The sequence below is a fragment of the Streptomyces sp. NPDC052236 genome (genome assembly GCF_044548015.1).
Lineage (GTDB): Bacteria > Actinomycetota > Actinomycetes > Streptomycetales > Streptomycetaceae > Streptomyces.
Window position 1 is genome coordinate 112548 of record NZ_JBIUBL010000013.1, and the last position, 55032, is coordinate 167579.

Genomic DNA, 55032 nt, shown 5'->3' on the forward strand with positions numbered 1-55032 from the left:
AAGCCCAGCCCCATCGTCGCCACCAGACCCACCCGCCACCATGTGTACGGGCGGGCGATGATCGCCAGGACCCACATCGTCACCAGGAACAGCGCCAGCGTCGCCGCGCTCGTCTCCGCCTGGAGGGCGCCCTCGCCGCTGTAGTGGGAGCGGGCCAGCAGGTACGTCGAGAAAGTCACCGCCGCCGCGATCACGCCCCCCGGGATCGAGTACCGCATCACCCTGCGTACGAAGTGCGGCCTCGCGCGTTCCTTGTTCGGCGCCAGCGCCAGGAAGAACGCCGGGACACCGATCGTCAGCGTCGACAGCAGCGTCACATGGCGCGGCAGGAACGGGTACTCCACCTGGCTGCACACCACCAGGATCGCCAGCAGCACCGAGTACACCGTCTTCGTCAGGAACAGCGTCGCCACCCGCGTGATGTTGCCGATGACCCGGCGCCCCTCCGCCACCACCGACGGCAGCGTCGCGAAGCTGTTGTTGAGCAGCACGATCTGCGCCACCGCCCGCGTCGCCTCCGAGCCTGAGCCCATCGAGACGCCGATGTCCGCGTCCTTCAGGGCGAGGACGTCGTTCACGCCGTCGCCCGTCATCGCCACCGTGTGCCCCCGCGACTGCAACGCGCCCACCATGTCGCGCTTCTGCTGCGGGCTGACCCGGCCGAAGACCGAGTGCGTGTCCATCGAGACGCCCATCTGCGCCTGCTCCGCCGGCAGCTCGCGCGCGTCTATCGTCTTGTCCGCGCCCGGCAGGCCGAGCTTCGCCGCCACCGCGCCCACGGACACCGCGTTGTCGCCGGAGATCACCTTCGCCGCGACGTCCTGTTCGGCGAAGTACGTGAGCGTGGCGGACGCCTCGGGGCGCAGCCGCTGCTCCAGTACGACCAGTGCCGCCGGCTCCGCCCCCGCGGCCACATCGGGCGCGTCCAGTGCGTCCACCGCGCCCGCCACCCGCGCGAGGAGCAGCACCCGCAGCCCCTGCTCGTTGAGCTGATCGATCTCGTGCAGCGCCGGGTCCCGTGTCGGGAGCAGTACGTCGGGCGCGCCGAGCAGCCACGCCGACGTCTCGCCGTCGCCGTGGCTGAAAGCCGCGCCGCTGTACTTGCGCGCCGAGGAGAACGGCAGCGACTGCGTACAGCGCCACTCCTCGCCGTCCGGGTTCGGGTAGGCGTCGATGATCGCCTGGAGCGAGGCGTTCGGCCGAGGGTCGGACTTGCCGAGCGCGCCGAGCACCTTCTCCGTATACGCCGTGCCCGTGTCGCCCAGCGGGCGGAGCTCCGTGACGTCCATCCCGCCCTCGGTCAGCGTGCCCGTCTTGTCCAGGCAGACCACGTCCACGCGCGCGAGACCCTCGATCGCGGGCAGCTCCTGCACCAGGCACTCCTTGCGGCCGAGCCGGATGACGCCGATCGCGAAGGCGACCGAGGTCAGCAGCACCAGCCCCTCCGGCACCATCGGGACGATGCCGCCGACGGTTCTGGCCACCGAGTCCTTGAAGTCGTTGTCCTTGGTGAACAGCTGGCTGAGGATGAGCCCGATCGCGGTCGGCACCATCATCCACGTCACGTACTTGAGGATCGTGCTGATGCCGGTCCGCAGCTCGGAGTGGACGAGCGTGAACCGCGACGCCTCCTCCGCGAGCTGCGCCGCGTACGCCTCGCGCCCCACCTTCGTCGCCGTGAACGCCCCGCCGCCCGCGACCACGAACGACCCCGACATCACCGTGTCCCCGCGCTGCTTGACGACCGGGTCAGCCTCACCCGTCAGCAGCGACTCGTCGATCTCCAGGCTCTCGGCCTCCGCCACCTCGCCGTCCACGACGACCTTGTCGCCGGGTCCGAGTTCGACCAGGTCACCGAGCACGATCTCGGAGGTGGAGACCTCCGATGCGGTGCCGTCCCGCCGTACCGTCGGCTTCGCCTCGCCGATGACCGCGAGGCTGTCGAGGGTCTTCTTGGCGCGCAGTTCCTGGATGATGCCGATGCCGGTGTTGGCGATGATCACAAAGCCGAAGAGGCTGTCCTGGATCGGCGCGACGAAGAGCATGATCAGCCACAGCACGCCGATGATCGCGTTGAAGCGGGTGAGGACGTTCGCGCGGATGATCTCGTTGAGGGTGCGGGAGGACCGTACGGGTATGTCGTTGACCTCGCCGCGGGCGACGCGTTCGGCGACCTCGGCCGTGGTCAGCCCGGTCGCCCGGACGGCGACGGCGGGCGGCGGCAGATTCCTGGGGTGTACGGGGTCGAGCTCGGCGCCCGCGTCGATGAGGGGACCGTCCTTGTTGATCCTCGCCCGCTGAGTCATGGTTTCGACGGTACGGCGGGGAGGGCCGTTTCACCCGCGGAGTGCGCGATGCCCGTGGGAAGTTCAGACCCTGGTAGGAGAGGCCTGGTACCTGGGCACTACGGGTGCGGTACTGGCGCGGTACGGGTCCCTTGTGCGGTACGGGTCACTTGCCTTCGTCGCTCGCGGGCGCGTCGGCATCCGTCTTCGAGGCTTCAGCCTCTTTGGCTTCGGCGGCGCGCTTGAGGGCCGCCTCCCGCCCCCGTGTGTACCAAATGCCGATCAGACCGAGACCGGCGCCCGCCAGGCAGGTCCACACCCACCACATCAGGTCGCGCTCGGCGAACCAGCTGTAGAACGGGATCTGTACGAGGAAGAGGACGAACCAGAGGATCGTGCCTCCGGTGACGGTGGCGACGACGGGCCCCTCCAGGGGCTCGGGCGCCTCGTGTTTGGGGGTCCACTTCACCATGCGGACAGTGTAGGCGGCACGTATGCGGGTGTCGGCCAGCCGGTCTACGCGCGAAGATAGCGTTCTTACCCTGATGCATTCATACTGAAACTGATTGCGGCTGGCTGGTTCCCTTCGTTGGAACATCCAAGGCGGGCCGGTTTTTTATGGCCTCACGCCCGTAATCGCCCCCTTTTCCCCTCTGTGTAACTGAGGTTTCGCATGCCCTCCTCGGCCACCGCCAAGGTCGACTCCGCAGGTCAGCCCCTCGGCTCCGCGCAGCCGCCCGGCCGCCTGGACCGCTTCTTCAAGATCTCCGAGCGCGACTCCACGGTCGCCCGCGAGATCCGCGGCGGTTTCGCCACCTTCTTCGCGATGGCCTACATCATCGTGCTGAACCCGATCATCCTGGGCAGCGCGAAGGACATGTACGGACATCAGCTCGACGGCGGCCAGCTGGTCACCGCCACCGTGCTGACCGCCGCCTTCTCCACCCTCCTCATGGGCGTCATCGGCAACGTCCCGATCGCCCTCGCGGCGGGCCTCGGCGTGAACACCGTCGTCGCCCTCCAGCTCGCACCCCGGATGTCCTGGCCCGACGCCATGGGCATGGTCGTCCTCGCCGGTTTCGTCGTGATGCTGCTGGTCGCCACCGGGCTGCGGGAGCGCGTGATGAACGCCGTGCCGCGCAGCCTGCGCAAGGGCATCGCGATCGGCATCGGCCTGTTCATCATGCTCATCGGCCTGGTCGACTCCGGCTTCGTCTCTCGTATCCCGGACGTCGCCAAGACCACCGTCCCGCTCACGCTCGGCTCCGGCGGCCACCTGGACGGCTGGCCGGTCCTCGTCTTCGTCCTCGGCGCGCTGCTCACGCTCGCGCTGATCATCCGCAAGGTGCCGGGCGCGATCCTGATCTCCATCGTCGTGATGACGGTTGTCGCGATGATCGTCAACGCGGTGGCGGACGTCCCGTCCTGGGGTCTGACCACTCCCGAGTGGCCTGGAAACCCGGTCTCCTCCCCGGACTTCGGCCTGGTGGGCGAGGTGAGCCTGTTCGGCGGCTTCGGGAAGGTGGGCTACCTCACCGGCTGTCTGTTCGTCTTCACCGTGCTGCTGTCCTGCTTCTTCGACGCGATGGGCACGATCCTCGGCGTTGGCGACGAGGCCAAGCTGATGGACAAGGACGGCAACCTGCCGGGCATGAACAAGGTGCTGCTGGTGGACGGGCTCGCGGTCGCCACGGGCGGCGCGACCTCGTCATCGGCGGGAACCTGCTTCGTGGAGTCCACGGCGGGGGTCGGCGAAGGGGCGCGTACGGGTCTGGCGTCGGTCGTGACAGGCGCGCTGTTCTCGGTGGCGCTGTTCCTCACCCCGATCGCCACGATGGTCCCGTCTCAGGCGGCGACGCCCGCCCTGCTGGCGGTCGGGTTCCTGATCCTGGCCGGTTCGGTGCGGGACATCGACTGGAACGACTTCACGGTCGCCGTGCCCGCCTTCCTGGCGATGGTGATGATGCCGTTCACGTACTCGATCACCAACGGCATCGGCATCGGGTTCATCGCGTTCAGCGTGCTGCGCCTGGCGGCCGGGCGGGGCCGTGAGGTGCCGGTCGCCATGTACGCGGTGTCGGCGGTGTTCGTGTTCTACTACGCGATGCCCGCGCTGGGACTCACGTAGAAGTCGTCGAAGTCATCACGAATGAGCGCCCGGACCACATGGTCCGGGCGCTCATTCGCGTTCTGCCCAGCATCCTCGGGCTGGTCTTTAGGCAGGGTAATGAGTTATCCTAAGGAACATGCCTGACTTGTCCCATGGTGCTGACGAAGACGTCGCCGCCGTGAACTCTCTGCGCTCGGCCGTGATGCGGCTGGGCCGACGCCTGAAGCATCAGCGCGTCGACGAATCACTGAGCCCGACCGAGATGTCGGTGCTCGGCACCCTCGCCCGCTGCGGCTCCGCCACCCCTGGTGAGCTGGCCCGCAAGGAGCACGTCCAGCCGCCGTCCATGACCCGGATAGTGGCGCTGCTGGAGGCGAAGGGGCTGGTCCGGCTTGAGCCGCACCCCGACGACCGCCGCCAGAAGGTGGTCAGCCAGACCGAAGAGGCGGAAGCCATGCTGGAGGAGAGCCGGCGCAAGCGGAACGCCTGGCTGGCCTCGCTGGCCGATTCGCTGGACGAGGACGAGTGGGCGAAGCTGCGCGCCGCCGCCCCGATCCTGGAGAAGCTCGCGCATCTGTAAGTCATCCACGGTGTTATTCACCGTGTCATCCACCACGTCATCCGCCAAAGGAGGCGACGCGTTTTGAGTACGGGAACCGGAGAAAACTCCGCCCCCGCACCAACCCACTCCACCAATAGCTCGATGTTCAGCTCGCTCAAGATCCGTAACTACCGGCTCTTCGCCAGCGGCCAAGCGGTCTCCAACACCGGCACCTGGATGCAGCGCATCGCCCAGGACTGGCTGGTTCTGACGCTGACCGGTTCCGCGTCCGCCGTCGGTATCACCATCGCGCTGCAGTTCCTGCCGATGCTGCTCTTCGGCCTGTACGGCGGGGTGCTCGCCGACCGGCTGCCCAAGCGGCGGCTGCTCCTGTTCACCCAGGGCGCGATGGGCCTCACCGGCCTGGCGCTGGCAGCCCTGACCCTGACCGGCAACGTCCAGGTCTGGCATGTGTACGCCACCGCGTTCGCACTCGGCATGGTCACCGTGCTCGACAACCCGGCCCGCCAGTCGTTCCTGGTGGAAATGGTCGGCCCGGGCGACCTCCAGAACGCCGTCAGCCTCAACTCCGCGAACTTCCAGTCCGCGCGCCTCGTCGGCCCCGCCGTCGCCGGTGTGCTGATCACCGCTGTCGGCAGCGGCTACGCCTTCCTGCTCAACGGACTGTCCTTCGCCGCGCCCATCGTGGGCCTGCTGATGATGCGTAACAGCGAACTGCGGAAGGTCGAACGCGCACCGCGCGCCAAGGGCCAGCTGCGCGAGGGGCTCCAGTACGTCGCGTCCCGGCCCGAGCTGATCTGGCCGATCGTGCTCGTCGGATTCATAGGCAGCTTCGGCTTCAACTTCCCGATCTGGCTCTCGGCCTTCGTGGACGACGTCTACCACTCGGGCGCCAGTACGTACGGCCTGCTCAACACCCTGATGGCAGTCGGCTCCCTGGCGGGTGCCCTGCTCGCCGCCCGGCGCGGCACCGCGCGGCTGCGGGTACTGGTGGTCGCCGGCGTACTCTTCGGCATCCTGGAGATCGTGACCGCGTTCGCGCCGCAGTTCTGGATCTTCGCGGCACTGCTGGTGCTGATCGGAATGGCCGGTATGACGGTCAACGTCACGGCCAATTCCAGTGTCCAGATGGCGACGGACCCGCTGATGCGGGGCCGTGTGATGAGCCTGTTCATGATGGTCTTCACCGGCGGTACGCCGCTGGGCGCACCGATCGTCGGCTGGATCACCGACTCGTACGGTCCGCGCATCGGCTTCGCCGCGGGCGGCGTGGTCTCGCTGGTCGCGGCGCTCGCGGTCGGCGCGGTGCTGGTCCGGCTGGGTGGGCTGCGGGTGAAGGTCGACCTGCGGCGGGGCCACCGGCATGTGGACTTCGTGCCCAAGAAGGAGCTGGTGACGGCGGCCTGACCGCCCTCACCCCGGACTCTGGCGGGCGGCCCCACGGCCGCCCGCCTGCGAAACTCGGAACATGAGACTCTTCGCCGCCGTCATTCCGCCCCCGCTGGCCGTCGACGAGCTCGATCTCGCCGTCGCCCGGTTGAAGGCCCTCCCCGGCGCGGAGCACTTGCGCTGGACCGGCCGTCCCAGCTGGCACTTCACGCTGGCCTTCATGGGCCAGGTCGATGACGAACTGCTCCCCGAGCTGAACGAACGGCTCGCGCGGGCCGCCCGCAAGACCAACCCCTTCGCCCTGCGCCTGCGCCGTGGCGGGCACTTCGGGCGGCGGGCGCTGTGGGTCGGCGTCGAGGGCGGCGTGGCGGAAATGCGCCTCCTCGCCGACCGCGCGGACGCGGCGGCGCGCCGCACCGGTATCAGCATGGAGGAGCACCGCAGCTACCACGCCCACCTGACGATCGCCCGTAGCCGCGACCCCCGGGGCGCCGATCTGCGGCCGTACGTCCAGGAGCTGGAGCCCTTCGAGGGCCCGGAATGGGACGTGGCCAAGCTCGCGCTCGTACGCAGCAATCTGCCGGTCAGCGGGGTGGTGGGCGAGCAGCCACGGTACGAAACGGTGGGCAGCTGGCTCCTCGGGGGCGGTACGGAGTCCGGGCCGGGGTCCGGGTCGCTCGAACGGGCGAGTTAACCTCGTTCCGTGAACCCGAAGACGAGAAACCAGATCATGGCCGGTGTGCTGGTGCTGATGTTCGCGATCATCGCCGTGGCGGCCGTGGTCGGCCAGTAGCGCCAGTAGCCTTCCGACTACGGCCGGACCACGCCCGCCGCGCCGTGTGTCACCAGGCGAAAGCCTCGGGGGAGGGCCCCGTCCCGGGGAAGATCTCGTCCAGCGAGGTCAGCACCTCATCGCTCAGCTCAAGCTCGACCGCCCGCAGCGCGGACTCCAGCTGGTCCGCCGTGCGCGGGCCGACGATGGGCCCCGTAACGCCCGGCCGGCCGAGCAGCCAGGCGAGCGCGACTTCGCCGGGCTCCAGGCCGTGCTTGCCGAGCAGGTCCTCGTACGCCTGGATCTGCTCGCGCACTTTGGTGTCGGCGAGCGCCGTCGAGGAACGGCCGGAGGTGCTCCGGGCCCCGCCGCCCTCGCGCTCCTTGCGAATCGCACCGCCGAGCAGCCCACCGTGGAGCGGCGACCAGGGGATGACCCCGAGGCCGTACTCCTGGGCCGCCGGGATGACCTCCATCTCGGCGCGGCGCTCGGCGAGGTTGTACAGACACTGCTCGCTGACCAGGCCGTACGAGCCGCGCTTCTGGGCGACCTCGTTGGTCTGGGCGATCTTCCAGCCAGGGAAGTTGGACGAGCCCGTGTAGAGGATCTTGCCCTGCTGGATCAGGGTGTCGACCGCCTGCCAGATCTCCTCGACGGGCGTACGCCGGTCGATGTGGTGGAACTGGTAGAGATCAATGTGATCGGTCTGAAGGCGCTTGAGGCTGGCCTCGACGGCACGGCGGATATTGAGCGCGGAGAGCAGGTCGTAATTGGGCCAGGGCGGCTCGCCTTCGGGCCCCATGTTCCCGTAGACCTTGGTGCCGAGGACGACCTTCTCGCGGCGGTCACCGCCCTTGGCGAACCAGGTACCGATGATCTCCTCGGTACGGCCCTTGTTCTCGCCCCAGCCATACACATTGGCGGTATCGAAGAAATTGATGCCCGCGTCGAGCGCGGCATCCATGATGGCGTGACTGTCGGCCTCGCTGGTCTGAGGCCCGAAGTTCATCGTCCCGAGGACGAGTCGGCTGACTTTGAGTCCGGTGCGTCCGAGCTGCGTGTACTTCATGAGGACCAAGCCAACGCCTTGAAGCGCGCTCGAAGCAAGCGTGTATCGACGGTCAGTCGCGGGGGAACTTGTCGGTGGCGAGGGTCAGGCCGACGGGGGTGTTGGTGAGGTCGAGCGGCTGGCCGAAGTCGACCTTCGTCTCGGTCGTGTAGTCGCCGTCCTTCGGCTGGGTGTGGACGACACACTTGCCGGTGTAGGGGTCAGCGATCAGGAAGACGGGTACTTCGGCGATGGCGTAGGCGAGTTTCTTCGGGCCGTAGTCGTTGGCTGCGGTGCTCTTGGAGATCACCTCGGCGATGAACTCGACGTCCTGGTAACGCCACTGACCCCTAGAATTCTTCTCGGCATCGTCGCGAAGCTTCGCCACGTCCGGAGCAAACCCGTTCAGATGGCCGGGAAAATCGATCCGCACGTCCGACTTCACCTTCACGGCCATGCCGAACCGGTCCTCCAGCGCGCGGACGATCCTGCGAGTGATCTCCCAGTGAGTGTCCCGTTGCGGCGACATGTGGATGGCCCCTTCGACGATCTCGGCTTTGAAGCCCTCGGGGACTGACATCCGCTCGAACATCTCGTCCAGGATGATCTGCTCGCTGATGTTGTCGGCCATCTCGATCCTGTCTTCAAGAACAGTCACTGTGGCGCTCCTCCCCGCTGCCGCTCGATTGCATGCAGCCGCCGGTACAACGATACGCAGGGTGACGATGTCACGCCTGTGTCTAGAACTCGCCATGGTTAGGCCATGTCCGGCCGATCATGCGGGACTGGCGGCACCCGGCACCCGGCACACGCACCCGGATGGCGGCCTTCGGCCGGCCCACAGGCGGGCACACATGGGGAGATTCCACCGAGGAAGGAGTGGCCCCATGCCGGAGAGCGCCCACGTGCGTCACAGCGGTGAGGGCAAGGCATTCTGGATGCTGAACGGCCTCTACGAGGTCAAGGCGTCGAGCGACGAGACCAATGGCGCGATGACCGTCATGGAGATGACCATTCCGGAGGGGATGGGCCCACCGCCCCACACCCACCCCGGAACCGAGAGCGTCTACGTCATCGAGGGGACGGTCCGCTATCACATCGCCGGTGAGACGGTCGAAGGCGGTCCGGGGTCGTTTTTCCACATCCCTGAGGGCACTCTGGAACGGTTCGAGCCCACCAGCACGGTCCGGATGCTGATCACCTACGCGCCGGGCGGTATCGAGAAATTCTTCGCCGAGGCGGGTGAACCCGCTCAGCGACGGGAGTTGCCGCCCCAGTCGGACACGCCGCCGGACGTTGACCGCCTCATTGAGATCGCTAAGCGGCACGGAATTGAGATGCAGCCGATGCCTGCCTGACGCGTAGCTATAGCCAGTGCTGTGACCCGGAACGTTCACCTGGTCGTGCCGGTGCCATACGCCGGAGCACTAACGATCTGTTGCCCGGAAGATCAGAAGCACGCTCTCCTGCCTGGCATACCCACTCTCGCCGTTACTGAAGGCAGTCACCTTGTCGAGAGCCCAGCCCTGCCCTTCGACCCCGTGGATCACTTCTGACACTTGCTCCTGTTCCTCGAAATCCAGGGCGTGGCCCACGCGGACCGCCACGGAGTACACGACGCAGTTCCTCGCGCGCTGCCGACGGGCGCCTTTCTCTGCGGCAGCGACCGTCTCCCTCAAGTACTCGCGTACCTGGTAGTACTCGTTGGCCATCCGGGCCCCCTCCTGGCTTCGTCCTACCAGGACCCTGCCAGAGGAATGCTGACCACGGTGAACGATTCCGGTTACAGCACTGGCGCGGGGGAACGTGTCGGTGGCGAGGGTGAGGCCGACGGGGTCACCGAACTCCAGGGTGAGCCTCCCGCGATGGTGAGCCTCCCGCGATACAGAACTCGTCACGAACCTCCCAGCCAGCCCGCCGCGTCCAGGCGGAAGCGTTCGGGCGGGGTGACCGTCCGCAGGTCCGCCTCCAGTTCGCGCAGGCGCTGTGCGCCAAGCGCCTCGGCCCACTCCGCCCGCAGCCGGTCGAAGATCGCGGCCGAGCGGCTGAGGGAGTCCAGCCCATGCCGCGTCAGCCGGATCAGCTTGCGGCGGGCGTCGGTCGGGTCGTCGGTGCGTTCGGCGTAGCCCAGGGTTACGAGCCGGTCGACCGTCTTGCCGGCCGCCTGCTTGGAGACGCCGAGCCGCCGACCGACCTCGCTCGCCGTGGCCCCGCCGACCCCGATCGCCTGCATGGCGAAGCCGTACGCGGGCCGGACATCCGGGTGGCCCTGTTCGGCCAGCTCGGCGTGGAGCCGGTCAATGAGCGAGCGGAACCCGGCGAAGAGGAGCAGGGGCAGCTCGTAGCCCGGCGCGTCGGGCGCGTCGGAAAGGACCTTGCGCACTTCGACAACCTGGTTTACTTTCTTGTCGTCAACCACGTTGTCCATTGTATGGAGCTGTGCCATGTTCGTTGAACACACCCTGGAATCGGCTCCGGCAGCCTCGCGCCGCCTCATGGAGTCGACCGTCAAGCACCTGGGCTACCTGTCGCCCGCCGTCGCCAAACTCGCCACCTCCCCACATCTGCTGGACGGCTTTCTGACTCTCAGCGCGAAGTTCGAGCAGACGACCCTGGAGCCGGTTGCCCGCGAGGTGGTCATCATGACCGTCGCGATGCGCAACGGCTGCGAGGTGTGCGTGGCCATGCACACCGGCAAACTCCGGGCGCTCGGCGCGGAGGAGGAGCTGATCGCCGCGCTGTGTGAGCAGAAGCCGCTGGCGGACGAGCGCCTGGAAGCCGTACGGCGCTTCGCGCTGGAGGTGCTGCGTACGGCGGGTGGCGTGCCCGACGAGGAACTGCGGGCGTTCCTGGACCAGGGCTATACGGAGCAGAACGCGCTGGAGGTCGTCATGGGCATCGGCACGTACACGATGTCGACGCTGGCGAACCGCCTTGTAGGCGCGGTTCTTTAGGCCCCCTGATTGACTGAGGCGCATGTGGATCAAGGCATTCATCGCCCGAACGCGACGGTTGGCGGCACACGAGGGGCGGTGGATGGCGAGCCTCGGGCTGTGGGTGACTCGGCGCACGAACGGGGTGGGGGACGCGGACATCGCTGTCGGGTATGCGCGTGCTCAGGCGCCGATGGCGTACGGGCTGGCCTTCGTGTTCGTGGTCGAGACGGTCGGGGTGTCCTTCATGCTCGCCCCGTTTCCGGTCGTCCATCTGGTCATGCTGCTTCTCGACCTCTACACGGTGTTCCTTGTACTGGGGCTGCACGCCGCCGCCGTCACACGCCCGCACGTCGTGGGGCCGGGCGGGCTGCGGGTGAGGCGCGGTGCGCGGCTTGATGTGCAGATACCGCTGGAACGGATCGCCTCAGCCCGTTACGACCTCCGGTTCCCGGACGCGAACAAGTCTGAGGACGGTGTGCTGGAGGTCGCCATCGCGTCGCAGACCTCGATCACTATCGAGCTGACCCAACCCGTCATCAGCGTAAGCCTCCTGGGGCGGCGTACGGAGGCTCATACGGTCCGCTGCCACGCCGATGACGCGCGCGCCGCCGTCGAGGCGATCAAGAAGCTGCTGCCGATCGACGGCTGACGACGGTGACGAACGATGACCAGGCCCCGGGGGCGACGGTGAGCTGAGGGCCCTGGGGGTTCTTGGAGTCCCGGACGTGGATGGTGGTGGGGCAGGCGGCCACCTCGACGCACTCGCCTTCATCGCCGCTGTAGCTGGACTTGGTCCACGAGGCGGCCACCTCGACGCACTCGCCCTCGTTGCTGCTGTAGCTGCTCTTGAGCCAGTGGAGGTCCGTGCTCATAGTTCCTGTACCACCTTTTCGATCAGCTTCGTGGATTCCTCGGGCGTGAGAGCCTGCGCCCGCAGAATGCCATATGTGCCGAACATGTTGCCCAGGTGCGGCTGTTCGCACACGAAGTAGCCGCCGCTAGGGCCCTCGACGTAGGCGAGCTGACGGCGCTCATCCGTCTCCAGCAGGATCATGGGTCCCGCGAGCCCGGCGTGCGTCTCCCGGTTGTGCGGCATGACCTGGATCTCGACGTGTCGGAGTCGGCCGATGTCGAGAACGTGGTGCAACTGCTCTTTGAGGACCGGAGGACCGCCAAGGGGACGAGTGAGGATGCTCTCCTCCAGCACGTAGCTGATGATGGGCGTGGGCTTGCGGTAGAAGAGCTGCTGCCGCTCCAGCCTCGCGGCCACCCGCTTGTCGATTTCCTCATCGTCCAGCGGTGGGCAGTAGTTGCAGGTGTAGACCGCCTTCGCGTACGCCTTGGTCTGGAGCGAACCAGGAATCACCTGGCTCTGGTACGAGTGCACGGACGACGCACTCTGCTCCTCCACCAAGTAGTCCTCCGTCCACGGCGGGATTCCGCTGGTCTGGAACTCCTTCTCCGCCACCAGCAGCAGTGCACCTTGTGCACCCACCGCGTCGTCCGCCCTCGGCGTGAACGTCCCCTTCGGCGCGCGTTCGCCCCGCTCCACCATCGCCACCTGCGACTTGGAGAACTCGATCTTCAGCGCCAACGCCTCCTGCGACAGTCCCGCCCGCTCGCGGTAGAAACGCAGCAACGCGCCAAACGACCTTGAACCTCGCCCACTTGAGTGCACGGCGTCCTCCCCGGATGCACAGACCCTCACGCTTGTCGTGTGGTACTGGTCACAGTCAACCCGGACGCGGAATCGTAAGTTGCATGAAACTAGGAAATGCGCCCTCTTGGGTGCCCGCGTCCGGGCATGCCCTGCGGCACGCGGGCATTCACTTCGACGCCGTACGCATCGCCGGAGCCCTCGGCGAGGAAGTCGCCTTCGAAATCATGCAGCTCACCGATTTCCACGCCGGGCCGATCGTCCGCGAGTCCACGGGGGAGCAGTACATGTACTTCCTGCTGCCCCCGCAATCCACCGCCGCGTTCTCCTGGCCGGCCTGTGCGCGGGCGCTCAGTCGCAATACGCGGGACGGGCGGAGTGCGGCGTTCGTCGGGGTGCCCGCGCTGGAGGGGCTGACCTGGCCGCTGGACTGGCGGTCGCGGCCGTCAATCGAAGTCCCGTTCGTAGAACTGCGGTTGTTGCACGAAACGGTCATGTGTGCTGTACGGTGATCGCGTCATCACGCTCCGTTAAACGGAGCGGTCCCCGGCGGTGCGCCAACACCATCCGAGGACCTTCACCGCAAGTGGAATCGGAGTCCACCGGGATGTTCCGGCATGCTATCGCGCCCCTTCGGCGCTACACGAAGGTCTCGCACGACGTCGTACGTCACCCGCAGCTGAACAGCGACGCGAAAGTCCTGCTCCTGTACATCCAGGGGCTCCCCGAGGCCGACGCGGCCAAGCCGCTCAGCGAACACGCGGCCAAGCTCGGCCTCAAGGGCCGGGCGTATCAGCGCGCCAAGCAACACCTCGTAGCCTGCGGGTACTTGCACGAGTGGCGCTGGCAGGGCAGCGGCGGGCGCTGGGCCACGGACCAGCTTCTGGCGAATGTCACCCTCACGCGTGAGGAGGCGAACCAGCTCCGGGAGTCGGGCGTTTCGCCCGAGCCGCCGAGTGAGCAGCCCCCGACGGTCGGTGAACCGGACGAGCGGATCGTCGGCAGTCCTCCCAAAGAGAAAGAACAGGAGAAGACTCTTCCCCACCCCCCACCCGAAGAGCACCAGCCTGACGGTGACGGCGACGGCCCGCCCGAAGTCGCCGAGGCGGAACGTGTGTTGCTGTCGCTGCGGCACACCCACCGGGAACTGCTGTTGGGCGTACGCGAGGCCCGCGGCCTGGCGGAGGCGGCGGCGGAGTGGCTGCGGCGCGGCATCCCGGCGGGCGAGCTGCGCCGGGCGCTGACGGCCGGGCTTCCCGCGGGCGGGGTCCGCTCGGCGGTGGGTTTCCTGCGGCATCGCTTGGTGCACAAGCTTCCCGCCGCCGCACCAGAAGCGCCACCTGCCGCCGCCGCCACGGTCGCGCGTGGGCTGGTCATCTGCGAGGGGCCGGGCGACGACCACGTCTTCCGGCCGGTGGGAGACGAGACGCACTGCGGGCCCTGCCGCCTCGGGGCCGCCGCCGTGCCGCGTCCTCGTAGGACGAGAGCCGTGTCCTGGCGGACCCTCGTTGAGGAAGCCGCAGGCGGCGCGTAGCCGTTCCAGGTGTTTCGTCCCGGGCCGCAAGCTACTGCAGGGCTAGGGACCCCACCGCGGCTTGCGCCCGCGCGGCTACCGCCCCTCTCCGCTGCGCGCCTACGCGGAAAGACGTCTCATGCCCGTCCACCAAGTGGGAGATGTAGAAAGGGGCGAGCGTGCGGATGCGGGTCTCGGGAATGTCGCCGGCGAGGGCCTGAACGGCAAGGTCCGTGCCAGGCGTCGCAGCCGCGCCGAAGAGCTGATGCAGCAGCTCCAACCCCGTCGTAGCAATGGTCCCGACGCGTTCATTGCCTCGGAGCGTGGCGAAGGAGGCGGCGACCTGAGCGACGGGGACCGTGGCCATGATCCGGAAGACGTCTGCAGCATCCTTGGCGACCAGGCGCTCTGGCTTGCCTCGCTCGGCGTCAGCGATGCGTTCGTACAGCTTGTACGCCTTGGCGACGAGCAACGCGGCGGGTCCGGCGACGTAGGCCTCGATGGCGCTGGGGTCTTGTGGGGTGAGGCTGCGAATGGTCATCAGGGAGCGATCGACGGCTGCGACCTCAAGACCGGCGACCTTCTTGGCCGACCAGCCGTCATGGGGCGGCATCTCCGTACGGCGCTTCTTCTTCGAACCGGGCGCCAGCATCTCGGGAACAAGAAGGTCTACCTCGACCCCGACTTCGAGCTGGCCCACCTGCTCGGTGCGCTGCCACAGGCCGACCTGTGGCCGGCCGTCCCTATCGGGCTTCAGGGAGAAGCCCGCCGCGTACATGGCCTCTTGCAGGAGCGGCTGCTCACCCAAGGCTTCCGGGTCAATGCTGATGTCACCGTCGGAGGTGTGTGCGGCGCTGCTGATCGCTGCTTGCGTGGTGCGAAGGTAGACAGCTTGGGCACCGACGACAGTCAGAGCGTCTCGGTGGCCTTGAAGAGCGGTGAGCGCATCAAGAAGCACCCGGCGGGCGGCTTGGTTCAGCTCGTCTTCGTCAACGCCTGCTTGGGTTTGCGACATGCTTTCCCCTCCGGATGTGGCGCGATCTTAAGACAGCGTCGGCTCACCTGAGAGGGAAAGGTCTGTTTTGCGCCATACGTGCTCATGTTCGACCATGAACTCCAGCACCTTTACGCCCTCGGCCGGCATCCGCCCCGGTCCCGAGAGGCAGTCCACCGCAAGCTGGCTCAGTCCGACCTGCCATACCCCGGCGCTCTCCATCGGACGCTGCCACACGCTGCGATCCCGGGCCTTCAACAAGAGGACGTCAGCACCTTCGGGCACGGGCATGAGGCCCAGCTCGCCAGCCACCCGCTCCACGTTTTCCGGATGTTCCTGGACGTACAGCATGAGTTGACCGCCCACAGAAACCGGCGCGAAGGACCTGGCCGCGTAAGAGCCGGTGACAAACACTTCGTGCCGGTAGTCGGGGGGCATGTTTGCCAGCTGAGTGAGGACGGCTTTCACCCCGTTTGGCGCGATCATGCCGGTCGGGTCTGTCGTGCGCAGCAGATCTGTTTGCCTGGCGCGGGCGCGAAGCAGCCCCTGCCAGTTCACTGACACGATGAGCCTGCCTTCGCGCTGGATCAGCAGTTGGTCTTCCAGTGTGTCCAGCAGTCGGGAAACATACGGCAGGCTCAGCTCTGCGCGGTGGGCCAGTTCGGTGGCGCGGTAGGGGGGCGCGACGTCGGCTAGCAGGCGTACCAGCCGGCCGGCCCTGAGCCCGGTGAGCAATGGCTTGCTCGTGGGGGACCTGTGCCCGGCAGGGGCCCGGTCCGCGCCCTGGGTGTGGATCACGATGGCCGGCCGGCTCACGCGTAGAGAGACGTTGCCCGTCAGGTCCAGGTAGTCGATCTCGCTGCTTCGCAAGGCATCCTGCGTCATCGGGCTGATCCACGGCGCGATCACCATGAGCCGGGTGTACTGGTTCACCCGCCGCACGAGTTGCGCCGTTGAGTTGAGGATGCCTGCCGCTTCCTTTGGGGTGACTTTTTGTTTGACCTCCACGAGCATCTGCACGTAGACGCCATCACGGGACTTGATCTGCAGCATCGCGTCCCAGCGGTGGTCGCCACCGAGCGACTGCTCGGGCTGAAGGGTGACCTCCCACTCAGGTCCGAGCAGGTGCTGCAGAGACGCCTGGCCCTGCTCAAGGAGGGCTTGCTCCCCTGCGTGTGCGCTCGTATCCATGCCTGGATCATGGCACAGCAAGTTACGCAGATACCGAAAACTTGCCGATTTCTCTAGCTTTCCTCTACTTGGAAAGTTCCAGTAATCGGCAAGTTTGCTGCGGCCCCGGACTTGCTGCGGCGAGGAAAGTCGGCCAGATCGGCAACTTTCTAACCGCTTTTTTGGTGGCTGGTGCGGCGGCTGGATCTGTTCCGTACATGTCATCCATCGGTTCATCTGTCTTGCTTTCTCTACGCACCCGTGCCCCAATGCGAAGTGTCACTGACTGTCCGTCAGGGCCCAACCCCACGGATTCCGCGGGCCCACGTACGGCGTTCGGCGGCGGCACGAACCCGCACATCCGTATGCGCAACCCCCCACACGAAGGCAGGACCATGCGACACGGAAAACTCGGAATCGGCGCACTGCTGGGCATCGGCGCGTTGGCTGCCGGTGCGCTCGTCACGGCCCCCACCGCGACCGCGGTGACGCCGACGACCGCCACCCTCTCGTTCGACTGCGGGTCGTTCGGTTCGGGTACGGCGACGCTCAAGGCCACCCAGAACGGGACGGCCGCGACCATCGACCTGTCGACGACCGCGATCACATCGCCGTTCAACCTCTCGGCGAACTCGGTCACGTCGACACTCACCCTGACGAAGAACGGCACAGGGACGGCGACGTTCACCGGTAAGGCCAACCCGGCGATCGCGGCCGGTGGCCCGGTGTCGACCGGGCCGCTCAAGGGGACGGTCGCGGCCGGCGACAGCATGGTGGCGAAGTCGCTGAAGGTCGTGGTCTTCGGCATCACCGCGACCTGCAACGCGACGTCCGCGCAGGCTCCCGGCCCCTTCGTCTTCTGACGTAGTCACGCGAGCCACGGGATCGATGAGAGGCCGACGTCACCCATGTGGCGTCGGCCGCCTTTACGGCTTGTACCGCCCGCCCAGCCCCCACCCCTGGTGCATCGCCCCCGCGAACGCCTCCGCCAGCTTGTGCTCACCGGACGGGCCCGGATGCGTCCCGTCGTACGTGTCGTGCTGGAGGTCGTACGACGGCGGGGACGACGCCAGCAGGACCGGTGAGCCTGCGGTGTCCAGGTCGGCGACCGCTTTCGCCAGGAGCTCGTTGAAGCGGTCGCACTCCGCCGCGAAGGGGGCGTCGGACTGGGCCCGGATGTTCGGGATGACGGGCAGCAGGACCATCCGTATGCGCGAGTTGGCGGCGCGGGCTTCGGTGATGAACCGGCGGGCGTTCCGCGCGGTCTGGACGCTGTCCGTGTAGAAGCCCAGGTCAATGAGGCCGAGTGAGACGAGCAGGACGTCGGCGTGGTGCGCGGTGAGCGTGTCGCGGATGCGGGGGGCCATATGGAGCCAGCCCTCGCCCCAGCCGGCGAGGTGGCGGCGCGCGTCGGCGGGGAAGCCGGGGTCTGCGTACGCGGACGAGGCCGGTACGTTCGCCTCCGTGTCGTACAGCGCGGTGCGCGGGCCGACGATCTCGTACGGGCCGACGAAGGATGTGGCGAGGTGCTGCCACATCCGGAAGCGCCAGGTGTAGTCGCCGGAGCGCCCGATGGTCATGGAGTCGCCGACGAACATGAAACGCATGGGCGCAATCATGGCTGATCAAGCCCTGTACCTGCGACGTGAGGCCGGACACGGGCCAGCTTTGGTGAGCAGAGGTGGCAGGCTGGGGCCATGCGTTCGCTTCCGTACGTCACCGGTGCCCGGACCAGGGTCACGATCGCCGCCGCTGCGGCCTTCGCGCTGCTCGCCACTGGCCCCGCCGCCCTCGCCGCAAGCTCAGCTGACTCCGACGACTCCGGTTTTACGATCAAGGACCCGAGGATCACGGAGTCCAGCGGGCTCGCCGCCAGCCGTGCGCACCCCGGGGTCTACTGGACGCACAACGACCAGGACGAGCCGCGCGTCTTCGCCGTTGATTCCAAGACCGGGGAGACCGTCGCCACGATCACTCTCCAGGGTGTCGGGAAGCCCCGCGACATGGAGGCGATCTCCATCGGGTCCGACGGCAACGTCTACGTCGGCGACATCGGCGACAACCTCGACGGCAGTTGGAACCACGTCTGGATCTACCGCTTCCCCGAGCCCAAGGTTCTCAAGGACGCCACGGTCAAGGCGACGCAGTTCACCGTGAAGTACGCGGACGGGCCGCGCAACGCCGAGGCGTTGATGGTCCACCCCACCACCGGCCGGGTCTACATCGCCTCCAAGAAGGACGGCGGCGGCGGGCTGTACGAAGGGCCCGCCACGCTCAGTGCCGCCGGGACCAATGTCTTCCGGCGGATCGGGGAGGTGCCGATGGTGACCGACGGGGCGTTCTCGCCGGACGGCAAGGAGCTCGTGCTGCGCTCGTACTTCAGTGCTCGCGGGTACGCGTGGACCAACGGCAAGCTCGGGGCCGACCACCGGGTGAGCGTGCCGCTTCAGGGGCAGTCCGAGTCGGTGACGTACACCGTGGACGGGAAAGCGCTGATGTTCGGCTCGGAGGGGGAGCAGAGCGAGGTCGAGCGGGTCGCGCTCGGCAAGGAATCCGTCTCGGGTGGAGGCAGCAAGTCGCCGTCCGGCGAAGAGAGTTCGGACATCGGTGAGGACATCGGCAAGAGCAACGTTACGTACGGGGCGATCATCCTCATCGGGGGTGCCGCGCTCATCCTGGGCGTGAAGCGGCTGGCGCGGCGGCGGCGCGACTGAGTTAATCCTCGGCGTCACTCACGGTGCGCTGCCGTACGAGCACCTCGAAGCCGTCGATCAGGCGCCGCAGTCCGAACCCGAAGTGGTCGAACTCGCCGAAGGCCTCCTCCGACAGGGCCGCCATCCGAGGGAACTCACCGCTCAGCATCGCCTTCTCCAGGAACGGCTGCTGGCTGCCCCAGAACGCGTCGTCGCTCAGGCCGGTCGCCCTGGCGGCCTCGGCCGTCTCGATCTCCATCCGCGCGATGCCCGACACGAAGCTCTGCACGGTGATGATCACCGAGATCAGTTCGGGGTCACTGAGCCCCATGCCCTGGAGGCCGGCGACGGCTTCCTCCAGACGCCGTACGGTCCCGGGGCCGAGGACCGTACGCGCCTGATTGACCTTGAGCAGCCAGGGGTGCGCCCGGTGCAGGTCGAGGTGGGTACGGGCGAGGTGTTCCACGCCCGCGCGCCAGTCGCCCTCGGGTGCGGGGTGGTCGGTTTCCGATGGTGTGCCCTGGATGCGGTCCAGCATCAGGTCCAGTAGCTCGGCCTTGCTGGGGACGTACCGGTAGAGGGACATGGTCCCGGTGCCGAGCTCGGTGGAGAGGCGGCGCATCGAGACCGCGGCCATGCCCTCGGCGTCCGCGATCTCGATCGCGGCGGTCACGATCCGGTCGAGCGTGAGCCCGGGTTTCGGTCCACGGGTGGGGCGGTCGCCCCCGCCCCAGAGGAGTTCCAGGCTGCGGGAGATGTCGCCGCTGCCGCTCGTTTCGGTCGTCGTCATGGCTTCAGCGTAAACCTCTGGACAAGATTTGGGTACGTCGTACTCTATTGTGAGTACGCTGTACCCAGTTGACCTTGGAGGGCATGTGAACGAGTTCGATGACAAGTACGAGTACGCCGTACGGGCGGAAGCGATCCACAAGCGGTACGGGGAGAAGAAGGCTCTCGACGGCTTCGACCTCGCCGTACGCAAGGGCACCGTCCACGGCCTCCTCGGCCCGAACGGCGCCGGGAAGACCACCGCCGTGCGCGTCCTCGCGACGCTGCTGCGGTTCGACAGCGGGCGGGCGGAGGTGGCAGGCGTCGACGTGGCCCGCCACCCCCGTGACGTACGGAGCAGGATCGGGCTCACCGGCCAGTACGCGGCGGTGGACGAGCTCTTGACGGGGCGCCAGAACCTGGAGATGTTCGGCCGCCTCTTCCACCTGGGCGGCAGGCGCGCGGCGCTGCGCGCCGGAGAGCTGCTGGAACAGTTCGACCTGGTGGAGGCGGGGAGCAAGGGCGTCGGTGAGTACAGCGGCGGCATGCGCAGGCGGCTGGACCTGGCGGCGTCGATGATCCTCGCGCCGGATGTGCTGTTTCTGGACGAGCCGACGACCGGGCTCGACCCGCGCGGGCGGGGCGAGGTGTGGAAGGCCGTACGGGAGCTGGTGGCGGGCGGCACGACCGTACTGCTCACGACGCAGTATCTCGACGAGGCCGACCGGCTCGCCTCCCACATCACCGTCATCGACCAGGGGCGGGCCATCGCCGACGACACGCCGGACGGGCTGAAGAGCACGGTCGGCAGCGACCGGATCGAGGTCGTGGTCGCCGAGGCGGCGGACCTGGCGGCGGCGGTAAAGGCGGTCGCGCGGGTCGCGGCCGTCGGCGCGGAGCCGGAGACGGACGAGACGGGGCGCCGGGTGCACGCGGCGGTCGCGGACCGGGTGGCGGCGCTGACGGAGGTGGCGCGGACCTTGCAGGACGAGGGGATCGGGGTGGAGGACCTCGGGCTGCGCAGGCCGAGTCTGGACGATGTGTTCCTGAGCCTGACCGGCCACCGCACGGAAAGGGCAGCGGCATGAGTGTTGATCTGAAGGTTGATCTGACGGTGGCGAGCGGGTCGGAGCGCCGGTTGTACTGGGCGATGGCCGACTCCTGGAACGTCGTCCGCCGGGGGCTGACCCACTACCGGCGCAACCCCTCGTACATCGCCTGGCAGCTCGGCTTCCCGATCGTGTCGGTGCTGCTGTACGGGTACGTCTTCGGCGGCGCGATGAAGCCGCCGGGCGGCGGGAACTACCGCGACTTCCTGATGCCGGGCATGTTCGTGATGACGATGGCCTTCGGCTTTATGAACACCGCGATCAGCACGGTCACGGACGCCTCGAAGGGGGTCATCGACCGCTTCCGGTCGATGCCGATGGCCCCGTCGGCGGTGGTCGCAGGGCGCGGCGGCAATGACCTGATCGTGGCGGCGGCGGAGCTGTCCATCCTGGCGGCCACGGCACTGGCGATGGGCTGGCGCTCGGACGGCGGCGTACTCGCCACGCTGGGCGCGTTCGGGCTGCTGCTGCTCCTGCGGTTCTGCCTGATCTGGGCCGGCGTCTGGCTCGGCCTGCTGGTCCCGAGCCCGGAGGCGGCGGGCGGGCTCTACGCGGTGGTGTTCCCGCTCACGATGATTTCCAGCGTTTTTGTGCCGCCGTCCTCGATGCCGGACTGGCTGGGCACGGTCGCCGCGTGGAACCCGATCTCTTCGACGGCGGCGGCGACGCGTGAGCTGTTCGGCAACCCGGTGGCGGGGGACGGGAGCTGGATCCAGGAGCATGCGCTGCTGATGGCGGTGGTGTGGCCGCTGGCGCTGACGGCGGTGTTCTTGCCGCTGGCGGTGGGGCGCTTCCAGCGGCTGAGCCGGTAGGGCGGGCCCTTAGGCCTTCGGTGCTCCTGCTTTTCGCGCTCCCGCCTTCAGGAGCGCTGCCACGTCGAGCTTGACCTCGGCTCCGATCGATTCGGGGAGCGTGATCTCCTCGCCCGCCGCGTGGATGCGGTTATTGTCGTAGCCATTTGCCACGGGCTCGGTCAGCACGTGGACCCGGCTGTGCTTGCGATCGAGGATCGACGAGACCGACCGGGTCGTCGGGCTGGAGATCGGCACCGACGACTATGTCTCCAAGCCGTTCGGCGTACGGGAGGTCATCGCCCGCATCAGGGCCGTCATGCGCCGCGTACAGCCCCAGCCGCAGACAGCGGGGGCCGGTGCCGAACCCGACCGGTACGGGCCCCGGCTCACCGTCGACCGTAAGGCCGCCCGGGTGCACCTGGACGGCGCCGAGGTGGCGCTCACGCCCAAGGAGTACGACCTGCTCGCCTTCCAAGAGCCGCTTCAGCGACGGCGATCTGCCCGCCCGCTCACCGGTGACAGGACCGCGCGAGACCCAGACCCTGGCCCGTACGCTCAACCAGGGAGCCGAGCGGCTCGACACCCTTATTGCCGCTCAGCGCATCTTCGTCGCGGACGCCTCGCACCAGCTGCGCACCCCGCTGACGGCGCTGCGGCTGTCCCTGGACAACATCGCGGACGGCGTGGACGACGAGTTCGTACGCGAGGACGTGGAGCAGGCCACCGCCGAGGTGGTGCGGATGAACCGGCTGGTCAACGGCCTGCTGGTGCTGGCGCGCGCCGAGGCCAAGGTGTCCGCGGCCGAACCGCTGCCGCTGCGCGAGCTGAACGAGCTGATCGAGGAGCGGCTGAGCGTATGGCGGCCCGCCGCCGACGAGCGCGGGGTGCGGATCGCGCTCCAAGGAGTCGGCGGGGAGGCCGACAGCCGGCTGCGGGTACTGGCCAGTCCCGGCAGTCTCGACCAGGTACTGGACAACGTGCTCTCCAACGCGCTGGAGGTCTCCCCGGACGGCGGCGCCATCACCGTCCGGGTGGACCCGCACCCCGGCGAGGTGATCCTTGAAGTCCTCGACCAGGGGCCCGGCATGTCCGCCGCCGACCAGTCCCGGGCCTTCGACAGGTTCTGGCGCGGTCAGGGTCTGACCGGCCGGTCGGGCTCGGGCCTGGGGCTCGCCATCGTCAAGCAGCTGGTGACGGACGACGGCGGCAGCGTCACCTTGCGGGACACTCCGGGCGGCGGACTGTGCGTACGGATCAGCCTGCGGATCAGCCTTCGGCAGGCAGCACCGAGGAGTGGTGGTTGATGATCAGCCACTTGCCGCCGCGCTTCTCGTACTCGTACGTGTAGCGGGCCCCGACAGTGGACTTCACGCCGGTCTTCGGGTCGGTGACGTGGAACTCGTACAGACCGGCGTCGATCGCCGAGTCGTGGTCGAGGATGTTGACGACCGACTGGACCTTCTCGCCCACCGGCTTCTTCTGCTGGAAGTGCTCGAAGTAGTCGACGATTCCGGCGTGGTCGGTACGGATCTTGGGCGAGGCCGTGGGCAGGAGCACGGCGTCGGGTGCGTAGCGGGCGGCGACCTTCTCGGCGTCGCCGGTCTGCAGCGCCGCGTTCCAGCCGTCGAAGAGCGCGGCGATCTCGGCCTTGGAGGGCTTGCCGGTCTGCTTGGTCTGCTTGACGCCGGCAGCCTTGTGCTCCGGGGAAGCGAAGCTGACGCCGGCGGTGACGGTGCCCGCCGCGACGAGCGCGGCGACGGTGGCGAGGGCGGCGCGGGTGCGTATATGACGCTTCATCACAACTCCTGTTTCAGGTGCTGTCCCTCCTTGCGGGGGGAGCGTGATCACTCTCGCGGTACGCCGGTAAAGGCCCGTACAACAGACGTCCAGCAAACGGACAGGTTCGTTCCAAGTCTCGGAAAGTGCCGGGATGTGATCGTCTGTGCACAGCGAACCGCCCTGCCGGACGAGATCCGGCAGGGCGGTTTTTGCTTGGAGGCGGGGGGAGTTACAGCTTTTCGATCACGTAGTCGACGCACGCCGTCAGCGCCTCGACGTCCGCCGGGTCGATCGCCGGGAACATCGCCACGCGCAGCTGGTTGCGGCCCAGCTTGCGGTACGGCTCCGTGTCCACGATGCCGTTCGCGCGCAGCGCCTTGGCGATCGCCGTCGCGTCGATGCTGTCCTCGAAGTCGATGGTGCCGATGACCTGCGAGCGCTTCGCCGGGTCCGTCACGAACGGCGTCGCGTACTTGGACGCCTCGGCCCACCCGTACAGCGTCCGCGAGGACGTGGCCGTACGGCGCACCGACCAGTCCAGGCCGCCCTGGCTGTTCAGCCAGGTCAGCTGCTCGTTCAGGAGGAACAGCGTGGTCAGGGCCGGGGTGTTGTACGTCTGGTTCTTCAGCGAGTTGTCGATCGCCGTCGGCAGGCTGAAGAACTCCGGGACGTGCCGGCCCGAGCCGTGCACGCGCGCGGCGCGCTCCAGCGCGGCCGGGGAGAAGACGCCGATCCACAGGCCGCCGTCGGAGGCGAAGGACTTCTGCGGGGCGAAGTAGTAGACGTCGGTCTCGGTGATGTCGACCGGCAGGCCGCCCGCACCGGACGTGGCGTCGACCAGGACCAGCGAGCCCTCGTCCGCGCCCGTGACTCGCTTGATGGGGGCCGCGACGCCCGTCGAGGTCTCGTTGTGGGTCAGGGCGTAGACGTCGACGCCCGCCTCGGCCTTCGGCTCCGGGTGCGTGCCCGGGTCGGAGGTGATCACCGTCGGGTCGGCCAGCCACGGCGCGAGCTTGGCCGCCTTGGCGAACTTGGAGGAGAACTCGCCGAAGGACAGGTGCTGGGACTTGTTCTCGATCAGGCCGTGCGTCGCGATGTCCCAGAAGGCGGTGGAGCCGCCGTTGCCGAGGATCACTTCGTAGCCCTCGGGGAGCTGGAAGAGTTCGCGTACGCCGTCGCGCACCGCGCCGACCAGGTTTTTCACCGGGGCCTGGCGGTGGGACGTACCGAGGAGAGAAGCGCCGGTGGCGGCCAGGGCGTCCAGCGCCTCCGTACGCACTTTGGAGGGGCCCGCGCCGAAACGGCCGTCGGCGGGCTTGATGTCAGCGGGAATCTGGATCTCAGCCACGTTCTGGAGCCTAACCGGTCGCGGAGCGCGGTGGACAAGGGGTCCGGCGGATGAGACGGGCCGCCGGTCCTGACTCCGGTCCTGACCTGGGCGTCAGCCGTGCTCGCTGTGTTCCTGGTCGTCTGCCTTCTCGGCCTCGCGTACGGACAGCGCGTACAGGTGCTCGACCAGTGCTATCAGTACGAACTTGCTGGACGAGTGATCACGCGCGTCGAACTCCACCAACGGCACCTCGGGCCCGATGGAGAGTGCTCCACGGATCTCCTCATCGCTGTGGAACGGGCCGCCGAAGTCGTTGACGGCGACGATGAAGGGCGTGCCGTGGTGCTCCAGGCGGTCGATCGCGTACCAGCTGTCCGAGAGCGAGCGGGTGTCGACCATGACGACCGCGCCGAGGGTGCCCGCGAAGAGGCGTTCCCAGAGGAACCAGAAGCGTTCCTGCCCGGGCGCGCCGAAGAGGTAGAGGACGCTGCTTTCGTCGATCGTGATCCGGCCGAAGTCGAAGGCGACGGTGGTGGCGCTCTTGCCCCGGATGAGGGAGGGGTCGTCAAGGGTGCGGCCCGCGCCGCTGATCACCTCCTCCGTGTGCAGCGGACGGATCTCGCTGACGGAGCGGACCATGGTGGTTTTGCCGACTCCGAAGCCGCCCACGACGACGATCTTCAGAGTGTTGACGGTGGTGCCGGCCAGCGTGGGGCGGGGCTGAGCCGGAGGAACCGCCCGCGTGACATGAGTCATCGTTCTACGTCGGTACCGGTCATCGAGTGTTGCCTTCCGGGGTGCGGTGGCGTAACTGGAGCCGCTTCGTCCTGATCAAGTGGTCGTCACTATAGGAGAGTTGACGATCACATTGGGAGGATCCCGAGGGCTTTACCTCGCTTTTCCCCAGCGTTCAGGGGAACGCATCGTGTTCAATTGGCACGTTTCACCGCCGGTGTGGTGGGAGGGGCAGGGGCATCCTGAGAGACATGGAGCTGGCGAGGGCCCTCACGCGGGCCGTGCGCGGCGAGGTCGACTTCAGCGCCGCCGCGCGCGCCCTGATGACCATGGACGCGTCGAACTACCGGCGCGTGCCGGTCGGCGTCGTCGCGCCGCGCGACGCCGAGGATGTGGCCGCCGCCCTGGAGGTGTGCCGCCTCCACGGGACGCCGGTGGTGCCGCGTGGCGCCGGTACGTCCATCGCCGGGCAGGCCACCGGCATCGGTGTGGTGCTGGACTTCACCCGCCATATGAACGCCCTGGTGGAGGTCGACGCGGACGCGCGCACGGTGGTGGTGCAGCCCGGCGTCGTACTGGACACGCTGCGGGACGCCGTACGGCCGCACGGGCTGACCTTCGGGCCGGACCCGTCCACGCACAGCCGCTGCACGCTCGGCGGCATGATCGGCAACAACGCGTGCGGCGCGCACTCGGTGGCGTGGGGGACGACCGCCGACAACGTGCGGAGCCTTGCGGTGGTGACGTACGGCGGGGACGAACTCCGGCTCCGCCAGGGGTGGGGCGGGGCCCCTGGCGGGCTGCGGGAGCTCGTCGAGGGGAACCTGGCGCTGCTGCGGACCGGCTTTCCCGACGCGCTGCCCCGCCGTATCTCCGGTTACGCGCTGGACGCCCTGCTGCCCGAGAAGGGCGTCGACCTCGCGCGGGCGTTCTGCGGCAGCGAGGGCACGCTCGGGGTGGTGACCGAGGCATCCGTACGGCTGGTGGACGCGCCTCGTGCGCGGGCGCTCGCCGTCCTCGGCTACGCCGACGAGAGCGCCGCCGCCGAAGCCGCCTCCGGGCTGCTCGCGCACGGGCCGCTCACCGTCGAGGGCATGGCAGAGGACCTGGTGCCCCCCGGACACGGGCTGCCGCGCGGCCGGGCCTGGCTCTTCGTGGAGACGGGCGGCGACACGGCCGCCGAGGCACGCGCGCGGGCCGCCGCCGTCGTGCGGGCGGCGGACGCCCTCGACGGGACCGTGGTGGACGACCCCGCCGGGATGCGGGCGCTGTGGCGGATCCGCGAGGACGCAGCCGGGACGGCGACCCGGACGGCCGACGGCGGCGAGGCCTGGCCGGGGTGGGAGGACTGCGCGGTGCCGCCGGCCCGGCTGGGGGCGTATCTGCGGGACTTCCGCGCGCTGCTCGCCGAGCACGGGCTGCACGGCACGCCGTACGGGCACTTCGGCGACGGCTGCATTCACGTCCGTATCGACTTCGATCTGCTCAGTACGGAGGGGGTACGGGCGTTCCGGCGGTTCTCCGAGGAGGTGGCGGAACTGGTCGTCGCGCACGGCGGCTCGCTGTCGGGCGAACACGGCGACGGGCAGGCGCGCGCCGAGCTGCTGCCGAAGATGTACGGCGCTGAGCTGGTCGGGCTGTTCGGCCGGTTCAAGGACGTGTGGGACCCGGCGGGCGGCATGAACCCCGGGATGCTGGTCCGCCCGAATCCACTCGATTCTCATCTCCGCTTCGAGGTGCTCCCGCGCGAGCCGGTGGAGGTCGCCTTCCATTACCCCCACGACGGCGGTGACTTCTCGACGGCGGTACGGAGGTGTGTGGGCGTCGCCAAATGCCGCGTCGCCGGGCCCAGTACGGGTGCGGACGTCATGTGCCCGTCGTTCCGCGCGACCGGCGAGGAACAGCACTCCACGCGCGGGCGGGCGCGGCTGCTGCACGAGATGCTCGCGGGCGAGGTCGTACGCGACGGCTGGCGCTCGCCGGAAGTGCGGGACGCGCTGGACCTGTGCCTGTCCTGCAAGGGGTGCCGGAGCGACTGCCCGGTGGGCGTGGACATGGCCACGTACAAGGCGGAGTTTCTGCACCACCACTACGCCGGGCGGGTGCGGCCCGCCGCGCACTATGCGATGGGGTGGCTGCCGGTGTGGCTGCGGTTGGCGGCGCCGTTCGCGCGGGTGGTCAACGCGGTGTCGGCGGTACGTCCGCTGGCGGCGGTGGCCAAGCGGCTGGCCGGGATCGCACCGGAACGCTCGCTTCCTGTGCTGGCGCCGGTGCCGTTCCGGCGCTGGCTGCGGGCGCACCACCCGGCTGATACGAGCGGTACGGCGGCGGTGCTGTGGCCGGACACGTTCACCGACCACCTCTCGCCGGAGGTCGGCCGGGCGGCGGTGAAGGTCATGGAGGCGGCGGGCATGGGGATCGTGCAGCCGGCGGGCCGGGTCTGCTGCGGGCTGACGTACGTCTCGACGGGCCAGCTCGACCGCGCGCGCACGGTCATGCGCCGCACGCTCGACACGGTGGAACCGCTGCTGGAGCTGGGCGCGCCCGTCGTCGTACTGGAGCCGAGCTGCGCGGCGGCACTCAGGACGGACCTGCCGGAACTGCTGGGAGACGACCCCCGGGCGGCGCGCCTGGCCGCGTCGGTCCGGACATTCGCCCAGGCGCTGGAGGAGTGCGCGCCGGACTGGGAGCCGCCGCGCCTGGACCGTACGGTGGCGGGCCAGACGCACTGCCACCAGCACGCGGTCCTGGGCGACGCGGCGGAGCGCCGGTTGCGGGAGCGGGCGGGGCTGGTGGGCGAGCTGAGCGGGGGCTGCTGCGGGCTCGCGGGGAACTTCGGGTTCGAGCGGGGCCACTACGGGGTGTCGGTGGCGTGCGCGGAGGACCAGCTGCTGCCCGCGGTACGGGCGGCGGGGGAGGGGGCGGAGGTGCTGGCGGACGGGTTCTCGTGCCGTACGCAACTGGCTCAGCTGGCGGGGCGGCGGGCGCGGCATCTGGCGGAGGTGCTGGCGGCGGGCCTGGACGACTGACCGGTCACTCGATGGGCAGCTCGGCGATATGCGGCGGGTCCTGGGTGAAGTCGCTGTACCGCACCCACGTGGGCCGCACCCGGACGTGGGTGATCCCGGGCCAGTCGAGCCGGTCCCGCCCGTCGGGATACGCGAGGAAGTAACACTCACGGATACGCGCGAGCTCGGCGCCGGTGGGGAAGTCCGCGACACCCTCGATCTGCGCGGTTATCGCGTCGTCCCAGCCGACGACGAGCGCTATGCGGGGGTCGGTGCGCAGGTTGAAGCACTTGCGTGTCGTCTCGACGGTGTCGAAGACGAGTTCCAGGTCATCACTGACCGCGAATCCGACGACGGCGGCCTGGGGTGTGCCGTCCGGGGCCTTGGACGCCTGGACGGCGACCTTGTGCTTGCGCAGGAACCACAGCAGCTCGTCGCGGGTCATACGCCCTCTCTACCACGGGCACGGCCGGGGAGCCTGCGGGAGAAGAGGTCGCCCGTGGTCGTCCGACGGGCAGGCGTGTCGGCTCGGCCCGGTAAACGGTGGCGGTCCTGTCGCAGCGGGCGGTGTCGGTGGGGGCGGTTAGCCTGCGCGGATGATTGAGACGACTGGCGACGACCGTCGCTTTCCACCTGCCCTGGCCGATGTGGCCCGGATCGAGTTCGACTACGGCGACGAGGGCGAAGGCGTCGACTTCGAGCCGTACGGTGCCTTCGACTCCGCAGAGAAGACCACCGACTGGCTGCGCCATTGGACCGGGAATCACGAGCTTGATGGCGGTGCCTACCGGATCTTTGGCCAGGATGGCACCGGCGGTCTCGCCGCCATCTGGTGCGCGCGGCCGGGGCGGCCCCTCACCGAGCAGCCCGTGGTGTTCATGGGCTCGGAGGGAGAGTGCGGCGTGGTGGCAGGGGAGCTGTCCGACTTCCTGTGGGTGCTGGCCGACGGCTTCGGACCACTGGAAGCGGCCCTGCACAAGGAACGGGAGGCGCACCCGGACGCGGCTTTGATCGAGCTCGCCGAGCGGTATGCGACCACTGCGCGCCGATCCGCCAGGGAGATCATCTCCGTGGCCCAGGCTGAGTTCGCGAGCTTCGCCGAAGACCTCGACGAGCTCTGCCGCTGAGGGCGGCGGGCGGCCGAACCGGCGAGCCGTCCCCGACCGGTGCGTTGCCTCCTCGCCGCACCGATCTCGCCGCACGGCTCAGCGCGGTGCGGCCACGTCCCGTGCCAGTGCCAGCAGCTGAGGCAGCGCCGGGTGTGCGGTCCCCGTGCGGCGCCGGGCCAGGACGACCGGGACGCGCGGCGCGTCCGTCAAGGGGCGGTACGTCACTCCTGGGTGCGGGTGCATCTCCGCCGTCGAGGCCGCCGAGGCTCCCGCGCCCCGGCCCGCCGCGATCGCCGTCAGCCAGTCGTCCGTGTTGGCGACCGTCAGCGTCGTCGTGGGGCGGGACTCGGGGTGCCACAGGTCCAGCGTCGTCAGACCCGAGACGGTGTTCAGGATGACCGGGCCGGCGGCGGACAGGTCCGCGAGTGTGAGGGTGGCATGGGCCGCCAGAGGGCCGTCCGAGGTGACCGCCGCCACCCTCGGCTCCGTGAACAGCAGCTCCGTGATCAGGCCGGGCGTGTCCACCGGGCCGCGCAGGACCGCCGCGTCGACCTCGCCGCGGGTGAGGCCCGCCGTGCGGTCGTCGATGCGGAGGAGTTCCAGCGGGGTGTCCGGGTGCTCCCGCTCCCAGCGGCGCAGCAGAGGTGTGGTGTACGGGCCGAGCGCGGACCAGGCGTGGCCGAGGCGCAGCGGCCACCGGCGCAGCCGGGTCGCGTCGAGTGCCTCGTCGAAGGCGGTGACGGCGGCTGCCGCCTTGTCGCGGAACGCTTGGCCCTCGGCTGTGAGGGCGAGATGGTGGGTGGAGCGGTCCACGAGCCGGATCCCCAGATGCTGTTCCAGCGCCGCGAGCGCCCGCGAGACCGCTGGCTGGGTGAGATGCAGCCGGGCCGCGGCCCTGGTCACGCTCGACTCCTCCGCGATGGCCAGGAAGCAGCGGAGATGACGTACCTCAATGCTCATGCGTGTGGAGCATAACCGCAGCGCAATAAGCATTTCACGCGGCTCACCCGGGCCCGTAGCGTGGGGAGCCAATGCTGAGCGAGATGGATCAGGGAGGTTTCGTTCGGTGAACGAGCCGCGTACGCCCCTCGCCGCCGAGCCGGAGGCCGCCGCCGCCCTGGACTCAGCAGCGGCAAGCACTCCCGGCCCGGGCCCCGGCCCCGGGAAGCGGCCCGCTCTCGGGCCGGTCTCGCTCGTCGTCTCCGGTGTGCTCTCCGTGCAGTTCGGCGCCGCCATCGCCGTACTGCTCATGCCGCGCGCCGGAGCCATCGGCGTCGTCACCCTCCGGCTCGTCCTTGCGGCGCTCGTCCTGCTCGTTGTCTGCCGCCCCAAGGTGCGCGGGCACTCCCGCGCCGACTGGGGCACCGTCGTCGCCTTCGGCGGCACCCTGGCCGCCATGAACATGCTCTTCTACCAGGCCGCCGACCGTATTCCGCTGGGCGCGGCCGTCACCTTCGAGGTACTCGGGCCGCTCGTGCTCTCCGTGATCGTCTCTCGGCGGCTGATGAACCTCGCCTGGGCCGGGCTCGCGCTCGGCGGTGTGCTCCTGCTCAGCGGCGGCGGCTTCGACCGCCTCGATCCCGTCGGCGCCGGGTTCGCGGTCGCCGCCGGCGGCATGTGGGCGGCGTACATAGTCTTCAGCGCCCGGACCGGGCGGCGGTTCCCGCAGGCCGACGGGCTGGCGCTGGCGATGGGCGTCGGGGCCGTGCTGAGTCTGCCGCTGGGGATCGCGGAGGCCGGGTCCAAGCTGCTGGTGCCGTCCACCATCGGTCTCGGGCTCGCGGTCGCGCTGATGTCGTCCGTCCTGCCGTACACCCTGGAACTCCTCGCGCTGCGGCGGCTGCCCACCTCGACCTTCGCCGTGCTGATGAGCCTGGAGCCCGCGATCGCGGCGGCGGCCGGGTTCTTCCTGCTGGACCAAGCCCTCTCCACGATCGACGCGTTGGCGATCACCCTCGTCATCGCGGCGAGCATGGGGGCCGTGCGGACGCAGACCGCGAGAAAGGCGAAACGTTAAAGCAAGCATGCTTGCTTGTTTCAGCGGGTGCTGCCATGCTCCCGGGCACACAACGTCGTGTCCCAAGGGAGCGCACCGTGTCCGACTCGGCCGCCGTCGTACTCGACGTACTTGACGACTTGCGCAACGAGAGCGATGAACTCGACCGGCTCGTAGCGGAGTTGGACGACGCGGGATGGACGCGCCCGACACCCGCGCCCCGCTGGAGCGTCGCCCACCAGATCGCCCACCTCGCCTGGACCGACACCGCCGCGCTGCACGCCGTCACCGACCCACACGCCTTCGCCACCGAGACCGCGAAGGCCCTCGCCGCCCCCGACACCTTCGTGGACGCGGGCGCTGACGCCGGTGCCGTACTGCCGCCGGCCGTGCTGATGGCCCACTGGCGCGAGCGGCGCGAGTCACTCCAGCAGGCCCTGCGCGCCGCCCCGGCCGGTGCCCGCTTCCCCTGGTACGGGCCGCCCATGAGCGCCACCTCGATGGCCACCGCCCGGCTGATGGAGACCTGGGCCCACGGCCAGGACATCGCCGACGCCCTCGGAGCCGTACGCGAACCAACCGCCCGGCTGCGGCACATCGCGTTCATCGGGGTGCGGGCGCGTGACTACGCCTTCGCCGTACGGGGGCTGACGCCGCCCGCAGCCCTGATCCGGGTCGAGCTCACCGGGCCCGGCGGCGAGCTCTGGGCGTACGGTCCCGAGGACGCCGCGCAACGCGTCACCGGGCCCGCCCTCGACTTCTGCCTGCTGGCGACCCAGCGGGCACACCGCGCCGACCTCGCCGTAGAGGCACACGGCCCCGACGCCGACCGGTGGCTGGACATCGCGCAGGCCTTCGCCGGACCGGCAGGTCAGGGACGTAAGCCGAGGCGGGCATGAACGTGCTCCGGATCGGGAACGCCTCCGGCTTCTACGGCGACCGCTTCGACGCCGTACGCGAGATGCTCACCGGCGGCCCCCTCGACGTACTCACCGGGGACTACCTCGCCGAGCTCACCATGCTCATCCTCGGCCGCGACCGGCTGAAGGACCCGCGCCTCGGCTACGCCAAGACATTTCTGCGGCAGCTGGAGGAGAGCCTCGGACTCGCCCACGAGCGCGGCGTGAAACTCGTCGCCAACGCGGGCGGGCTGAACCCGGCGGGCCTCGCCGACGCCGTACGCGAACTCGCCGACCGGGTCGGCGTCCCGGTGCGCGTGGCCCATGTCGAGGGCGACGACCTCGCCGCCCGTTTCCTGAAACGCTTCCCGGGCGCCCTCACCGCGAACGCCTACCTCGGCGGCGCCGGTATCGCCGCCTGCCTGCGCGCCGGAGCCGATGTGGTGATCACCGGGCGCGTGACGGACGCCGCCCTGGTCACCGGACCGGCCGCCGCCCACTTCGGCTGGGACGCGGACTACGCCGGGAATTACGACGCGCTCGCCGGGGCCGTCGTCGCCGGGCATGTGCTGGAGTGCGGTACGCAGGCGACCGGCGGCAACTACGCGTTCTTCAGCGACCACGACCCGCGGACCCTGCGCCGGCCCGGCTTCCCCATCGCCGAGATCCACGCCGACGGCACGGCCGTCATCACCAAGCACGACTCGACCGGCGGGCTCGTGGACATCGGCACGGTCACCGCGCAGCTGCTGTACGAGACCGGGGGCGCCCGATACGCGGGACCGGACGTCATCGCCCGCCTGGACACCGTACGGCTGGCGCAGGACGGACCCGACCGGGTGCGGATCACCGGCGTACGCGGAGAGCCCCCGCCGCCGACCCTGAAAGTCGGGCTCAACCGGATCGGCGGCTGGCGCAACGAGGTCGTGTTCGTCCTCACCGGACTCGACATCGAGGCCAAGGCGGCGCTCGTGCGCGAGCAGCTGGCAGACGTCCTGGGCGGCGAGTCCGGGCCCGCGCAGGTCCTGTGGGAACTGGCGCGCACCGAACGGCCCGACGGCGACACCGAGGAGCGGGCCAGCGCCTATCTGCGGCTCGTGGTGCGCGACAGCGACCCCGAGAAGGTGGGGCGCGCGGTGAGCGGCGCGGCGGTCGAGCTGGCGCTGGGCAGCTACCCGGGGTTCCATGTGACGGCTCCGCCCGGGAAGGGCGCGCCGTACGGAGTGTTCGAGGCGAGGTACGTCGACGCGGGCGAGGTGACGCACACCGCCGTACTGCCGGACGGGCGCAGAGTCACCGTGGAGACTCCCTTACGTACGCGACGTACGCGACGTACGCGGAAAGTCGAGCCGCCGGATCACGGCGACGAGCTGCCGGAGCCGCTCGCCCCCGGGCCCCGCAGGGCCGCCCCCCTCGGCCTCGTCGCCGGCGCCCGCAGCGGCGACAAGGGCGGGGACGCCAATGTCGGCGTCTGGGCCCGCTCCGACGACGCCTGGCGCTGGCTCGCCCACGAACTCACCGTCGACCGCTTCCGCGCGCTGCTCCCGGAGACCGCGAACCTCACCGTCGTACGCCATGTCCTGCCGAATCTGCGCGCCCTGAACTTCACGGTCGAGAAAATCCTCGGCGAGGGCGTCGCCGCGCAAGCCCGCTTCGACCCGCAGGGCAAGGCGCTCGGCGAATGGCTGCGCTCCCGCCACGTCGACATCCCGGAGGTCCTGCTGTGACCGTCCTCGCCTCCGCCATCGACCCCGCGAGCCCCGAGTACGCCGCCCACCGCGCCACCATGCTCGCCAAACTCGCCGAACTGGACGCCGAGCACGCCAAGGCGCTCGCGGGCGGCGGCGAGAAGTACGTCGCCCGGCACCAGGCGCGCGGCAAGCTCCTCGCGCGCGAGCGCGTCGAGCTGCTCCTCGACCCCGACACGCCCTTCCTGGAACTGTCGCCGCTCGCCGCGTGGGGCAGCGAGTACCCGGTCGGCGGATCGATGGTCACCGGCATCGGGGTGGTGGCGGGCGTCGAGTGCCTGATCACCGCCAACGACCCGACCGTGCGCGGCGGGGCGTCCAACCCCTGGACGCTGCGGAAAGCCCTGCGGGCCAACGAGATCGCGTACGCCAACCGGCTGCCCTGCATCTCCCTGGTCGAGTCGGGCGGCGCGGACCTGCCGTCCCAGAAGGAGATCTTCATCCCCGGCGGGGCGCTCTTCCGGGACCTCACCCGGCTGTCGGCGGCCGGGATCCCGACCATCGCCGTCGTTTTCGGGAACTCGACGGCGGGCGGGGCGTACGTCCCCGGCATGTCCGACCACACCATCATGATCAAGGAGCGGTCGAAGGTCTTCCTCGGCGGACCGCCGCTGGTGAAGATGGCGACGGGTGAGACCAGCGACGACGAGTCGCTCGGCGGCGCGGAGATGCACGCGCGTACGTCGGGCCTCGCCGACTACTTCGCGGTGGACGAGGCGGACGCGCTGCGGCAGGCGCGGCGTGTGGTCGCCCGTCTCAACTGGCGCAAGGCACACCCCGATCCGGCGCCTTCTGAATCTCCGAAGTACGCGGAGGAGGAGCTGCTCGGGATCGTGCCGGGTGACCTGCGCACCCCCTTCGACCCGCGCGAGGTCATCGCCCGGATCGCCGACGGCTCGGACTTCGACGAGTTCAAGCCGCTGTACGGGCCGAGCCTGGTGACCGGCTGGGCGTCGCTGCACGGCTATCCGGTCGGCGTGCTGGCCAATGCGCAGGGCGTGCTGTTCAGCGCCGAGTCGCAGAAGGCCACGCAGTTCATCCAGCTCGCCAACCAGCGCGACACTCCGCTGATCTTCCTGCACAACACCACCGGCTACATGGTCGGCAAGGAGTACGAGCAGGGCGGCATCATCAAGCACGGCGCGATGATGATCAACGCGGTGTCGAACTCGCGCGTCCCGCATCTGTCCGTGCTGATGGGAGCGTCGTACGGGGCAGGGCACTACGGCATGTGCGGGCGGGCGTACGACCCGCGGTTTCTCTTCGCGTGGCCCAGCGCCAAATCGGCGGTGATGGGGCCGCAGCAGTTGGCGGGCGTGCTGTCGATCGTCGCCCGCGCCTCGGCGGTGGCCAAGGGGCTTCCGTACGACGACGAGGCGGACGCGGGCCTGCGGGCGATGGTCGAGCAGCAGATCGAGGCGGAATCGCTGCCGATGTTCCTGTCCGGGCGGCTGTACGACGACGGGGTGATCGACCCGCGCGATACGCGGACGGTGCTCGGGCTCTGCCTGTCCGCGATCCACACGGCACCGGTCGAAGGCGCGCGCGGCGGCTTCGGCGTCTTCCGGATGTGATGTGAGTGAGGGGGAGTGAGGGCTCAAGTGATCGCTACTCTGCTGGTCGCCAACCGGGGCGAGATCGCCTGCCGGGTGTTTCGTACGTGCCGTGAACTGGGGATCGCGACGGTCGCCGTCCACTCGGACGCGGACGCGGGCGCTCTGCACGTACGGGAGGCCGACGCGGCCGTACGCCTGCCGGGCGCGACACCCGCCGAGACGTATCTGCGCGGCGACCTGATCGTGAAGGCGGCACTGGCGGCGGGCGCCGACGCGGTGCACCCGGGGTACGGGTTCCTCGCCGAGAATGCGGAGTTCGCGCGGGCGGTGGCGGATGCGGGGCTGCTCTGGATCGGCCCGCCGCCCGCCGCCATCGAGGCGATGGCGTCCAAGACGCGCGCGAAGCAGCTGATGGGCGGTACGGCGCTGGACCCGGCGCGGGTCACGGAGGCGGACCTCCCGCTGCTGGTGAAGGCGGCGGCGGGAGGCGGCGGCCGTGGCATGCGCATCATCCGCGAACTGTCCTGCCTTGAAGCTGAACTGGCGGCGGCGGGGGCGGAGGCGGCGTCAGCGTTCGGGGACGGTGAGGTGTTCCTTGAGCCGTACATCGAACAGGGACGCCATGTCGAGGTCCAGGTGCTGGCGGACAACTACGGCACGGTGTGGGCGCTCGGCACCCGCGACTGCTCCCTCCAGCGCCGCCACCAGAAGGTCATCGAGGAGTCCCCCGCGCCGGGTCTGGAGCCCGCTCTCGTCGCGACGCTGCACGAGTCGGCGATCGGCGCGGCGCGGGCGGTGGGCTACCGGGGAGCGGGCACGGTCGAGTTCCTGGTCGCGTCGGGGAACGGCCCGGCGCACTTCCTGGAGATGAACACCCGCCTCCAGGTCGAACACCCGGTGACGGAAGCGGTCTTCGGCATCGACCTGGTGGCGCTCCAACTGCGCGTCGCGGAGGGCGCGGCCCTGCCGGAAACCCCACCGGAGGCGAGTGGCCACGCGGTGGAGGCACGGCTGTACGCGGAGGACCCGTCGCGGGGGTGGGCCCCGCAGACAGGTGTCCTGCACGCCCTAGAGGTATCGGGCGCGGCCTCGCCCGGCCTGCGCGTCGACACCGGATACGCCGCCGGGGACTCCATCGGCGTCCACTACGACCCCCTGATCGCCAAGGTCATCGCCCACGCCCCCACCCGCGACGAAGCCGTGCGGCGGCTCGCCCACGCCCTGCGCCGGGCGCGCGTGCACGGGCCCGTCACCAACCGGCAGCTGCTCGTACGCTCCCTGGAGCACCCAGACTTCACCGGCGCGGGCATGGGCACCGGCGCGGGTACGGGTACGGGTACGGGTACGGGCGTGTCCCGCCTCGACACCGGGTTCTACGACCGCAACCTCGACGCGCTCACCGCCCCCGCCCCCGGTGAGAGGACCGCCGCCATCGCCGCCGCCATCGCCGACGCCGCGCGCGGCCCCGGCCCCAGCGTCGTCTCGCGGCTCGGCGGCTGGCGGAACGTACCCTCCGCGCCCCAGCTCAAGGTCTACGGCGACCACGAGGTCCGCTACCGTGCGACGCGCGACGGGTTCGACCTCATCGACGCCCCCGGCATCCGCGTCACCGCCGCCGCCCCCGGCCGCGTATCGCTCGAAGTCGACGGAGTCGTACGGCACTTCCACGTCACCGACCACCACGACGGCCGGATCCACGTCGACAGCCCCACCGGCGCCCACTGTCTCCCCGTACGGCCCCGCTTCCCCGACCAGGAGGAGCGCACCGAACCCGGTTCGCTCGTCGCCCCCATGCCCGGGACCGTCGTACGGGTCGGGGAAGGCCTCGCCGCAGGGGTACGCGTGACCCGGGGGCAGCCCCTCGTCTGGCTGGAGGCCATGAAGATGGAGCACCGCATCGTCTCGCCCGCCTCCGGCACGCTCACCGCGCTGCACGCCGTACCCGGCCGCCAGGTGGAGGTCGGCGCCCTGCTCGCTGTCGTACGAGAGGACACAGGATCGTGAACGACATCATCGAGAGCCAGGAACACACCGACCTGCGCGCCGCCGTCGCCGCCCTCGGACAGCGGCACGGGCGCGGCTACATACGCGAGGAGCTGTGGTCCGAAGCCGCCAAGCTCGGCTACCTCGGTGTGAACCTCCCCGAGGAGTACGGCGGCGGAGGCGGCGGCATGGTCGAGCTCTCCATCGTCCTGGAGGAGCTGGGGACCGCGGGCTGCCCGCTGCTGATGATGATCGTCTCGCCCGCCATCTGCGGCACCGTCATCGCCCGCTTCGGCACCGACGAGCAGAAGCGCCAGTGGCTCCCCGGCCTCGCCGACGGCAGCCTCACCATGGCGTTCGGCATCACCGAACCCGACGCCGGATCGAACTCCCACCGGATCACGACCACCGCTCGTAAGGAAAACAACGGCTGGATCCTGACCGGCCGCAAGGTCTTCATCTCGGGCGTCGACATCGCCGACGCCACCCTCATCGTCGGCCGCACCGAAGACGCCCGCACCGGCACGCTCAAGCCCTGCCTCTTCATCGTCCCCCGCGACGCCGACGGCTTCCATCGCTCCCAGATCGACATGGAACTGGCCGCCCAGGAAAAGCAGTTCGAACTCGTACTGGACGGTGTCCGGCTGCCCGCCGACGCACTCGTCGGCGACGAGGACGCGGGCCTCCTCCAGCTGTTCGCCGGACTCAACCCCGAGCGCATCATGACCGCCGCCTTCGCCATCGGCATGGGGCGGTACGCGCTCACGCAAGCCGTCGCGTACGCCAGAACCCGCCAGGTCTGGCAGACCCCCATCGGCGCGCACCAGGCCATAGCCCACCCCCTCGCCCAGGCCCACATCGAGCTCGAACTCGCCCGCCTGATGATGCGGAAGGCCGCCCTCCTCTACGACCACGGGGACGACACCGGCGCGGGCGAAGCCGCCAACATGGCCAAGTACGCCGCCGGCGAAGCCTGCGTGAAAGCCGTTGACCAGGCCGTACACACCCTCGGCGGCAACGGCCTCACCCGCGAGTACGGTCTCGCCTCGCTCATCACCGCCGCCCGGGTCGCCCGGATCGCACCCGTGAGCCGCGAAATGATCCTCAACTATGTGTCCCACCAGTCCCTGGGTCTCCCCAAGTCGTACTGAGGAGGGACATTCTGTTCACCCACAGAGCTGAGGGGGCCCGCCATGCCTGAAACGGTTTTTCGAAGCGAGTACGCGGAGGTTCCGCCGGTCGTGGAGCCGATCCACGAGGCCGTACTGGGCAGGGCCACCGCCGCCGGATACGGCGACCTGGTGGCCCTGATCGACGGCGTCAACGGCACGACCGTCACCTACAGCCAGCTCGACACCTACCACCGGCGCATCGCCGCCGCGCTCGCCGACGCGGGCCTGCGCAAGGGCGACGTACTCGCCCTGCACAGCCCCAACACCATCGCCTACCCCGCCGCCTTCTACGGGGCCACGCGCGCCGGAGCCACCGTCACCACCATCCATCCGCTCTCCACCGCCGAGGAGTTCGCCCAGCAGCTCCGCGACTCCTCCGCCCGCTGGATCATCACCGTCTCACCGCTCCTCGAAGTCGCCCGCAGAGCCGCCGAGCTCGTCGCGGGCATCAAGGAGATCTTCGTCTGCGACCGCGCGGAAGGGCATGTGAGCGTCCTCGACATGCTCGCCTCGACCGCGCCCGAGCCCGCCATAACCATCGACCCGTCCGACGACATCGCGGTCCTGCCGTACTCCTCCGGCACCACCGGCCTGCCCAAGGGCGTGATGCTCACCCACCGCTCCATCGCCACCAACCTCGAACAGCTCGCCCCGATGCTGACGATGGGCCCCGGCGACCGCATCTTGGCCGTACTGCCCTTCTTCCACATCTACGGCCTCACCGCCCTGATGAACGCCCCACTGCGCAACGGCGCCACCGTCGTCGTACTGCCCCGCTTCGAGCTCGGCGGCTTCCTCTCGGCGATCCAGAACCACCGCATCAACGCCCTGTACGTCGCCCCGCCGGTCGTCCTGGCCCTCGCCAAGCACCCGGCGGTCGACGAGTACGACCTGTCGTCGCTGGAGTACATCGTCAGCGCCGCCGCCCCGCTCGACGCGCGGCTGGCCCAGGCGTGCGCGGCCAGACTGGGCCTGCCGCCGGTCCTTCAGGCGTACGGCATGACCGAGCTGTCGCCCGGCACACACGCCGTACCGCTGTCGGCGGCCGAACCGGCGCCCGGGTCGGTGGGCAAGCTGCTGCCGAACACCGAGATGCGGATCCTCGCCCTGGACGACCCCGGCACGGATCTGGGCGTCGGCGAACAGGGCGAGATCGCGATCCGGGGCCCGCAGGTGATGGCGGGATACCTCGGCCGCCCCGACGCCACCGCCGACATGATCGACGCCGAGGGCTGGCTGCACACCGGCGATGTCGGATACGTCGACGCCGACGGCTGGCTCTTCGTCGTGGACCGGGTCAAGGAACTCATCAAATACAAGGGCTTCCAGGTCGCCCCCGCCGAACTGGAGGCACTGCTGCTCGCCCACGAAGGCATCGCGGACGCGGCGGTGATCGGGGTACTCGACGCGGACGAGAACGAGATCCCGAAGGCGTGCGTCGTACGGCGGCAGGCGGCGGAGGGAGCCTTCGAGGGAATCGCCGGTGAGCTCACCGATGAGCTCACCGAGGACGAGATCCTCGCCTACGTCGCCGAGCGGGTCGCCCCGTACAAGAGGATCCGCCGCGTCGAATTCATCGGGAGCGTGCCACGCGCCGCCTCCGGCAAGATCCTCAGGCGCGAACTCAGAGACCGCGAGAGGAAGAACAGCACGTGACCACTGCGAGCCGCGGGCCCCTGCTGGCCGCCACACACGAGCGAGGCATCACCACCCTGACGCTCGACTCTCCCGCCAACCGCAATGCCCTCTCCGCACGGCTCGTCGGCGAACTGGGGCAGGCGCTGACCGAATGCGCCAACGACGACTCCGTACGGGCCGTCGTCCTCACCCACACCGGGACGACCTTCAGCGCGGGCATCGACATCAAGGCACCGCCCAATCCGTACAACTTCGTCGGTCTGCTCCGGCAGATCGTCACCCTGCCCAAGCCGGTCCTGGCCCGCGCGACGGGCCATGTGCGCGCAGGAGGCATCGGCCTCCTCGGCGCCTGCGACATCGCGGCGGCGTCGACGGGCGTGGACTTCGCGTTCACCGAGGTACGTATCGGGGTCGCGCCGGCCGTCATCTCGCTGCCGCTGCTGCCCCGCATGGACCCGCGCGCGGCCGAGCGCTACTACCTCACCGGCGAACGCTTCGACGCGGCGGAGGCGGCCCGCGCCGGCCTGCTCACGCTCGCCGCGGACGACGTGGACGCGGCGCTCGCGCCCGTACTCGACGGCCTGCGCAAGGCCTGCCCACAGGCACTGACCGTAGCGAAACAGCTGGTCACGGCCAGGGTGCTGGAGGCCTTCGACCGGGACGCGGAAGACCTGGTGCGCCGCTCGGCCTCACTCTTCGCAGCGGCGGACGCCCGCGAGGGGATGGCGGCCTTCCTCGAACGACGGGATCCCGCATGGGCGCTGTGACCTCGGCTGCTTCGGGAACATCGGCAGCCGCGTCGAAGAAACCACAACAGGACCGCAGCCGGGCAACCCGGCAGCGGCTGCTGGAGGCGGCAGTGGCCTGCCTCGCCGAACGCGGCTGGGCGGGCTCCACCGTCTCGGTGGTCGCCGAGCGGGCCGGAGTCTCACGGGGCGCGGCACAGCACCACTTCCCGACCCGGGAGGACCTGTTCACGGCGGCGGTGGAGTACGTGGCGGAAGAGCGCTCCCAGGCCCTGCGGGCGCTCCCGCCACAGGACCGGACGGCGGTGGTCGCGGCCCTGGTCGACCTCTACACCGGCCCGCTGTTCCGGGCCGCGCTGCACCTGTGGGTGGCCGCCTCCAACGAAGAACAGCTGCGCCCGCGCGTCACGGAGCTGGAGGCGCGCGTCGGGCGGGAGACCCACCGGATCGCGGTGCGGCTGCTGAACGCGGACGAGTCGCGGCCGGGCGTACGTGAAACGGTTCAGGGCCTGCTGGACATGGCGCGCGGGCTGGGCCTGGCCAACCTCCTGACGGATGACGCGGCGCGGCGCAGGAGGGTGGTGACGCAGTGGTCGGAGGTAGTGGAGCAGGCACTGACCTGACGCGTACCGTGTCAATGATCGCCAATGATCGTCAATGATCCGCGATATCGGCGTAGCCGGCGATCTCCCGCGGGTCGCGCTTCCCCGGCCCCACATACCGCGCCGACGGCCGGACCAGCCGCCCCGTGCGCTTCTGCTCCAGGATGTGCGCCGACCAGCCCGCCGTACGCGCACACGAGAACATCGACGTGAACATGTGCGCAGGGACCTCGGCGAAGTCGAGCATGATCGCCGCCCAGAACTCCACGTTCGTCGCCAGCACCCGGTCCGGGCGGCGGTTGTGCAGCTCTTCCAGCGCGGCCTTCTCCAGCGCCTCCGCCACCTCGAAGCGCGGCGCGTCCAGCTCCTTGGCCGTACGCCGCAGCACCCGGGCCCGCGGGTCCTCCGCCCGGTACACCCGGTGGCCGAAGCCCATCAGCCGCTCGCCCTTGTCCAGGGCCCGCTTGACGTACGCCGTCGCGTCCCCCGTCCGCTCGATCTCCTCGATCATGCCGAGCACGCGGGAGGGCGCGCCGCCGTGCAGCGGCCCGGACATCGCGCCCACCGCACCCGACAGGGCCGCCGCCACATCAGCGCCCGTGGACGCGATCACGCGGGCGGTGAAGGTGGAGGCGTTCATGCCGTGCTCGGCGGCCGAGGTCCAGTACGCGTCGACGGCCTTGACGTGCCGCGGGTCCGGATCCCCGCGCCAGCGGATCATGAACCGCTCGACCACGGAATGCGCCTTGTCGATCTCTCTCTGCGGGACCATCGGCAGCCCCTGACCGCGCGCGGACTGCGCGACGTACGACAGCGCCATCACAGCCGCCCGCGCGAGATTGTCGCGCGCCGTCTGCTCATCGATGTCGAGCAGCGGTTTCAGACCCCACACGGGCGCGAGCATCGCGAGCGCCGACTGCACGTCGACCCGGATATCACCGGAGTGCACCGGGATCGGGAACGGCTCGGCGGCAGGCAACCCGGGGTTGAAAGCGCCGTCGACCAGCAGACCCCACACATTGCCGAAGGAGACATGGCCGACGAGATCTTCGATGTCGACACCCCGGTAGCGGAGCGAACCGCCCTCCTTGTCGGGTTCGGCGATCTCCGTCTCGAACGCGATGACTCCTTCGAGTCCAGGTACGAAGTCGGACATGAGGCGGCTCCTCAAGATACGTACGGCGGCGTGAGCGGGTGGTCCGTGAGGTGGGCCGTGGGCCCATGGCGCAGGCAAAGTATCCGTACCCGCTGCTGTATGCGGACCACAGTCACCAGAGCGAAGATTTTGGCGGTTCCGGCCGACGCGGGGAAGTGCGACAACCGTGACAACCTCCACACGGCCCCATTTCGGGCAGCGAGGATTAGCCGCACACCATGCCGGGCACACTGCCCGGCTGCGGCAGGATGACCCCTGTGACCGACTACGCCCCGCCGACCCCGGGAACTCCGCCGCCGGCTGCCCCTGACCCCGCGGTGATGCGGCAGCAGTACCGCTCCACCGCACTCATGGAAACGGACCTGGCGCCCGCGCCCATGGACCAGTTCGCCCGCTGGTTCACGGAAGCCGTGTCCGGCGGTCTGCAGGAACCGAACGCCATGATCGTCTCCACGGCGACACCCGACGGCAGACCGTCCTCCCGCACCGTGCTGCTGAAGCAGTACGACGAACGAGGCTTCGTCTTCTACACCAACTACGCCTCCCGCAAGGCCACGGAACTCGCGGCCAACCCGCACGTATCGCTGCTCTTCCCCTGGCACGCGCTGGCCCGCCAGGTCATCGTCACGGGCACGGCCTCCCGCATCGGCCGCGACGAGACGGCGGCGTACTTCCGCACCCGCCCCTACGGCTCCCAGCTCGGCGCATGGGCGAGCGCCCAGTCCTCGGTGATCGCCACACGCGGGGAACTGCTGCGCAGGTACGCGGAGTTGGCGGCCCGCTACCCGGAGGGCGACCGGATCCCGCCACCGCCGGAGTGGGGCGGATTCCGGGTCGTACCGGAGGCGGTGGAATTCTGGCAGGGCCACGAGAACCGCCTGCACGACCGCCTGCGCTACGTCCGCGCGGACTCGGGGCCCGGCTGGCGGATCGAGCGCCTGGCCCCCTGAGAAACGAAGAAACCCGCGGGCTCTGGTCCCTCCTTACGGAGGAGCCGGCCGGACATACCGGCGAGCCCGCGGGTCGGTGACTGCTTGGGATTGGCCGACGTCAGTCGGCTGCACAGAGTGCGACGACGGGCGTCAGCCCGCAGTCACCTCGCTCGTCCTGGAATACATCACTTCCGGAACACCTCCTTTCCCTGGCGTGAGCCACACACTACGAAGCTCCGGGGAGTGGCTCAACCCATTTATTGATGACCTCCTGTCTGCGGGCGTACGCGTAGCCGTCGGCCCGCTGGAGCAGCCGCAGGTTTATGTGGGACACGTTGAAGCGGCCTGTCGGTGTCATGAGGCTGTGCTGGCCGGTGGACCGTACGGAGATCCGCCCCGTCCACGTGCCCGTCCACTTCCCGGTGGGCACGGTGGCGCGGACCAGGTCGCCCGTGGCGAAGCCGTGGTGGCGTTTGCGGCGCGGACGCCGAAGCCGGGGAAAGCCGAACCGATCGGGTGTGGTGCGTGCGTATACGCCGCGTCCTGTCGCCTTGACGACGCAGATCTGCTGCGGGACGCGGACGATGGCATCGCCGTTCTCGTGGTCCAGTCGGCCGACGGAGAGCGCGTCCAGGGTGTGGGTCTTGTCCAGCCCCATGGCCGTGCGGTTCCACTTCGTACGCCCGCCTGACCAGGCGTGTACGGGTCGCCCGAGGCCCTTGAGAGCATCGGCGAGCTGCCAACGAGTGGTGTTCATCGCGGCGGCGTCCCGTAAGGACACCTTGGTCTGCCGCAGGACCGCCGCGAGGCGCTTCGGCTGGTGGGCCAGAAACTCCTCGACGGGAGTGGAGCCCTTGGCCTGGTTGCAGCTGCGACATGCGAGGGTCAGATTCGAGATGCGGTTGGAGCCGCCGCTGCTGCGGGGCCGTACGTGGTCGATGTTCAGCGGCACGCCGGTAGCCCCGCAGTAGGCACATGCGCGCCCCCATGCGGCCAGCAGATACTCGCGGATCTCCGTCCCCGCCAGAGTGCCGTTCTGGTACTCAACCGCGGTGAGGCTTCTGCCCTCGCTCATGGCGTGGGTGTCGAAGGCGACCCGTTCAATGTGGATCTCCGTGACCGGTGCGTACCGGCAGAGGCGGCGGGCGATCGAGAACGTGGTGTCGACTCGGTGCCGCAGCGATGGCGGGAGCCAGCCCTGCGGGTGGCTGCGGTTGAGGTGGCGCGGTGCCCGGTAGCGGCAGTTCGCCGAGCGTCGTCTGTGGCGGTATCCCGCCCGCTGTCCCATGGCCCTATGGATCTTCTCGCCGCGGTGCTGGAGTTCGAACGAGGCGAGCCCGCGCCGTACGGTCACGGTTGTGCCGGCCTGGGCGGTTTCCTTCTTCGTGTCGGTGAGGGCGATGCCGGTGCCTTTGGAGCCCGGATCGATCCGCAGTTGTACGCCTTGAACCTCCGAGTGGGCGTAGGCGCGGTCCTTGAGTCGGATGGTGAACGGGGTCTGCCGTACGACCACGGCCCGCCCCTTGGTGAGGAGTTCGCGTGCGCGGGCGGGATGGCACGGCATGAGTGGCTGGCCGTCCTTCGCGAGGACGAACACTCTGCCCGCGCCTGTTCCGCCCTTGTACGTCTGGCTCTGCATGGGGACGTCACCGTCCCTGGTCTCTGCCTGTGCGGCGTGACGCCGACGGGGCTGGGTGCAGCTCCCGCCGGTCTCCCCTCGCCCATGTTCCCTGCCGGTGCCCCGCGCGGTGGCGGGATGTCCGTGAGCCGTTTCGTCCCTGCTCCCAGGGGTGTCTGCTCTCACGGATTCCAGAGCGGGCTGCTGAGGAAGCACAGCCCGGTGGGTCTGCTCACCTGGAGGAAACGTAGTCATCGAAGCAACCTCCTTTGATCTTCCGATCGTGATGACTTGGGCTGGCCACTCGGCCTGCCCCTGCGACGGGGCCGACCCTGGCGAACATGCCAGGGAGCGAGTGGCCTCCTTTCGCCGTGTGTGGCTCAGGACGTTAGCCGTGGCGACTCCCTCAGCCTCCGGAAGTCATCCGACATCGCCCAAATGTGTGATCCGGGAGGAATTGTCGAACGTGCGTCCGTCGCGAGTGGTATCCGGCAGTCCACCGAGACGACCTTGCAGCGGGGAATCTCCTAGAGCAGTGATTTCGGGGAACAGAGTGTGTGCTGGGTCACGTTCCAGTTGAATGGATCTGACATGCATCACCGTGCGTGGACGTCCTGCAGGGGGCCCAGGATGAGTGCTTCGAGGAGCAGCGAGACCGCCAATGCGCTAGGGCCCGACGAGCCGGACCCCGAGCGGGAGGACGCCACCCCTCAGTCGGGGCCGGTGCCCGGGTCGGAGTTGCTTGCTGCCCTGCTGGACGGGATGGATGCCGCACTCTGTGCCTTCGACGCCGACGGCGTGATTACCCACTGGAACCGCGAGGCTGAGCGGATTCTCGGCTGGTCGGCCGAGGAGGCGGTCGGGCGGCGTGGGTTCGCCGGGTGGGCGGTGCGGAGTGCCGATGCCGGTGATGTGCACGGGCAGCTGATGGCCGTCATGGACTCGCCGGGGCGGGAGGTGCATGAGTTCGCGCTGCTGCGCAAGGACGGCGGGCGGGTGCTCGTGCGGACGCAGTCGGCGCGGGTGCTGGGCGCGGACGGGAAACCGGCCGGGGTGTACTGCGCGTTCAGTGAGGTGCATGCGCAGATCGATCTGGAGCGGTCGATAGCGCTGAGCGAGGCGCTGTTCGAGGACGCGTCCTGGGGCGTCGTACTGGTCGATGTGGATCTGCGGCCGACCGTCGTCAATGACTATGCGGTGCGCGCCCTGGGGGTGGGGCGGGCCGCGCCGCTCGGGCGGCCGTTGGGTGAGCTGGTCGTGCAGGGTGTGGAGGAGCTGGAGGGCGCGCTGCACCACGTACTGGCGGAGGGTGCGCCGACGGGGCTCGCGGAGCTGTGGGTGACGCTCAGGCCTGGCACGACAAGCGGTACGAGCGGCACGGCGAGCGGTACGAGCAGTACGGGCGCCGGGCAGGCGGAGCGGCGGCGGTGCTGGCGCAGTGGTTTCCTGCGGCTGGCCTCGCCGCTCGCGGAGGGGCCGGTTCCGCTTGGGGTGGGGTGGCTGTTCCAGGACGTTACGGAGTCGAAGCTGGCCGAGCAGGACGCGGACCGGCTGCGTTTCCGGTCGAGCCAGTTGCACCGGGCGGGCCAGGCCGCCGCGGAGTGCGAGGACCCGATGGACGCGGCGATGGCGTATCTGGACTTCGCGCTGGCGGGCTTCGCGGACCATGCGCTGATCGATCTGATGGAGGTGGACGGGGAGCGGCTGATCCGTGTGGCCGCGACGCCTTCGGGCGAGCCTGGCCCGGTGGTGCCGGTGGTGGGCGCGGGTATCCCGGTGCGCTATCCGCGGGGCCATCCGGCGCTCCAGGCGGCTGACCGTATCGGTTCGGTCCGGGCGAGCGTGCCCCCGAGCGCCCCTCCGGGCACTGCCGGCCCGGCGGGTGACTGGGCGGCCGAGCGACAGTGGCCGCGGGACGCTGTGCACGCGCTGTGCACGGTGCTGCGGAGCCGGGGCCGGACGCTGGGTGTGGTGACGTTCCTGCGGGGCGCGAGCCGCCCGGCGTTCGAGCGGCCGGAGGCGGCGTACGCGGAGAGCGTGGCGGTTTTGATGGCGGCGTCGCTGGACTTGGCGCAGACGACGGCGACGCAGTGAGCGGGCAGAAGAGGCGGCAGAGGCGGCGGCAGAAGCGGCGGAGGAGTCAGTGGCCGTAGAAGATGCGGTCCCGGTACTCGCTCATCACGCGCCGGTTCCATTCGTGCCCTCCGTCGACGTTTCCCGACCTCAGCAGCGGCGGCTCGATGCCGCGCTCGACGAGCCGCTCCGCCGCCGCGGCCAGCATTGCCTGCATCAGCGCACTGGTGACCACGGTGGACGCGGGGGCGAAGGGCGCCGCGATGCCCTCGTGCGTGAGTTCCGCGTCGCCGATCGCGATCTTCGAGTCGAGGACGATGTCGCAGTGGTCCTTGAGGAAGCTGCCCGTGCGGTTCCGTGGCTCGGTCCCGTCCGCGTACGCCACCGAGGTCACGCCGATGACCTTGAGGCCGAGCGCGTGGGCGTGCATGGCCATCTCCACGGGCAGTGTGTTGCGCCCGGAGAGGGAGATGATCACGAGTACGTCGCCGGCCTGGGCAGGGCTGGAGTCGAGCACCGTACTGGCGAGCCCTTCCACGCGCTCCAGCACGGAGCCGAGCGTCGCGGGCCTGACGTCGACGCCGACGACGCCCGGCACGACGAGCAGGTTCATCAGGGCGAGGCCGCCCGCCCGGTAGACGACGTCCTGCGCGGGGAGGGAGGAGTGCCCGGCGCCGAACGCGAAGAGACGGCCGCCCGCGGCGACGGTGTCGGCGATGGCGGTGCCGGCGGCGGCTATGTTCCCGGACTCCTCGTCCCGTACCCGCGCCAGCAGTCCGATGGCGGCGTCGAAGAACTGACCGGCCAGCTTGCTCTCGCTCATTGCCGAGCCCTTCCAGGGTTTCAATGGTTTCGGGGGTATGCGGTAGGCACATCGAGGGCAGGGAATACACGTGCCGCGGATCACGTTGCGGTCTGGACCATTCCCCTGTCAATACGGGCTTCGCGACAGGCTTCTCGACGGACTTCCCCTGTACGGCACGGTTGTCAGTGGGATGCGTCAGACTTGAGCCGAGGGCCGCAGCGCACGATCTCATCGAGGGGCACGAATGTCCGGACTGATCGACACGACGGAGATGTACCTCCGCACCATCCTCGAGCTTGAAGAGGAAGGTGTGGTGCCCATGCGAGCCCGTATCGCGGAGCGGCTCGACCAGAGCGGTCCGACGGTGAGTCAGACCGTGGCCCGGATGGAGCGCGACGGCCTGGTGACGGTCGCGGGCGACCGTCATCTGGAGTTCACGGAGGAGGGCAGGCGGCTGGCCACGCGCGTGATGCGCAAGCACCGGCTCGCCGAGTGCCTGCTTGTCGACGTGATCGGCCTGGAGTGGGAGCAGGTCCACGCCGAGGCGTGCCGCTGGGAGCATGTGATGAGCGAGGCGGTGGAGCGGCGGGTGCTTGAGCTGCTGCGTCACCCGACGGAGTCGCCGTACGGGAACCCGATCCCGGGCCTGGAGGAGCTGGGCGAGAAGGCGGAGGCTGATCCGTTCCTGGACGACAATATGGTGTCGCTGGCGGACCTGGACCCGGGTGTGGACGGCAAGACCGTGGTCGTACGGCGCATTGGCGAGCCGATCCAGACGGACGCGCAGTTGATGTACACGCTGCGGCGCGCGGGGGTGCAGCCCGGTTCGGTGGTGAGCGTGACGGAGTCCGCGGGCGGGGTGCTGGTGGGCAGCAGCGGCGAGGTGGCGGAGCTGGAGGCCGATGTGGCCTCGCATGTGTTTGTGGCCAAGCGGTAGCCGGTTTCGATCCCTGTGTGACCGTTTTCTGTCCGGAATGGCAGCACCCGGGCGAATCGCGTGCCACGCTGTGGCTGAGGCATATGACCCGACGGCCGGGGAGGGGTGAGGGTGATGCGCCCGTCGTACGCTCGGCGCGCCCGTGGGCGCGTGCGGGGGGTCTGCCCTTGCAGCCGCATCCGGCGGGCCCGGCACCCGCGTGCGTCGCATACGTACGGACCGCTGCCCCAGCCCGCCCGCGCGTGCCCGACCGCGCTCTCATACACACGCTTGTACGCAGAAGAGTGCCCCGGCGCCTTTCGGCGCCGGGGCCTGTCCTCCCCTTTGCTGACCCGGAGCCCCGAGCTCTCAGGGTCAATCCCGTCGGACCGTTTTCCCCGAGCGGCCCGCCTCCCGCTGAAGATCTCCCCTCACCAGCGGGAGTCAATCCCTGAGTGCTGTCACCCGAACGAGCGGTGTTGCGTGGCAGAAGCGGCTGTTCGAATACGAGTTCGATAGTCTCCATGTAGAACACGGGCCCGGCGCGGGCTCGGTAACCGGGAGAGAAGGGGGTGCCAGGCCACATGGTGCGGCGCATCGATGTCACCGGAGCTGATGGCGTACGCCTTGCTGCCTGGGAGTTCGCCGACCCGCCCAAGGGCTACGGCGAGGCCGAACACGCTCCGGGGGTCTTACTGCTCCACGGCCTGATGGGTCGTGCGTCGCACTGGACCTCCACGGCCCGGTGGCTGTCCGAGCGGCACCGTGCCGTCGCTCTGGACCAGCGGGGCCACGGCCGCAGCGACAAACCGCCGGAGGGCCCGTTCACGCGCGAGGCGTACATCTCCGACGCGGAGACCGCCATCGAACAACTGAAGCTCGCCCCGGTGACCCTGATCGGCCACTCGATGGGCGCCCTCACTGCCTGGCAGCTCGCGGCGAGGCGGCCCGACCTGGTCCAGGCCCTGATCATCTGCGATATGCGCGCCTCGGCGCTGGGGGCGGCCTCGCAGCGCGAGTGGGAGAACTGGTTCCGCACCTGGCCGGTCCCTTTCGCGACGCTGGCGGATGTCCGCAAGTGGTTCGGCGAGGACGACCCGTGGGTGGAGCGCCACAATCCGGGCCGCGGCGAGTTCTTCGCAGAAGTAATGGCGGAACGGGCGGACGGCTGGCGCCCGGTCTTCTCGCGCCGCCAGATGCTCACCGCCCGCGAGACATGGGTCCACGACGCCCACTGGGAGGAACTGGCCCAAGTCCAGTGCCCGACGCTGGTGGTCCGCGGCCTCGACGGCGAACTGGGCCGCGCGGAGGCCCAGGAGATGGTCAGGGTCCTGCCGCGGGGCGCGTACGCGGAGGTGGCGGACGCCGGGCACCTGGTGCACTACGACCAGCCGGAGGGCTGGCGTACGGCGATCGAGCCGTTCCTGGACGGCGTACTGACGCCCTGACGCGGCACGGACACGCGGGTCGGCTTGATTGCGTTGCTGATGAAAACCTGGCCATGGCAGCATGCTCGGCATGAGTGGTGACGGGGGCGCTATACCGGAGCGGCCGTTGAGGCTGACGGATGTGGCCGACGCGACGGCGGTTTCTGCGGAGCCCGCGGGAGTGGAACTTGCCGCAGCCAGAAGAGAGTTCGCTGTGCTGCTGGGGGAGTTCCGGCGTACGGCGGTGCTGGTCCCGCTGGACGAGCGCGGCAGTCTGTGGTCGGCGGACCGGGGCGGGGTGCGCTGGATCTGCGCGTTCTCCGACGAGGCGGCGTTGGCCCAGTTCGCGCGGGCGCAGGGAGACGCCGGGCGCGAGTGGACGTATCAAACGGTGCTGGGCGCACGGCTGTTGGACGTGATGGTGCCGCTGCTCAACGTCCCGGCCGGGGTGGCGCTGGACGCGGGCAGCGACGAGGGCATGTTGTTTCCGCCGGTCGCGGGCATCGTGCCCGATGCGGCGGCGGTCGTGGCGGACGACGGGGGAGCGGTATGAGCGGGGAGAAGCCGGACCTGGCGGCGCCGCCTGGTGCGCTGGAGCTGATCGCGAAGGGCATCAACGGGGCGTATGCGGAGCTGAAAGAGCTCGGCATGATCGGCGAGGCGACGACGGGCCGGGGGTTCGGGGATCTGGCCCTGTCGGGACTGGAGTTGGGCAATGACGGGCTGACGGCGCAGTTCAAGACGTTCTGTGAGCGCTGGGAGTGGGGGGTGCGCTCCTTGATGCAGCGGGGCAACTCCTTCGCGTCCGCGGTCGGGTTGTCGGCGGGCGCGTTTCATGAGCAGGAGCAGTACCTCAAGGACACGTTCAAGATCGGCGTGAACTCCCTGAACGGGAACCCGCACTTGAGCGAGGACGAGGTCAAGGCGATGAGCTGGGACAAGATCAGTACCCAGAGCGCCTTCGACAACCCGGACTACAGCGCCGAGTCGTTCTCCGAGGCGCAGAAGGAGGTCAACCAGACCTGGAAGAACACCGCGTACGACGTGGAGGATTCGCTGCTGGACTCGATGGAGAGGTCGGGCGCGCTGGATCCGAAGCTGCGTGACGCGATGGATGAGCAGCTCAAGGAGACGCTCGATCCCTCAGAGGAAACGATTGCTCAGGCGGAACAGCCCCGGTGGGGTGAGCGCTGATGCCGGACTGGGGACCTCTCGGCGATGTGGTCGGTGCGGGCTATGACAAGGCCCGCGAGGGTGTGGAGTGGGGCAAGGAGAAGGCCGGCGAGGGCGTCGACTGGGCGACGGACAAGGTCGGTGACGGTCTTGAACACATCGGCCAGCACAAGCTGGCGGATGTGGTGGAGGACTGGGGAGACCGGACCGCTTCATCGCTGGGCGCGGACGTCGGTGAGCAGCAGCTCGGCCAGAGTGAGGAAGCCAATGAGCTGATCCACGGCAATGTCGGCAAGATCAGCGCGAGCGTGAAGAACCTGCGGGACTTCCAGTCGGCGTTCGACAGCGTCGGCCAGGGCATGAAGGGCCTGGACTCGGGCCACTGGAAGGGCCAGGCGGCCGACGAGTTCCGGGAGAAGTTCTCCACGCTGCCCACGGACTGGCTGCACGCGGCGGACGCTTTTGAGAGCGCAGCCAAGGCCCTGGAGACGTACGGCAAGACGGTCACATGGGCGCAGGGCCAGGCCAGGGAAGCGATCGCCCTGTTCAAGAAGGGCGACCAAACCTCCAAGACCGCGGTGGACGCGTACAACAAGAAGGTCGACGCCTACAACGACGCACGCACCGGCGCGGACCCGCTGCCCAGGCCCGACGCGTTCACCGACCCGGGCAAGGCGGAGCGGCAGCGGGCGCAGGAGATCCTGACGGAGGCACGCCGTCAGCGCAATGAGGCGGCGGACACGGCGAAGACGGCGGTGGCGGCGGCACTGGCCCACGCGCCGAAGGAGCCCACGGGGCTGGACCGGGTGAAGTTCGACCTGGCCGACTACGGCGTGGCCCAGGGCGTGGAGCTGGCCCATGTCGGCGGCGGCATCGTCAAGGGCACGGCGGGGATCGTCAATTTCGTCCGCTCGGTGAACCCGATCGACGCGTACAACCTGACGCACCCGGCCGAGTACTACAAGGGCGTGAACATGACCCTGGCCGGGCTGGCATCGACGGCCGCGAACCCGGACCGGGCCCTGAAGAACGCGTGGGACGCGGCGAAGGGGGATCCGAGTGAGTTCATCGGCCGCCTGATACCGGAACTCATCGGCACGAAGGGCGCGGGCGGCCTCAAGGGACTGCTGCGCACCGGCGCGAAGGACCTTGGCGACAGCCCGCCCGGTAAAGGCCGCGACGGACACAACCAGGACCCTGATGGCAAGGGCAAGAAATGCAGTGAGACCAAGTGCGACGGAGACCCCGTCGATGTCGCGACCGGCCGGATGCTGCTGCCGCAGACGGACATCGCACTACCGGGCTCCCTGCCCCTTGTTTTCCAGCGCACCTTCGACTCCTCCTACCGTGCGGGTGGCTGGTTCGGCCCGACCTGGTCGAGCACCGTCGACCAGCACCTGGAGATCGACTCGGAAGGCGTGGTCTTCAGCTGCGACGAGGGCAGCCTGCTGGCGTATCCCCACCCTGCACCCGGGGTTCCGGTCATGCCCACTCACGGTCGTCGATGGCCCCTTGACCGGGTGGACCACGGCTACACGATCTCCGACCCCGAAGCGGGACGGGTCTGGCATTTCATCGACCACAGCAGTGAGTTGGCACTGCTCGCTCAGATGGACGACCGTAACGGCCGTTGGATCAGCTTCGAGTACGACGAGGCAGGGACCCCGACGTCGATCGTCCACCACGGCGGCTACCACCTGAAGCTCACCACGAGCGAAGGAAGGGTCACCGCCCTGCACCTTGCGGGAGCAGCGGCGGACGGCACCGACCAGGAAATCCTCCGCTACGGCTACACCAACGGTCACCTCACAGAGGTCACCAACTCCTGCGGGCGCCCCGTGCGCTTCGGCTGTGACGAGCACGGCCGCATCACGTCGTGGACCGACACCAACGGCAGTCACTACGACTACGTCTATGACGACCTCGACCGCTGCGTGTACCAGACCGGCACGAACGGCCACGTCGAATCCCGCTTCACGTGGGACGACACGGATCCGGGCACCGGTCTGCGAATGACGTCCATGACCGACGGCCTGGGCCACACCAAGCGATTCGTGATCAACGACCGCACCCAGGTCGTTGCCGAGATCGACGCGCTGGGCGCGGTCACCCGCTTCGAGTACGACCGCTACCACCGACTGTTGTCCGTCACCGACCCACTCGGCCACACCAGCCGCACCACGTACGACGAGTCGGGCCGTCCTACGAGGGTGCTGCGCCCGGACGGGCGGGAGCTGTACGCGGATTACAACGAGCTTGGACTACCAGTACGCGTCAATGGCGCGGATGGCACGGTCACGCGCCAGACCTACGACGAGCGCGGCAACCGCACGTCGGTCACCGACACCTCGAGGGCGACGACGCGCTTCGCATACGACGAGGCGGGCCACCTGGCCTCAGTGACGGATGCTCTCGGACACGCCACTCAGGTGCGCTGCAACAAAGCTGGGCTCCCGGTCGAGATCACCGACCCGCTGGGTGCAATGAATTGCTACGACCGCGATGCTCTAGGGCGCCCGGCTGCGATTACCGACCCGCTCGGAGCGATTAGCCGTCTGGAATGGACCGTCGAGGGGAAACTTGCTCGTCGGGTCGAGCCGGACGGTAGCGAAGAATCGTGGGTGTACGACGGCGAGGGTAACTGTCTGTCCCACACCGACGCGATGGGTGGGGTCACTCAGTTCGAGTACGCGGACTTCGACCTGCTGGTGGCGCGTACAGGGCCGGACGGGGCGCGATATGAGTTCAGCCACGACACCAATCTTCAGCTGACTCGGGTCACCAACCCGCAAGGGCTGACCTGGGACTACGAGTACGACGCGGCCGGGCGG

52 protein-coding genes and 2 pseudogenes (2 of these 54 running past the window's edge) are annotated in these 55032 nt (G+C 69.3%); 33 read left to right on the forward strand and 21 right to left on the reverse strand.

Annotation, left to right across the window (positions count from 1 at the left end):
• A protein-coding gene (locus tag ACIHCQ_RS22210) for an HAD-IC family P-type ATPase (RefSeq protein WP_399664805.1) crosses the window boundary here: on the reverse strand, positions 1–2306 show its 5' portion. Its footprint begins 154 nt before the window's first position; 2306 of the gene's 2460 nt are visible here — the first part of the coding sequence; it begins with the start codon at positions 2304–2306; its stop codon lies beyond the left edge, outside the window.
• Between the two features lie 145 nt (positions 2307–2451).
• Entirely contained in the window at positions 2452–2757 is a 306-nt protein-coding gene (locus tag ACIHCQ_RS22215) for a DUF2530 domain-containing protein (RefSeq protein WP_399664808.1), read from the reverse strand.
• 201 nt (positions 2758–2958) lie between these two features.
• Between ACIHCQ_RS22215 and ACIHCQ_RS22220 the strand changes: the two genes are divergently transcribed.
• The 4 genes from ACIHCQ_RS22220 (at position 2959) to thpR (ending at position 7040) form a co-directional block, all read left to right on the forward strand.
• The gene (locus tag ACIHCQ_RS22220) at positions 2959–4413 is read left to right on the forward strand and encodes an NCS2 family permease (RefSeq protein ID WP_399664811.1); all 1455 of its coding nucleotides are present in this window, start codon (positions 2959–2961) and stop codon (positions 4411–4413) included.
• A gap of 118 nt (positions 4414–4531) precedes the next feature.
• Positions 4532–4975 (forward strand): MarR family winged helix-turn-helix transcriptional regulator, encoded by a 444-nt coding sequence (locus ACIHCQ_RS22225; RefSeq protein WP_399664815.1) that lies wholly within the window; start codon positions 4532–4534, stop codon positions 4973–4975.
• 63 nt (positions 4976–5038) lie between these two features.
• Positions 5039–6364, forward strand: coding sequence for an MFS transporter (locus ACIHCQ_RS22230; protein WP_399664818.1), 1326 nt, complete (start codon positions 5039–5041; stop codon positions 6362–6364).
• 61 nt (positions 6365–6425) lie between these two features.
• Positions 6426–7040, forward strand: coding sequence for an RNA 2',3'-cyclic phosphodiesterase (gene thpR, locus ACIHCQ_RS22235; RefSeq protein ID WP_399664821.1), 615 nt, complete (start codon positions 6426–6428; stop codon positions 7038–7040).
• A 148-nt stretch (positions 7041–7188) separates the two neighbouring features.
• Here the strand turns inward: thpR and ACIHCQ_RS22240 are convergent, their stop codons facing one another.
• On the reverse strand, positions 7189–8187 hold the full coding sequence (locus ACIHCQ_RS22240) for an aldo/keto reductase (RefSeq protein ID WP_399664823.1): 999 nt from the start codon (positions 8185–8187) through the stop codon (positions 7189–7191).
• Positions 8188–8239: 52 nt separating this feature from the next.
• Complete coding sequence (locus tag ACIHCQ_RS22245) at positions 8240–8824, reverse strand: Uma2 family endonuclease (RefSeq protein WP_399664826.1); 585 nt, start codon at positions 8822–8824, stop codon at positions 8240–8242.
• Between the two features lie 229 nt (positions 8825–9053).
• Here ACIHCQ_RS22245 and ACIHCQ_RS22250 point away from each other — a divergent pair, with 229 nt between their 5' ends.
• Positions 9054–9524 (forward strand): cupin domain-containing protein, encoded by a 471-nt coding sequence (locus ACIHCQ_RS22250; protein ID WP_399664829.1) that lies wholly within the window; start codon positions 9054–9056, stop codon positions 9522–9524.
• 69 nt (positions 9525–9593) lie between these two features.
• Here the strand turns inward: ACIHCQ_RS22250 and ACIHCQ_RS22255 are convergent, their stop codons facing one another.
• Together ACIHCQ_RS22255 and ACIHCQ_RS22260 are read right to left on the reverse strand one after the other, a co-directional pair.
• Complete coding sequence (locus ACIHCQ_RS22255) at positions 9594–9878, reverse strand: hypothetical protein (protein ID WP_399664832.1); 285 nt, start codon at positions 9876–9878, stop codon at positions 9594–9596.
• A 182-nt stretch (positions 9879–10060) separates the two neighbouring features.
• On the reverse strand, positions 10061–10594 hold the full coding sequence (locus tag ACIHCQ_RS22260; RefSeq protein WP_399665196.1) for a MarR family winged helix-turn-helix transcriptional regulator: 534 nt from the start codon (positions 10592–10594) through the stop codon (positions 10061–10063).
• Positions 10595–10610: 16 nt separating this feature from the next.
• Between ACIHCQ_RS22260 and ACIHCQ_RS22265 the strand changes: the two genes are divergently transcribed.
• Both ACIHCQ_RS22265 and ACIHCQ_RS22270 read left to right on the forward strand, forming a co-directional pair.
• Positions 10611–11120, forward strand: a complete 510-nt coding sequence (locus ACIHCQ_RS22265) for a carboxymuconolactone decarboxylase family protein (protein ID WP_399664835.1) — start codon at positions 10611–10613, stop codon at positions 11118–11120.
• An 82-nt stretch (positions 11121–11202) separates the two neighbouring features.
• Entirely contained in the window at positions 11203–11751 is a 549-nt protein-coding gene (locus tag ACIHCQ_RS22270; RefSeq protein ID WP_399664838.1) for a hypothetical protein, read from the forward strand.
• On the opposite strand, the gene ACIHCQ_RS22275 is transcribed toward ACIHCQ_RS22270, so the two are convergent.
• Positions 11723–11974, reverse strand: coding sequence for a DUF397 domain-containing protein (locus tag ACIHCQ_RS22275; RefSeq protein ID WP_399664841.1), 252 nt, complete (start codon positions 11972–11974; stop codon positions 11723–11725). The genes ACIHCQ_RS22270 and ACIHCQ_RS22275 overlap by 29 nt on opposite strands.
• Positions 11971–12780: a helix-turn-helix domain-containing protein gene (locus ACIHCQ_RS22280; protein WP_399664844.1), complete on the reverse strand. Its 810-nt coding sequence runs from the start codon at positions 12778–12780 to the stop codon at positions 11971–11973. Before ACIHCQ_RS22280 ends, ACIHCQ_RS22275 begins: the two co-directional genes overlap by 4 nt.
• Before the next feature lie 83 nt (positions 12781–12863).
• Here ACIHCQ_RS22280 and ACIHCQ_RS22285 point away from each other — a divergent pair, with 83 nt between their 5' ends.
• Positions 12864–13271, forward strand: coding sequence for a hypothetical protein (locus ACIHCQ_RS22285; protein WP_399664847.1), 408 nt, complete (start codon positions 12864–12866; stop codon positions 13269–13271).
• 95 nt (positions 13272–13366) lie between these two features.
• Entirely contained in the window at positions 13367–14293 is a 927-nt protein-coding gene (locus tag ACIHCQ_RS22290) for a hypothetical protein (protein ID WP_399664850.1), read from the forward strand.
• A gap of 31 nt (positions 14294–14324) precedes the next feature.
• On the opposite strand, the gene ACIHCQ_RS22295 is transcribed toward ACIHCQ_RS22290, so the two are convergent.
• A complete protein-coding gene (locus ACIHCQ_RS22295) occupies positions 14325–15287 on the reverse strand; it encodes a hypothetical protein (RefSeq protein ID WP_399664853.1) in 963 nt (320 codons plus the stop codon).
• Positions 15288–15314: 27 nt separating this feature from the next.
• Complete coding sequence (locus tag ACIHCQ_RS22300) at positions 15315–16457, reverse strand: helix-turn-helix domain-containing protein (protein ID WP_399664856.1); 1143 nt, start codon at positions 16455–16457, stop codon at positions 15315–15317.
• Between the two features lie 374 nt (positions 16458–16831).
• Here ACIHCQ_RS22300 and ACIHCQ_RS22305 point away from each other — a divergent pair, with 374 nt between their 5' ends.
• Entirely contained in the window at positions 16832–17299 is a 468-nt protein-coding gene (locus ACIHCQ_RS22305) for a hypothetical protein (protein ID WP_399664859.1), read from the forward strand.
• A 63-nt stretch (positions 17300–17362) separates the two neighbouring features.
• On the opposite strand, the gene ACIHCQ_RS22310 is transcribed toward ACIHCQ_RS22305, so the two are convergent.
• Positions 17363–18043: a GDSL-type esterase/lipase family protein gene (locus ACIHCQ_RS22310; protein WP_399664862.1), complete on the reverse strand. Its 681-nt coding sequence runs from the start codon at positions 18041–18043 to the stop codon at positions 17363–17365.
• Positions 18044–18133: 90 nt separating this feature from the next.
• Here ACIHCQ_RS22310 and ACIHCQ_RS22315 point away from each other — a divergent pair, with 90 nt between their 5' ends.
• Positions 18134–19150 (forward strand): WD40 repeat domain-containing protein, encoded by a 1017-nt coding sequence (locus ACIHCQ_RS22315; protein ID WP_399664865.1) that lies wholly within the window; start codon positions 18134–18136, stop codon positions 19148–19150.
• 1 nt (position 19151) lies between these two features.
• On the opposite strand, the gene ACIHCQ_RS22320 is transcribed toward ACIHCQ_RS22315, so the two are convergent.
• Complete coding sequence (locus tag ACIHCQ_RS22320; protein WP_399664868.1) at positions 19152–19919, reverse strand: TetR/AcrR family transcriptional regulator; 768 nt, start codon at positions 19917–19919, stop codon at positions 19152–19154.
• 85 nt (positions 19920–20004) lie between these two features.
• Between ACIHCQ_RS22320 and ACIHCQ_RS22325 the strand changes: the two genes are divergently transcribed.
• Positions 20005–20985, forward strand: coding sequence for an ATP-binding cassette domain-containing protein (locus tag ACIHCQ_RS22325; protein WP_399664871.1), 981 nt, complete (start codon positions 20005–20007; stop codon positions 20983–20985).
• A complete protein-coding gene (locus ACIHCQ_RS22330; RefSeq protein WP_399664874.1) occupies positions 20982–21818 on the forward strand; it encodes an ABC transporter permease in 837 nt (278 codons plus the stop codon). The genes ACIHCQ_RS22325 and ACIHCQ_RS22330 overlap by 4 nt, the downstream gene beginning before the upstream one ends.
• Positions 21819–21827: 9 nt before the next feature.
• On the opposite strand, the gene ACIHCQ_RS22335 is transcribed toward ACIHCQ_RS22330, so the two are convergent.
• Positions 21828–22055: a hypothetical protein gene (locus tag ACIHCQ_RS22335; protein WP_399664877.1), complete on the reverse strand. Its 228-nt coding sequence runs from the start codon at positions 22053–22055 to the stop codon at positions 21828–21830.
• Between ACIHCQ_RS22335 and ACIHCQ_RS22340 the strand changes: the two are divergent.
• Positions 22012–22281 (forward strand): annotated as a pseudogene (locus ACIHCQ_RS22340) (DNA-binding response regulator); the annotation flags it as partial. The gene ACIHCQ_RS22335 and the pseudogene ACIHCQ_RS22340 sit on opposite strands and share 44 nt — an antisense overlap.
• A pseudogene (locus ACIHCQ_RS22345) lies at positions 22277–23104 on the forward strand (sensor histidine kinase); the annotation flags it as partial. The pseudogenes ACIHCQ_RS22340 and ACIHCQ_RS22345, both read left to right, overlap by 5 nt.
• Here the strand turns inward: ACIHCQ_RS22345 and ACIHCQ_RS22350 are convergent.
• The 3 genes from ACIHCQ_RS22350 to ACIHCQ_RS22360 form a co-directional block, all read right to left on the reverse strand.
• Complete coding sequence (locus tag ACIHCQ_RS22350; protein WP_399664880.1) at positions 23067–23597, reverse strand: SgcJ/EcaC family oxidoreductase; 531 nt, start codon at positions 23595–23597, stop codon at positions 23067–23069. The pseudogene ACIHCQ_RS22345 and the gene ACIHCQ_RS22350 sit on opposite strands and share 38 nt — an antisense overlap.
• A 211-nt stretch (positions 23598–23808) precedes the next feature.
• On the reverse strand, positions 23809–24927 hold the full coding sequence (serC, locus tag ACIHCQ_RS22355) for a phosphoserine transaminase (protein WP_399664883.1): 1119 nt from the start codon (positions 24925–24927) through the stop codon (positions 23809–23811).
• A 93-nt stretch (positions 24928–25020) separates the two neighbouring features.
• Positions 25021–25665, reverse strand: coding sequence for a GTP-binding protein (locus tag ACIHCQ_RS22360; protein WP_399664886.1), 645 nt, complete (start codon positions 25663–25665; stop codon positions 25021–25023).
• 230 nt (positions 25666–25895) lie between these two features.
• On the opposite strand from ACIHCQ_RS22360, the gene ACIHCQ_RS22365 reads away from it, so the two are divergent.
• The gene (locus ACIHCQ_RS22365) at positions 25896–28673 is read left to right on the forward strand and encodes an FAD-binding and (Fe-S)-binding domain-containing protein (RefSeq protein ID WP_399664889.1); all 2778 of its coding nucleotides are present in this window, start codon (positions 25896–25898) and stop codon (positions 28671–28673) included.
• Between the two features lie 4 nt (positions 28674–28677).
• Here the strand turns inward: ACIHCQ_RS22365 and ACIHCQ_RS22370 are convergent, their stop codons facing one another.
• The gene (locus tag ACIHCQ_RS22370) at positions 28678–29097 is read right to left on the reverse strand and encodes a pyridoxamine 5'-phosphate oxidase family protein (protein WP_399664891.1); all 420 of its coding nucleotides are present in this window, start codon (positions 29095–29097) and stop codon (positions 28678–28680) included.
• Between the two features lie 151 nt (positions 29098–29248).
• Between ACIHCQ_RS22370 and ACIHCQ_RS22375 the strand changes: the two genes are divergently transcribed.
• Positions 29249–29779: an SMI1/KNR4 family protein gene (locus ACIHCQ_RS22375; protein WP_399664894.1), complete on the forward strand. Its 531-nt coding sequence runs from the start codon at positions 29249–29251 to the stop codon at positions 29777–29779.
• 78 nt (positions 29780–29857) lie between these two features.
• Here ACIHCQ_RS22375 and ACIHCQ_RS22380 read toward each other — a convergent pair whose 3' ends face one another.
• Positions 29858–30721: a LysR family transcriptional regulator gene (locus ACIHCQ_RS22380; protein WP_399664897.1), complete on the reverse strand. Its 864-nt coding sequence runs from the start codon at positions 30719–30721 to the stop codon at positions 29858–29860.
• A 106-nt stretch (positions 30722–30827) separates the two neighbouring features.
• Here ACIHCQ_RS22380 and ACIHCQ_RS22385 point away from each other — a divergent pair, with 106 nt between their 5' ends.
• The 9 genes from ACIHCQ_RS22385 (at position 30828) to ACIHCQ_RS22425 (ending at position 42122) form a co-directional block, all read left to right on the forward strand.
• On the forward strand, positions 30828–31778 hold the full coding sequence (locus tag ACIHCQ_RS22385; protein WP_399664900.1) for an EamA family transporter: 951 nt from the start codon (positions 30828–30830) through the stop codon (positions 31776–31778).
• 77 nt (positions 31779–31855) lie between these two features.
• Positions 31856–32656: a TIGR03084 family metal-binding protein gene (locus tag ACIHCQ_RS22390; protein WP_399664903.1), complete on the forward strand. Its 801-nt coding sequence runs from the start codon at positions 31856–31858 to the stop codon at positions 32654–32656.
• A complete protein-coding gene (locus tag ACIHCQ_RS22395) occupies positions 32653–34383 on the forward strand; it encodes an acyclic terpene utilization AtuA family protein (RefSeq protein WP_399664905.1) in 1731 nt (576 codons plus the stop codon). The genes ACIHCQ_RS22390 and ACIHCQ_RS22395 overlap by 4 nt, the downstream gene beginning before the upstream one ends.
• On the forward strand, positions 34380–35978 hold the full coding sequence (locus ACIHCQ_RS22400) for an acyl-CoA carboxylase subunit beta (protein ID WP_399664908.1): 1599 nt from the start codon (positions 34380–34382) through the stop codon (positions 35976–35978). The genes ACIHCQ_RS22395 and ACIHCQ_RS22400 overlap by 4 nt, the downstream gene beginning before the upstream one ends.
• Positions 35979–36005: 27 nt before the next feature.
• Entirely contained in the window at positions 36006–37964 is a 1959-nt protein-coding gene (locus tag ACIHCQ_RS22405) for an acetyl/propionyl/methylcrotonyl-CoA carboxylase subunit alpha (RefSeq protein ID WP_399664911.1), read from the forward strand.
• Positions 37961–39094 carry an acyl-CoA dehydrogenase family protein gene (locus ACIHCQ_RS22410; protein ID WP_399664914.1) on the forward strand — a complete coding sequence of 378 codons (1134 nt, stop codon included), beginning with the start codon at positions 37961–37963 and terminating at the stop codon, positions 39092–39094. The genes ACIHCQ_RS22405 and ACIHCQ_RS22410 overlap by 4 nt, the downstream gene beginning before the upstream one ends.
• Positions 39095–39136: 42 nt before the next feature.
• A complete protein-coding gene (locus ACIHCQ_RS22415; RefSeq protein WP_399664917.1) occupies positions 39137–40771 on the forward strand; it encodes a 4-coumarate--CoA ligase family protein in 1635 nt (544 codons plus the stop codon).
• Complete coding sequence (locus tag ACIHCQ_RS22420; protein ID WP_399664919.1) at positions 40768–41520, forward strand: enoyl-CoA hydratase family protein; 753 nt, start codon at positions 40768–40770, stop codon at positions 41518–41520. Before ACIHCQ_RS22415 ends, ACIHCQ_RS22420 begins: the two co-directional genes overlap by 4 nt.
• Complete coding sequence (locus ACIHCQ_RS22425; protein WP_399664922.1) at positions 41508–42122, forward strand: TetR/AcrR family transcriptional regulator; 615 nt, start codon at positions 41508–41510, stop codon at positions 42120–42122. Before ACIHCQ_RS22420 ends, ACIHCQ_RS22425 begins: the two co-directional genes overlap by 13 nt.
• A 31-nt stretch (positions 42123–42153) precedes the next feature.
• On the opposite strand, the gene ACIHCQ_RS22430 is transcribed toward ACIHCQ_RS22425, so the two are convergent.
• Entirely contained in the window at positions 42154–43257 is a 1104-nt protein-coding gene (locus ACIHCQ_RS22430; RefSeq protein ID WP_399664925.1) for a citrate synthase 2, read from the reverse strand.
• Between the two features lie 320 nt (positions 43258–43577).
• On the opposite strand from ACIHCQ_RS22430, the gene pdxH reads away from it, so the two are divergent.
• A complete protein-coding gene (gene pdxH, locus ACIHCQ_RS22435) occupies positions 43578–44207 on the forward strand; it encodes a pyridoxamine 5'-phosphate oxidase (protein WP_399665199.1) in 630 nt (209 codons plus the stop codon).
• 208 nt (positions 44208–44415) lie between these two features.
• Here the strand turns inward: pdxH and iscB are convergent, their stop codons facing one another.
• A complete protein-coding gene (gene iscB / locus ACIHCQ_RS22440) occupies positions 44416–45828 on the reverse strand; it encodes an RNA-guided endonuclease IscB (RefSeq protein WP_399664928.1) in 1413 nt (470 codons plus the stop codon).
• Between the two features lie 609 nt (positions 45829–46437).
• Between iscB and ACIHCQ_RS22445 the strand changes: the two genes are divergently transcribed.
• Positions 46438–47901, forward strand: a complete 1464-nt coding sequence (locus ACIHCQ_RS22445) for a PAS domain-containing protein (protein WP_399664932.1) — start codon at positions 46438–46440, stop codon at positions 47899–47901.
• A gap of 46 nt (positions 47902–47947) precedes the next feature.
• Here ACIHCQ_RS22445 and ACIHCQ_RS22450 read toward each other — a convergent pair whose 3' ends face one another.
• Positions 47948–48703 (reverse strand): SIS domain-containing protein, encoded by a 756-nt coding sequence (locus ACIHCQ_RS22450; RefSeq protein ID WP_399664935.1) that lies wholly within the window; start codon positions 48701–48703, stop codon positions 47948–47950.
• 226 nt (positions 48704–48929) lie between these two features.
• Between ACIHCQ_RS22450 and ACIHCQ_RS22455 the strand changes: the two genes are divergently transcribed.
• The 5 genes from ACIHCQ_RS22455 to ACIHCQ_RS22475 all read left to right on the forward strand — a co-directional run.
• The gene (locus tag ACIHCQ_RS22455) at positions 48930–49622 is read left to right on the forward strand and encodes a metal-dependent transcriptional regulator (RefSeq protein ID WP_399664938.1); all 693 of its coding nucleotides are present in this window, start codon (positions 48930–48932) and stop codon (positions 49620–49622) included.
• A gap of 563 nt (positions 49623–50185) precedes the next feature.
• Positions 50186–51049, forward strand: coding sequence for an alpha/beta fold hydrolase (locus tag ACIHCQ_RS22460; protein ID WP_399665201.1), 864 nt, complete (start codon positions 50186–50188; stop codon positions 51047–51049).
• Positions 51050–51119: 70 nt separating this feature from the next.
• Complete coding sequence (locus ACIHCQ_RS22465; protein ID WP_399664941.1) at positions 51120–51581, forward strand: SseB family protein; 462 nt, start codon at positions 51120–51122, stop codon at positions 51579–51581.
• Entirely contained in the window at positions 51578–52222 is a 645-nt protein-coding gene (locus tag ACIHCQ_RS22470) for a hypothetical protein (protein ID WP_399664944.1), read from the forward strand. The genes ACIHCQ_RS22465 and ACIHCQ_RS22470 overlap by 4 nt, the downstream gene beginning before the upstream one ends.
• Positions 52222–55032, forward strand: the 5' portion of a protein-coding gene (locus ACIHCQ_RS22475) for a putative T7SS-secreted protein (protein ID WP_399664947.1). 1803 nt of this gene lie beyond the right edge of the window; 2811 of the gene's 4614 nt are visible here — the first part of the coding sequence; the start codon lies at positions 52222–52224; its stop codon lies beyond the right edge, outside the window. The genes ACIHCQ_RS22470 and ACIHCQ_RS22475 overlap by 1 nt, the downstream gene beginning before the upstream one ends.

What these genes read in the sequence shown, in the direction of transcription:
- ACIHCQ_RS22215 (WP_399664808.1), bottom strand. Translation starts at nt 2,757, where the DNA reads ATGGTGAAGTGGACCCCCAAACACGAGGCGCCCGAGCCCCTGGAGGGG.
- ACIHCQ_RS22220 (WP_399664811.1), top strand. Translation starts at nt 2,959, where the DNA reads ATGCCCTCCTCGGCCACCGCCAAGGTCGACTCCGCAGGTCAGCCCCTC.
- ACIHCQ_RS22225 (WP_399664815.1), top strand. Translation starts at nt 4,532, where the DNA reads ATGCCTGACTTGTCCCATGGTGCTGACGAAGACGTCGCCGCCGTGAAC.
- thpR (WP_399664821.1), top strand. Translation starts at nt 6,426, where the DNA reads ATGAGACTCTTCGCCGCCGTCATTCCGCCCCCGCTGGCCGTCGACGAG.
- ACIHCQ_RS22240 (WP_399664823.1), bottom strand. Translation starts at nt 8,187, where the DNA reads ATGAAGTACACGCAGCTCGGACGCACCGGACTCAAAGTCAGCCGACTC.
- ACIHCQ_RS22250 (WP_399664829.1), top strand. Translation starts at nt 9,054, where the DNA reads ATGCCGGAGAGCGCCCACGTGCGTCACAGCGGTGAGGGCAAGGCATTC.
- ACIHCQ_RS22255 (WP_399664832.1), bottom strand. Translation starts at nt 9,878, where the DNA reads ATGGCCAACGAGTACTACCAGGTACGCGAGTACTTGAGGGAGACGGTC.
- ACIHCQ_RS22260 (WP_399665196.1), bottom strand. Translation starts at nt 10,594, where the DNA reads ATGGACAACGTGGTTGACGACAAGAAAGTAAACCAGGTTGTCGAAGTG.
- ACIHCQ_RS22265 (WP_399664835.1), top strand. Translation starts at nt 10,611, where the DNA reads ATGTTCGTTGAACACACCCTGGAATCGGCTCCGGCAGCCTCGCGCCGC.
- ACIHCQ_RS22270 (WP_399664838.1), top strand. Translation starts at nt 11,203, where the DNA reads ATGGCGAGCCTCGGGCTGTGGGTGACTCGGCGCACGAACGGGGTGGGG.
- ACIHCQ_RS22275 (WP_399664841.1), bottom strand. Translation starts at nt 11,974, where the DNA reads ATGAGCACGGACCTCCACTGGCTCAAGAGCAGCTACAGCAGCAACGAG.
- ACIHCQ_RS22285 (WP_399664847.1), top strand. Translation starts at nt 12,864, where the DNA reads ATGAAACTAGGAAATGCGCCCTCTTGGGTGCCCGCGTCCGGGCATGCC.
- ACIHCQ_RS22290 (WP_399664850.1), top strand. Translation starts at nt 13,367, where the DNA reads ATGTTCCGGCATGCTATCGCGCCCCTTCGGCGCTACACGAAGGTCTCG.
- ACIHCQ_RS22295 (WP_399664853.1), bottom strand. Translation starts at nt 15,287, where the DNA reads ATGTCGCAAACCCAAGCAGGCGTTGACGAAGACGAGCTGAACCAAGCC.
- ACIHCQ_RS22300 (WP_399664856.1), bottom strand. Translation starts at nt 16,457, where the DNA reads ATGGATACGAGCGCACACGCAGGGGAGCAAGCCCTCCTTGAGCAGGGC.
- ACIHCQ_RS22305 (WP_399664859.1), top strand. Translation starts at nt 16,832, where the DNA reads ATGCGACACGGAAAACTCGGAATCGGCGCACTGCTGGGCATCGGCGCG.
- ACIHCQ_RS22310 (WP_399664862.1), bottom strand. Translation starts at nt 18,043, where the DNA reads ATGCGTTTCATGTTCGTCGGCGACTCCATGACCATCGGGCGCTCCGGC.
- ACIHCQ_RS22315 (WP_399664865.1), top strand. Translation starts at nt 18,134, where the DNA reads ATGCGTTCGCTTCCGTACGTCACCGGTGCCCGGACCAGGGTCACGATC.
- ACIHCQ_RS22320 (WP_399664868.1), bottom strand. Translation starts at nt 19,919, where the DNA reads ATGACGACGACCGAAACGAGCGGCAGCGGCGACATCTCCCGCAGCCTG.
- ACIHCQ_RS22330 (WP_399664874.1), top strand. Translation starts at nt 20,982, where the DNA reads ATGAGTGTTGATCTGAAGGTTGATCTGACGGTGGCGAGCGGGTCGGAG.
- ACIHCQ_RS22350 (WP_399664880.1), bottom strand. Translation starts at nt 23,597, where the DNA reads ATGAAGCGTCATATACGCACCCGCGCCGCCCTCGCCACCGTCGCCGCG.
- ACIHCQ_RS22360 (WP_399664886.1), bottom strand. Translation starts at nt 25,665, where the DNA reads ATGACTCATGTCACGCGGGCGGTTCCTCCGGCTCAGCCCCGCCCCACG.
- ACIHCQ_RS22365 (WP_399664889.1), top strand. Translation starts at nt 25,896, where the DNA reads ATGGAGCTGGCGAGGGCCCTCACGCGGGCCGTGCGCGGCGAGGTCGAC.
- ACIHCQ_RS22370 (WP_399664891.1), bottom strand. Translation starts at nt 29,097, where the DNA reads ATGACCCGCGACGAGCTGCTGTGGTTCCTGCGCAAGCACAAGGTCGCC.
- ACIHCQ_RS22375 (WP_399664894.1), top strand. Translation starts at nt 29,249, where the DNA reads ATGATTGAGACGACTGGCGACGACCGTCGCTTTCCACCTGCCCTGGCC.
- ACIHCQ_RS22380 (WP_399664897.1), bottom strand. Translation starts at nt 30,721, where the DNA reads ATGAGCATTGAGGTACGTCATCTCCGCTGCTTCCTGGCCATCGCGGAG.
- ACIHCQ_RS22395 (WP_399664905.1), top strand. Translation starts at nt 32,653, where the DNA reads ATGAACGTGCTCCGGATCGGGAACGCCTCCGGCTTCTACGGCGACCGC.
- ACIHCQ_RS22415 (WP_399664917.1), top strand. Translation starts at nt 39,137, where the DNA reads ATGCCTGAAACGGTTTTTCGAAGCGAGTACGCGGAGGTTCCGCCGGTC.
- ACIHCQ_RS22425 (WP_399664922.1), top strand. Translation starts at nt 41,508, where the DNA reads ATGGGCGCTGTGACCTCGGCTGCTTCGGGAACATCGGCAGCCGCGTCG.
- ACIHCQ_RS22430 (WP_399664925.1), bottom strand. Translation starts at nt 43,257, where the DNA reads ATGTCCGACTTCGTACCTGGACTCGAAGGAGTCATCGCGTTCGAGACG.
- pdxH (WP_399665199.1), top strand. Translation starts at nt 43,578, where the DNA reads ATGCGGCAGCAGTACCGCTCCACCGCACTCATGGAAACGGACCTGGCG.
- iscB (WP_399664928.1), bottom strand. Translation starts at nt 45,828, where the DNA reads ATGCAGAGCCAGACGTACAAGGGCGGAACAGGCGCGGGCAGAGTGTTC.
- ACIHCQ_RS22445 (WP_399664932.1), top strand. Translation starts at nt 46,438, where the DNA reads ATGAGTGCTTCGAGGAGCAGCGAGACCGCCAATGCGCTAGGGCCCGAC.
- ACIHCQ_RS22450 (WP_399664935.1), bottom strand. Translation starts at nt 48,703, where the DNA reads ATGAGCGAGAGCAAGCTGGCCGGTCAGTTCTTCGACGCCGCCATCGGA.
- ACIHCQ_RS22455 (WP_399664938.1), top strand. Translation starts at nt 48,930, where the DNA reads ATGTCCGGACTGATCGACACGACGGAGATGTACCTCCGCACCATCCTC.
- ACIHCQ_RS22460 (WP_399665201.1), top strand. Translation starts at nt 50,186, where the DNA reads ATGGTGCGGCGCATCGATGTCACCGGAGCTGATGGCGTACGCCTTGCT.
- ACIHCQ_RS22465 (WP_399664941.1), top strand. Translation starts at nt 51,120, where the DNA reads ATGAGTGGTGACGGGGGCGCTATACCGGAGCGGCCGTTGAGGCTGACG.
- ACIHCQ_RS22470 (WP_399664944.1), top strand. Translation starts at nt 51,578, where the DNA reads ATGAGCGGGGAGAAGCCGGACCTGGCGGCGCCGCCTGGTGCGCTGGAG.